Here is a 56,041-nt window from a genome sequence, read left to right as displayed (position 1 = left end):
CATGCCGGACGCCCTGTTCGGCGGCGCGCCCCTGGAGCAGCTCGTCGAGGCGGAGGTGCGGCTCGAACGCGAGCTGACCGTCGTGGACCTCGACATCGCCGAGACGATCCGCGCGGCCCGCAAGCAGGACATCGAGGTCGTCCTCGTGTCCGACACCTACTTCACCGAGGACCACCTGTCGCTCCTGCTCGACCGCCCCGAGCTGGGCCCGCTGGAGGACGTCCGGATCTTCCGCTCCCACCAGCACGGCGCCGGCAAGGCGTCCGGCCTGTGGAACATCGTGCTGCGCGACCTCGGCCGCAGCCCGGAGCAGATCGTCCACATCGGCGACAACCGGGTGGCAGACGACGAGGTGCCCGCCGGGCTCGGCATCCGCACCGTCCACTACCGGCGGCTCGACGACGCCTACCTGGACGTCCTGGAACGCGAGCACGAGCCCGTCGACCCGTTCGGCGACCCCGCCCCCGACCTCGACGACCGGCACGGCGACTTCGGGCTCACCAGCCTGCGGGCCAAGGCGCTCCACTCGGGCGTCGAGCACGCCACGTCCACGCTCGACATCGCGTGGCGGTACGGGGCGCTCGTGCTCGGCCCGGTCCTGACCGGGTTCGCCGAGTGGGCCGCCGAGCGGGCGCACCAGACCGGCACCGCCGTCCTGTGGTGCCCGATGCGCGAGGGCGAGCTGCTGTCCGAGCTGATCAACGCCGCCGCGCGGGCCCGGGGCTGGAACGTCGAGGCCAGGGTCATCTGGCTGTCGCGGTTCGCGACGTCCCTGGCCGGGCTCGACCCGCTCGACACGGACGCGGTGCACGCGTTCATCCGCACCGGCTACCGGCTCACCGTCCGGCAGGCCCTCGCGGTCCTGGAGCTTCAGCCCGGCGAGGTCCCCGGCCTCGCGACCGAGCTGGACACCGTGATCGACAACGGCGACATCGCCGACCGCGTCGCCCGCGCGCTCACCGAGACGCCGCACCTGACCAACCGCCTCGCGGTCACGGTCACCGCCGCCCGCGAGCGGCTGATCGGGCACCTGCGCGACGCCGGCGCGCTCGACGGCGCCGAGCTGACCCTCGTCGACCTCGGCTGGGGCGGGACGATCCAGCGGCAGCTCGCCCGCACGCTGGAGATCGCGGCGCTGGACGTCCGGGTGTCCGGCCTCTACCTCGCCACCGACGCCCGCGTCGAGCGCGTCCACCTCGCCGGCCTGCGCGCCGAGGGCTACCTCGCGCAGGCCGGGGCCCCCGCGCACATCGCCGCGACGGTGGCGCGCAGCCCGGAGATCGTCGAGCAGTGCGTCAACGCGCCCTGCGGATCGCTGATCGGCTTCACCGAGGACGGCGCGCCGGTCCTCGGCGACACCGCCGACTCGCCGTCCCAGAACGCTGAGCGCAGGACCGTCCAGGACGGCGTCCGCGCCTTCCAGCGGACCTGGAACCGGTACGCCGCCGCCGACGCCGCCTGGCCGCTGCCCGCCGCCTCCCCGGCGGCGCGGAACCGCCTCGCCCGCATCCTCGCGTCCGCCCTGGAGTCGCCGACCCCGGACGAGGCCGCCGTCTTCGGCAACTGGACGCACGAGGACAACTTCGGCTCCGCCGAGGTCACCACGCTGCTGCCCGCTGACCTGAGGCCCGCGATCCCCTACCTGTCGCCGGGCGACCTCGCCGACCTCGGCATGCGGGACTCGTTCTGGCCCGGGCTGATCGCCGCGTCCGACACCGGCCTCGGCGCCCTCGCCCGCGCCATCGCCGACGGCGCGATCGACCCCGAGGCGCTCGAACCGGCCGGCGAGCCGTACGAGACCCGGCTCCGCTACCGCACCGCGGACGACCACTGGCACGAGCCCATCCGCCGCCGCGTCCGGATCAACCACAACGGGCTGTCGTTCGCCCGGCTCAGCTTCGAGCACCACGACACCGTCGACATCTCGCTCGCCATCCCCGGCCGCCCGGCGATCGTCCGGGTCGACTGGATCGAGGCGCGGGTCCTCACCGGCCGCCGCCGCGAGCAGGTGCTGCGCTGGGACCGGCCCGAGGACTTCGTCGGCCTGCACTACGCCGAGTGCCGCTACCTCGGCGGCAACCTCATGGAGTTCGACAGCCCGCACGCGGCGGTGTGGCTGCCGATCGCCCGCCGCGCCGGGGCGCCGGTCGTCTCGTCCGGCCAGATCAGCATCGCGTTCGCGATGCTTCCGCAGTCGATGACCGGCATGGCGCCGCGGATGCCGGTGGACCGCCGGGCCGCGCGGGCCGCCCGCGCCCTGCGCCTCACCGGCCGGCTCCGCGAGGAGTACCGGACGGCGGGCGTCAAGGGCGTCGCCGCCGGCGCCCAACGAGTCGCCAGAAGGAAGCTCGGCGATGGCTCCTGACCACACCCCCGCCCCGCCCGTCGTGACCGGGACGCGCGGCGATCCGCACGCGCAGGCCCGCGCGGCCCGCGGCCTGCCGCTGCTGGTGCACTCGATGTCGGTGTTCCGGGAGCTGTTCGAGCAGATCTTCGCCGCCCGCGCGGCCGCCGACCGCCCGATCACCGAGGTCGTCGAGGTCGGCGTGGAGTCCGGGCAGGTCAGCTCCGTGTACGCCGACCTCGGCGCGACCGTCCACTGCGTGGAGCCCCGTCCCGGCGACGACCTGCGCGCCTTCCTCGACGCCGACCCACGGCTCAACCTGGTCGAGGGCCTGTCCCCGGACGTGCTGCCGAGCCTGCCCGTCGCCGACCTCTACGTCCTGGACGGCGACCACAACTACGCGGTCGTCCGCGCGGAGCTCGCCTGGATCATGGAGCACGCCCCCGACGCGGTGGTCGTCCTCCACGACGTGCTCTGGCCCTGCGGACGGCGCGACTTCTACTACCAGCCGTCCGCCCTGCCGCCCGAGGACGTCCACCCGTCCACCGGCGGCGGCCCGACGGTCTGGCACGACGACGTCACCCCGGCCGGGTTCGTCGGCGACGGCGCGTTCACGGTCGCCGAGCACGCGGGCGGCGAGCGCAACGGCGTCCTCACCGCCGTCGAGGACGCCCTCGCCGAGACCGGCGGCTGGCGCCTCGCGATCGTCCCCGCGGTCTTCGGCTTCGGCGTCCTCGTCCGCGAGACCGCCCCCGCCGCCGCGGAGGTCTTCGAGGCGCTGCGCCCCCACACGTCCTCGGCGCTGCTGGCGACCATGGAGAACAACCGGATCGCCCTCTACACCCGCGTCCTCCAGCTCCAGTACGAGGCCGCCGCCCGCACCGGCGACGCCAACCGCCTCACCGAGACGATCGCCGCCCAGCAACGCGAGATCGAGCGCCTCCACTCCGAGCTGGCCGAGGCCAGAGCCGAGAACGCGACTAGGCGCCAGGAGCTGCAACGATCGACCGACGAACTGGCCCGCCTGTCAAAGCGGCCGACCCCGCCCCCAGAGGTAGGCGCGGCAATGCTGCACCTGGGCCGAGCAGTCTCAGCCCGCCTCCGCAAGGCCCCGTAACCGATAACCGGAGACGCTCCCCGCCGGAGAGAGGGACCGGACATGACGAACTACGTCACGACCGTGGCCATGCACCAGGAGACGTGGGGGACCTTCCTGCGGCCCGCGCCCGGCCTGGCCGACGTGCCGAACCTGCACGAGGTCCTCCACATCCCGCTCCAGAGCGGGCACCACGCCGACCTGAAGGCCTTCGCCGGGAAGAACGCCGTCTTCGACCGCATGACCGCCCGCATCGAGCGCGCGGACGTCGCCTACGAGGACCAGTGCAGCGCCTACCACTACTTCGATCTCTTCACGCTGGTCGAGCGCGACCACGGTGCGCTGACCAGGCTCGTCGACGTCGGCGTGTTCATGGGCGGGTCCGCGGCGATCCTGGCGGGGTGCGTCGAGCCGATGGGGCTCGAACTCGACCTGGTGGACGCCAACCGCGCCTACCTCCAGTTCACCTACGAGAGGCTGCGGCGCATCTTTCCCCGGGCCATGGCGCGCGTCCGCATGTTCCACGGCGACCTGCCGACCTACGCCGCCACCGTCCTGCGCGCCGAGCCGCAGACGCGCGCGTTCGTCCACCATGACGGCTCGCACCGGTTCGACCAGGTCGTCAAGGACCTGAGCGCGCTGTACTTCGTCCGGGACCGCGTGTACGGCCTCGCGATCCAGGACACCCACCTGCGCGGGAACATCGAGTACCTGAACTTCGTAGATGCCGCTGTCCACGCCGTGTTCGGGCTAGACGTGGAGTCCGAGCCGATGGGGGCGAACTATCCGGTGGACTCGCCGGTGACGTACCCGAACCGGTGGAACGGCAACTACTTCCTCGCGGGACGGTCGGAGGGCATGTACGTGCGCTTCGATGGGCTCGACTGGAAGTACCCGCACCCGACGATGGAACTGGAGTCGTTCCTTCCCGTGAAAGCGCCCCCGGTGGTCTGACGCCCCCTGCGGCGCGGCCGGATGCGGCCGGATCATGGTCCCGGCCCGTCCGCCTGTTGATCTTCGCTTCGTGCCGTGAGACAACGGCGGGGCGCGGCCGTCCGGGAGGGGCGGCGGCGGTCCGGCGAGATCGGGGGACGCGGGGTGCGGATCGTCACGAGCGGAAAAGGCGCCGTCCGCGCGGTGCTTGCCGTGTTCGCGCTGCTGGCCGGCGCGCTGGCGGTCGGATCGGTGCAGGCGCCTCCGGTGTCGGCGGCACCGGCCCGTGCGGCCGCCGCGGCGCCGCTCAAGGTGATGCCGCTGGGCGACTCGATCACCGCAGGATACGACGCCACCACCCAGGGCGCGGACGGCGGGTACCGCACCGACCTCTGGCAGCTCTTCCAGGCGGACGGGCGGCCGGTGGACCTCGTGGGCGGCGAGTCGTCCGGGCCGTCCCGGCTGGGCGACAGGGACCACGAGGGGCACGGCGGGTGGCGTGTCGACCAGATCGCCGACGGGGCCGCGAGCACCTGCGGCAAGGCCATGACCGGCGCGTACGTGACGAGCCGGATCACCGCGACCCGGCCGGACGCGGTGCTGCTGCACATCGGCACCAACGACATCAACGCCGGGTGCGGGCTCGGCACCGGCGCGGCGACGCTGGCGGACCGGCTCTCCAAGCTGGTCGACCACATCGTGCAGGCGGCGCCCGCGGCGGACGTGTACGTCGCGAAGATCGTCCCGATCACCGACGCGGCGCTCAACGCGTCCGTGAACGCCTACAACGCGCGGATCCCGGGGATCGTGCAGGCGAAGGCCGCCGCGGGCAAGAAGGTCCATCTCGTGGACATGAACACCGCGGTGCCGGCCTCGGACATCCCCGACAAGCTGCATCCCACCACGGGCGGCTACTCCAAGATGGCGGCCCGCTGGTACGCGGCGCTGACGTCGTCGCCGCTCGGCCGGTGGGAGGCCGAGGCGGCGACCAGCACGCTGAGCGGCGGCCCGACCGTGATCGACACGTTGAACGCGTCGGGGCAGAAGAAGGTCGGGCACCTCGACGACCCGGGCGACTACGTGCAGCTCAGGATCGACGCGGCGACGGCGGGTCCCTACCGGCTCTACGTCCGCGGGGCCAACGGGACGGGCGCCCCCTGCACCCACCAGCTCACCGTCAACGGCGGCGGCGCCCAGGCGCTCACCTACGCGGGTTACGGGTGGGACCAGTGGGTCGTCGTGCCCGCCGATGTCTGGCTGAAGGCAGGCGCCAACGCCGTCCGCCTGGCCACCGGGACCTGCTACGCCGAGGTCGACTCGGTGGACGTCACGCCAGGCCTCGCGATGTATCCGCGGGCGATCCGCCTGGCGCACTCCGGCGACGCCGACGGGCACGTCATCGCGAGCGTGAACACGAGCTCGACCGGCGGGCTCACCGACATGGCGCGCTTCTACGAGAGCTCGGACGGCGGGACGACCTTCCAGCCCGTCGGGGAGGTCCGCGACCCGCAGGCCGCGGACGGGCGCGGGGCCTGCTGCGGGTCGCTCTTCGAGCTTCCGGCCGCCCGTGGGGAGAACCCGGCGGGCACGCTGCTGTGGGCGACGACGGTCGGCATGCCGAACGCCCCGGCGCGGCAGCCGGCGGTCCGGGTGTGGAGGAGCCTCGACCGCGGCCGCACGTGGTCCTACCTGTCGAGCTGCGCCACGGCGCCGGGGACGCTCCGTCCGACCGAGGGCCTCTGGGAACCGGAGCTGTCGATCGACGCCCAGGGCGACCTGACCTGCTACTTCTCGGACGAGACGCGCTATCCGCAGGCCGCCGAGAAGAGCACGCAGGTGATCTCCGCGGTGACGTCGTCCGACGGCGGGACGACCTGGAGCGCGCCCCGCGCCGTCGTCGACCTGGGAGCGGGCCACCGGCCCGGCATGGCGAGCGTGCGCAGGCGCGCGGACGGCCGGTACCTCATGGCGTACGAGCTGTGCGGGAGCGCGGAGGCCCGTGCGTGCGAGGTCCACGTCCGGACGTCGTCCGATGGACGGGACTGGGGCGCCGTCACGGAGACCGGGACCGTCCCCAAGGACCTGGACGGGAACTCCTTCTTCCACGCCCCGACCCTCGCCTGGGCACCCGGCCCCGGTGCGGACGGGCGCGTCCTCCTGGTGGGCGGGCTCGTGAAGGACCCGTCCGGCAAGGTCCTCCTCGGCTCCAGCGGCAAGACCGTCTACGCGAACCCTGCCGGCGGGACCGGTACCTGGCTGCCGCTCGACGCGCCGGTGCAGACGCCCTTCTCCACGACGACGCCCGGCGGGGAGGAGGTCGTCTGCACGAACTACAGCTCGTCCCTGCTCCCTTCGGCGGACGGGACGCGGCTCCTGGAGATCGCGACCAAGCGGATCGGCGACCCCGAGACCGGGCGCTGCACCGCGGTCTTCGGGACGGCGTCGGCGCGCGGCACCGGCGACGCGACCGGGGTCGACACCGCCAACACCTACCGCCTGCGCGACCTCCACAGCGCCAAGTGCGTGGACGCCGGAGCCGGATCCGATCCGCTCGCGGCCGCGATGCAGCAGTGGCTCTGCAACGACCTTCCGCGGCAGGACTGGAAGTTCCAGGCGGCGTCCGGCGGCCGGTTCACGGTCGTCAACCAGCGCAGCGGGAAGTGCCTCGACCTGGTCGGCGGGTCCGCGGAGCCCGGCACGGCCGTCCAGCAGATCGCCTGCTCGGGCGCCGCGTCGCAGACCTGGCGGGTCGCCGGGACCGGGCGCGGCCACTACACGGTGGCCTCCGGCCTCAGCGGCCTGTGCCTCGCGCCCGCGGGCGACTCCGGGGACGACGGGGTGAAGATCCAGCAGGCGGCCTGCGACGGGCGGGCGTCCCAGGTGTGGCGGTTCGAGGAGCGCTGAACGGTCCCGCACCGCCGTTTCGGGCGGTCGCCGCGCCGGGAGAGCGTGGCCGGATCCGGCCATCCGGGTGCGGTGTGGTGCCCGATCTTTCCCGCAGGTAGCCCTGGTGACCGAATTGGCGGCGAACGCCGGTCATCAATGCGCTCGTTCCATTGAAGGAGACGCGCGATCCCGGCAAGCTCTTTACCCTGTGTGGTGTAAGAACCGACCCGACAACCCCCCAGGCGTTCCTTCACTTCCCGCGACACCCAGGGGCCATCCGACGTGACGGACATGGCGAGCGGGTCCGCGATGGCGCGGCTCACACAGGCCGACCGCGTCTACGTGGGCTGGCGCTACGCGCAGGTGCACCCGGACCCGGGTCCGCCGCCCGGCCTGCCGGAGCAGGCCGAGCGGGCCCCGGCGCGGCCGCCCTACCGGCGGCCGGCCGAGCACATGGCGGGACGCCCGCTGCGGACCGCCGCGGGCGGCACCCTCGTCGGCGTCCTGCTCTTCCTCGCCTGCGGCGCCGCCGGCGTCCTGCCGTGGGCGTTCGCCGGCGTCGGGCTGCTCGCCTGCGCGGTCATCCTCGGCATCACCGGCGGGGCGCTGTGGCGCGACGAGCGCGGCGTCCGCGAGCGGCTCGCGCTGGAGCGCGAGCGGGAGGAGCGCGAGCAGGCCGCCCGCGAGCGGGAGCGCGCCGCCGCGGAGAAGGCCCACGCCGACGCCCACCGCGAGTGGGAGCGGCGGCACCGCGCCTACGAGAGCCAGCGCGAGTGGTACCCCGTCGCCGTCCCGCCCGGGGTCGACCGGGTCGACATCGTCGGCGGCACGCTCGCGGGCTGGTCCGCCGCCGTCACCACCATGGGCGCCGCCCGCCTCGCCGTCGGCGCCCGGCTCACCGTCATCGACCTGTCCGAGGGCGCCGTCGCGCACGACCTGCTGCGCCTCGCCGCCGACCGCGGCGACGACCCGCTCGTCTGGGTGCTGCCCGCCGACCTGCCCCGGCTGGACATCACCCGCGGCCTCGGTCCCGAGGCGCTCGCCGACGTCCTGTCCCTCGTGGTCAGCGCGGGGGAGGAGCAGTCCGGGACCCGCGACCTGTCGTTCGACAACTCGATCCTCGAACGGATCATCGAGGTGCTCGGGCCGGACGCCACGATCCCGGGGATCACCGCGGCGCTGCGCGTCCTCGCGCAGGTCGGCGACCCCCGCGACGACCTCCGCAAGGGCCTGCTCACCGACGAGCAGCACGAGCGGATCGCGACGCTGTTCGGCCGGGACGCCACCGACCGCATCGTCGTCCGCCGCGCCTGGGCCCTCGAAGCCCAGCTCCGCAAGCTGGAGAAGCTCGCCACCGAGCCCGTGCGGCTCCCGCCGTCCCGGCTGCACGTCGTCTCCATGGACCGGCGCGCGGGCGTGCTCACGAACCGGATCCTCGGCACGTACGTGACCACGGCGCTGACCCACCGGGTCCGCGAGTCCCCGCCCGGCGGACGCTGGGACCACACCCTCTTCCTGTGCGGCGCCGAGAAGCTCCGCGGCGACGTCCTCGACCGCCTGATCGACGCCTGCGAGGCGACCGGCACCGGGCTCGTGCTCATGTACCGGTCGATCCCGCCGCACGTCCGCGAGCGCCTCGGCCGCCGCGGGCACGCCGCGGTCGGCTTCATGCGCCTCGGCAACCCCGAGGACGCCCGTGTCGCCGCCGAGCACATCGGCACCGACCAGCCCCTGCTCGTCGCCGAGATCACCGACTCGGCGGGCGAGACGCTGTTCGACTTCGCCGGGGAGAGCTACGCCAGCACGGTCGCGTACGCGCGGCTCCGCGGCGACGGCCTCACCGACCCGGCGTGGTCCCCGCTGCCCGCCCCGGTCGCCGACGACGCCGCCCTCGCCGCCGGGATCAGCTCCGCGACCGCCTGGGGCCGCACGGTCGCCGCCCGGCGCCGCGCCGACAAGCAGCGCTTCCGCGAGCTGCTGGTCGAGCCGCCGCAGCTCCAGGAGCTCCCGCCGACCGCGATGGTCTTCACCCACGCGGGCGCCACCGGCCGCCGCATCCTCCTCGTGGACGCGAACCCGGGCATCATCACGCTCCCCACCGCGCACTCCATGGAGTTCGAGGAGTACCTCCGCGAACAGGAGATGCTGGCCCAGGCGGAGGAGCCCGCCCCGGAGGCTCCTCAGGACACGGCCCCGGCGCCCGAGGACGAGCCGCCCGCCGAGCTCCCCGAGCCCCGCTATCCGCAGGCGCCCCGCTACACGCAGGCCCCGCGCGCCCGTCACGCGCTGCCCCGAGGCTCGGGCGGCCGCGCGCCCCGGATCGTCCCGCCCCGCAGAACCAACGGCCGCCACAAGGCCGACCCACCCCCGTCCGACTAGACGAACACGCCCCTTCGGACGCCGGGGCGGTGGCGCTGGAGCGGTGGTCGCGTAAGGATGCTGGGGTGACGACGCCCCCAGGTCCTCCGCCCCCAGGGATGCCGCCCGGACGTCCGCCGGGGATGCCTCCGAGCATGCGACCGGGCGGCCCTTTCCGGCGCGGGCCGGCGTCCGGCACGGGTGAGGCGGCTCCGGCGGGCGGGCGCGGCCCGGACGAGGTGCCGGCGCTGGCCGGGCCCTGGTACCGGATCCAGGCCATCCCGGCACCGCAGCGGGAGGCGTCCGCCGAATGGGACTTCGTCAGCGTGCTCCCCGCCGCGCTGTCGGCGGCGGGACGGCGCCGCCCGTTCGTGGTCGGCTGGCTGTCTGCGGGCGGCGGCGCGCCCCTCGAACTGATCACGAACGCGGGCCCGATCGGCGGCCCCGACCACACGGGCTCCGGCCATCCCGGCTCGGGACGTCTCGGCGGCGCGGCCGCCGGAGGGCGGCGGTCCGCGGACGGCGAGGCGCACGGGCTGCTGTTCCCCAGCGGCGCCCGCGGCGTCCCGATCGGCGACGGATGGCTGCGGCAGGCCGAGCGGATGGCGTGGACGCGCTGCCCCGGCCGGCTCGCGCCGCAGGTCGGCCGGACCGAGGCCGGCGCCAGCCTGTTCGAGTCGACGCTCGTCACGCTGATGGAGCGCCCGTTCGGCTGGTTCGTCGTCGCGGACCCGTGCGACGAGCGGCTGATCGACACCGAGATGCGCGAGCTGCACCACGAGCTGCGGATGCTGCGCCGCGGCGAGGACGAGCAGGCCCGGCTCGCCGTCGCGCGCGCCGACCAGCGGCTGGCCGAGCTGGACGCGTTCCGCGAGGCGGGCCTGTGGCAGGTCCGGGTCGTCGCGGGCGCGGCGACGCAGGCGGAGCTGGGCCAGATCGCGCCGGTGCTCGTCGGGTCGATGGAGCTCGGCCACCACCCCTACCGGCTGCGGTCCGGGCACGGCAGCGGCTCGTTCGCCGACATGCTCCGGCCGGACGCCGCGCCCGCGCCGCTGCGCCCGATGAGCGAGTCGGAGCAGCGGTTCCCGTTCACCGCGACCGCCGGGGCGCTCGCCGCGCTGGCCGGGCTGCCGCGCCGCGAGGTGCCGGGCCTGCGCGTCCTCGACGCCGGGTACTTCGACGTGACGTCCGAGACCGACGGCGAGGGCGAGATCGAGCTCGGCGCCATCCTGGACGGCCAGGACCGCGAGGTCGGCCGCTTCACGGTCCCGCGCAGCACGATCAACCGGCACGTGTTCGTGACGGGCTCGACCGGCGCGGGCAAGTCGCAGACCGTCCGGCACCTGCTGGAGCAGCTCACCCGCGCCGGGATCCCGTGGCTCGCGATCGAGCCCGCGAAGTCGGAGTACGCGGCGATGGCGGGCCGCATCGAGGACCTCGGCGGCCCGGTCACGGTCGTCAACCCGTCCGACCCGGCGTCGGTGCCGCTGTCGGTCAACCCCCTCGCGCCCGAGCCCGGCTACCCGGTGCAGGCGCACATCGACATGGTGCGGGCCCTGTTCCAGGCCGCGTTCGACGCCGAGGAGCCGTTCCCGCAGATCATGGCGCAGGCGCTCCAGCGCGTCTACGAGACCAACGGCTGGGACGTCGTGACGGGCGCCGGCGTCCCCGGTTCGCTGATCGAGCCCGCCGTCCCGACGCTGGAGCAGCTCCAGAACGCCGCCCTCCAGGTCATCCAGGACGTCGGGTACGGCCGCGAGCTGATGGCCGACGTGCAGGGGTTCGTGGACGTGCGGCTCCGCTCCCTGCGCATCGGCTCCGCCGGGCGGTTCTTCGAGGGCGGCCACCCCGCCGACATCGGCGGCATGCTCCGCGACAACATCGTCCTCGCCATCGAGGACGTCGCGAACGACGAGGACAAGGCGTTCCTGATGGGGACGCTCATCATCCGCATCGTCGAGCACCTGCGCATGCGCGAGCGCCGCCGCGACCGCGCCACCGGGCCCGCGCTGCGGCACGTCATCGTCATCGAGGAGGCGCACCGGCTGCTGCGCAACCGCGGCCCGGAGCGCACCAGCTCGCACGCCGTCGAGCTGTTCGCCGGGATGCTCGCCGAGATCCGCGCCTACGGCGAGGGCATCATCGTCGCCGAGCAGATCCCGACCAAGCTCGTCCCGGACGTGATCAAGAACACGGCGCTGAAGGTCGTGCACCGGCTGCCCGCCCACGACGACCGCGCGCAGGTCGGCGCGGCGATGAACCTCGACGGCGACCAGTCGCGCGAGGTCGTGTCGCTCCGTCCCGGCGTCGCCGCCGTGTTCGCGGACGGCATGGACCGCCCACTGCGCGTCAGCGTCCCGCTCGGCGAGGGCCGGGAGGCGGAGCTGCCGGGCCCGCCGCCGCCCGTGGACGGCCGCCGCTCCGCCGCGTGCGGCTGCGAGTGCCGGTCCGGGCGCGCATGCACCCTCTACGAGCTGCGGGAGGCCGACCTCGTCGCCGGGCATCCCGACTGGGCGTGGCTGCGGCTCTGGGCGGACGTGCTCGTCCTCGCGCACGTCGTGAACCGCCGGCTGCCCGCCGTCCCGCTCGACCTGCGCCGCGCCTGCTCGCGCCTCGCGCCGCGGCTGCGCGAGTGCGCCCTCGCGACCGTCCTCGAACGGGCCGTGTCGCGCCGGTCGCGGGCGCTCCGCACCGCCTACCCGCCGTCCGAGCTCACCGGAACCGTCGCCGGGGTCGCGCAGAGGCTCCTCGGCGGCGAGGACGTGCCCGGCGGCGCGCCGGGGCCCGCGTGGGTCATCCCGCAGGTCCGCTGGCTGCACGAGATGGACCGCCTGTTCCCGTACGGCGGGGGCGTCCCGGACAAGCACGCCCCGGCCCCGCCGCTGGAGTACCAGCTCCCCGGCCTCAAGCAGCCGCCGGAGCCGAGGCTCGGCCACCGCCTCCGCGCGCTGCGCCGCCATCCGCTGTCGATGGAGCTCGAACGGAACCGGCCGCTCGCCGTCACCGCGATCTACGGCGACGACGACCACGCCTCGTTCTACCGCGACCTCGCGGTCGTCGCGATCGGCTTCGACGAGGACGAGCAGATCGAGCACGTCGCGGGCACGATGCGCGTCACCGGCTGGCTCGAACCGGTGCTGAGCTGGGCCGAACGCTTCGTGGACCCGTTCGACGACCCGTCCGGCGCCCTCCCGTTCCTCACCCAGGACCCGCCGGCCGACCCGCTCGCAACCCCATCCTGACCGGGACGGGTCAGGCGGCGGTGCGTTCGCTCGCGGGGCGGCGGCGAAGGCTCGCCTGCTGGAGGGCCGGTGGCACGTACGCCTGGTCGAGCGCGCCGACGTCGGTGCCCGGCGGGACGATCTCGTCGATCCGGTCGAGGACGTCGTCGGTGAGCGCCACGTCCATGCCGGCGAGAAGGCCGTCGAGGTGGCTCATCGTGCGCGGTCCGACGAGCGCGCTGGTCACGCCCGGATGGGCGATCGTGAACGCCATGGCGAGGTGGGCCGGCGGCAGGCCCGCCTCCGCGGCCAGCGACGCGAACCGCTCGGCGGCGTCGAGACGGCGCTCGTCGTTGAGGTGCTTGAAGAGGCCGGCGCGGCGGAGTTCGTTCTGTCGGCCCTTGCGGACGCGTCCGGTGAGCAGCCCCTGCCCGAGCGGGCCCCACACCAGCGTGCCGACGCCGTAGCGCTGTGCGGCCGGCAGCACCTCGCGCTCGATGCCGCGGTCCAGCAGCGAGTACGGCGGCTGCTCGGTGTGAAACCGTTGCAGACCGCGCCGCTCGGCGACCCACTGCGCCTCGACGATTCCGGACGCCGGCATCGTGGACGTCCCGATGGCCCGGACCTTCCCGGCGCGGACCAGGTCGGTGAGCGCGGAGAGCGTCTCCTCGATGTCCGTGGCGGGGTCCGGCCGCTGGATCTGGTAGAGGTCGATGCGGTCGGTCCGCAGGCGGCGCAGCGAGTTCTCGACCGCGGTCATGATCCAGCGCCGGGAGGCGCCCTGCCGGTTGGGGTCGTCGCCCATCGGTCGGCTCACCTTGGTCGCGAGGACGACGTCGTCCCGCCGCCCCTTGAGCGCCCTGCCGACGACCTCCTCGGAGTCGCCGTAGGCGTCCGCGGTGTCGATGAGGTTGATGCCCGCGTCCAGCGCCTTGCGGATGATGCGGGCCGAGTCGTCGGGGTCGGGGTTCCCGACGGACGTGGCGAACATCAGCGCGCCGAGCGCGTAGGGGCTGACCTGGATGCCGGTCCGGCCGAGCGTGCGGTACCGCATGCGGGATCGTCCTTTCCTCGCGGGGTCCCAGCGTGCCCCGGTGCGGTGATCGGCGGGAGAGACGTCCTTATCCGGGGACGATCTGTCCCTGGCTGCGTCCGGCGTCCCGGGCATCATGGACATGTGGACAGAACCGAGATGGCCGACTTCCTGCGCCGCTGCCGCACCCGGCTCGTCCCCGCCGACGTGGGGCTGCCGCAGGGCGTGCGGCGCCGCACCCCGGGCCTGCGCCGCGAGGAGGTGGCGCAGCTCGCGGGCATGTCCACCGACCACTACACCCGGCTGGAGCAGGCCAGGGGCTCGCGCCCGTCCCGGCAGATGCTCTCCGCCGTCGCCCGCGCGCTGCGGCTGAGCGGCGACGAGCGGGACCACCTGTTCCACCTGGCCGGTGAGCAGCCCCCGCGCAACCGGCCTACCACCGGCGAGGTCCGCCCCGGCCTGCTCCTCCTCCTCGACCGGCTGACCGACGTCCCCGCCCAGATCGTCGACGAGGGCGGCGACGTCCTCGCGCAGAACGCGATGGCCAAGGCGCTCCACGGCGACGCGTCCGCCCTCCCCGAAGCGCAGCGGAACATCGTCTGGCGCTACTTCACCGATCCTCGCGCGCGGGAGCTGTTCCCGGCCGAGGACCGCGACCGCGCCGCCCGCGTGGCGGTGGCGGACCTGCGCGCCGCGCTCGCCCGCCGTCCGCACGACGCGCGGCTCACGGCGCTCGTCCGCGGGCTGCACGCCCGCAGCGACGAGTTCGCGGCCCTCTGGGACGCCCACCACGTCGCCGTACGCCGCGGCGACGTCAAACGCTTCCAGCACCCCGTCGTCGGCCTGATGGAACTGGACTGCGAGATCGTGCTGAACCCGGAGCACGACCAGCGGCTCATCATCCACACCGCCCGTCCGGGCACGACCTCCTACGAGCGGCTGGAACTGCTGCGCGTCGTGGGCCTCCAAGACCTGACACCCGGCTGAACCCTCTTGCCCGCGCCCGGGCCCGGCGGCGGACCGGGCGGCGCGTGCGCTGCGGCGGGGTTCAGATGTTGTCGGCGCTGCGGGCGGGCAGCCCGGCCTTCTCGGCGATCGGCGACCAGTAGCGGATGAACTCGACCTTGGCGTCCCGGGCCTCCTGGTTGACGTCGGCGACCTCCTCGTCCGAGGGGCAGCCAGGCGCGACGTCCAGGTACCGCTGGTTCGACTCGACCGACGCCTGGAGCGCCCGGACGAGCGCGTCCTTGAGCGCCTCGCCGTCGTCGAGCGCGCCGACCTCCAGCGCGCGGGCCTTGCCGAGCTGCTCCTGCCGCTGGTCGCGGATGCGCTGGAGCCCCGCCGTGCCGCATCCCGCCGTCACCACCGAGCCGAGGTCGGACCGGGTGCCCGACATCTCCTGGAGGAGCCCGTCCACGGCTCCGGCCTGCTCGTCGAGGTCACCCGAGGAGGCGCTCGGCGAGCCGCTCGCCGTCTCGCTCTCGGTCGTCACGCTCTCGCTCGACTGCGACCCCGCCGCGCTCGCCGGCGGCGCGGACTTCGACCCGCTGGGCCACAGGACGATGCCGAGCGCGATCCCGGCGAGCAGCAGCATGCCCGCCGCGATGAGGATGTACGGCTGCTTGCTCTTCTTCGGCGGTGCCGGCGGCTGCCACATCGCCGGTTCCGCCCACGGCTCGGGCGACAGCGACGTCGAGGTCTCGCCGGACGGCGGGAACTGGCTCGTCGGCGCGTCCGGCACCGGCACCCATGGCGCCCCCACCGGATCCTGCTGCTGGTTAGCCCACGGCGGCGGCAGCGGCCCCGCACCTGTGCCTGCGCCTCCGCCTTCGTTGTACGCGCGGCCCGCCAAGGTCGGGCCGCCGAACGGGTTCGTGTTGCCCGGCGTGCCGGGCTGGCCTGGCATGCCGTGGGCGCCGGGGACATCCCAGGTGGGTGCGTCGTCGCTCGTCCCGGCGCTCAGCGTGTTTCCGGGGCCGTCGGCGGGCGGGCTGCCTGCCCCCGATGTCCCGGACGCGCTGTGCCGTCCGGCGCCGGGCGCGCCGAGGACACCGCCGCCGGGACCGCTGGACGTGATGGTCCGCTCGTCGCCTGTGTCCGTGCGCGTCTCCGTGTCGTCGCCGGACGGGCCGCCGAAGGACGAGGGCGCCTTGCCGAGCCGTCCCAGAGGGTCGCGGACGGTCGACTCGTAGGACGGGACGCCGCCACCGGACGGAGCGCCCGGTGCGTCCTGAATCGTCGCCTCACCGCCGAACGGGTTCCCCGAGGGCGGCGCGGACGGGCCGGCGATCGTCGTCGTGTCGTCGGAGGGCGGCGTCGCCGGGTCGCCGGACGGGGCGTCGGACCCGCCGTGCAGCGGCGCGTTGCACCGGGTGCACCGGGGCAACGCCGACGTGGTCTCGCTACCGCAGCCCGGACAGCGCATACCGTCCCCTTATCGTGAGGTTCGACGCTGCCAAGATAACGCGCCGTGCCCCGCCGCGGACTGCGCGCGGCGGCGTCGCAACGGGCTCGTGATCCGCCGGTCAGACCTGCTGCCAGCCGCGCTGGGGCTGGCCGGTGGTCCGCGCGACGGGGTTCCACAGGTTGACGAACTGCCGCTTCGCCGTCGTCGCGCGCCGCTCGGCGGCGGCGCGGCCGGGGACGTGCGCGGCGTCGGGGCGCGGCTTGCCCTTGCACTTGCGCTGGTTCGCCCGCGCCCACCTCAGCAGCGCCTGGTCGACGTCCAGGGACGCCTGGAGCGCCTGCTGGAGCGAGCCGCGCAGCCGCTCGCCGTTCGAGAGCTTGTCGAGCTTCAGTTCGCGGTTGCGCCGCAGCTGGTTCTGGCGGCGCTGCGCGACCGTCTGGAAGCCCTGGATCGCGGCCGGCAGGGTCTTGCAGGTGCGCGCGCGGCCGAGCGCGCCGGCGAGGATGCCGCGGGTCTCGCCGCTGGCGACGAGGATCGCGTTCATCGCGGCGGCCTGCTCGCGGGCCGCGCTCGGGATCTTGTTGGTCTGGGCGACCTTCGTGTTGGCGGGACGCGGTGTCGTGGTCTTGGCGGCGCTGGACGAGCCCCCGCCGCCGGGCCACGCCACGAACGCGACGGCGGCGACCGCGATCGTCACCAGCGCGGCGACGGCGATGAGGAGCGGCTTGCTGGGGCCGCCGCCGGAGCCGCCGGTTCCGCTGGGTGCCGGGGGCGGCGGGTAGCCGCCGAAGGCGGGGTCGCCGGGACCCATCTGGCCCATCGGGGGCATGCCCTGGCCCATGGGCGCACCCATCGGAGGCCCGGCCATGGGGCCGCCCATGAGCGCGCCCATCGGGCTGCTCTGGCCGAACCCCCCGTTGATGTCGAGCCGCGTGCCCTGGTCGGCGGGCGGCATCCCGGGCCCCGGGGCGATCTGGGTGGCGCCGTCCATGACGGTCGCCTCGCCCTGCGGTGTGCCGCCCCAGGGTTGAGCGGCGGGCGGGCTCTGCGGCGCCCACACCTGGGTCGCCTCGGCGGCGTCCGCCTCCTGCGGCTTGCGCGGCTGCGCGAACCAGGAGTCGGGGACGATCGACTCCGGCTCCTGCTGCGACCCCGCTCCGAACCCGGCACCGTTGGACGGGAAGCCCGCACCCGTCGAGTAGCCCCCGCCGGACGAGGCGAACCCGCCGGACGAGGGGAACCCGCCGCCCTGGCCGCCGTCCTGGCCGCCGTCCGACCAGGCCGGGGGCGGCGGAGCGGCGAACCCTCCCGTCCCGGACGCGGACGCCGGTTCGTCGTCCTCATTGGGGTCGAACGTCCACGCGGCGGTCGACTCGGGATCGACGGGCGGCAGCGTCCCCGGTGCCGGTGCCGGTGCCGGTGCCGGGTCGGCGGGCGGCGTGGGGACCGAGAGCGGGCCTGACTGCGCGGACGGCACCGCGAACCCGGACGTACCTGTCGAACTGGGACCGGCCGCCGGGCCAGGGGGCGTCATCGGCGGCGGGGGAGTGCCCAGGGGCGCGCCGGGCGCCGGGGACGCCGGTTCCACGATTCCGGGGATGACCGACTCGGCGGGCGAGGGCGCCAGCGGCGGAGCCGGGTCGGCGGGCGGCGTCATCGGCATCGGCGGGGTGGCGCCCGACGCCCAGGACGGCGTCGGCGGCGGGACCATCATCGTCCGCTCCCCGAGGTCGGCGGAGACCTCGCCCACCGGGGCCGCCAGCGGGGCGGCCGGGCCGACCGAGTACACGTCGATCGGCGCGTTGCAGTGGGAGCACGTGCCGAGCGTCCCGGGCGTGTTGGAACCGCACGTCGGACACTGCATCGCTGAGACCTCGCCTTGTCGCCGCTTCGCCACGCTCGCGATCCGGCCCGCCGTCCCGGCGGGCTCGCTTCCCCGCAAACCAGCAGGGCTCCCGACAAAAGTAGTGGGTGACGTCGTTCTCGGGCGCCTGGATGGAAATCTGGCTCACCGTGCCGGGGGTCGCACCGAATCACGACTCCTCGGTACCGGTCAAGATCGGCGGGATCGGTTTACACGGATGGCTGTGAAGTACGTCTCACTATGCGGCTTCTGAGACCATGGGGACGCGTGCGGCGCGGCGACGCGTCCCCGGGACGTCCCGGAAGGCCCGGCGAACGCCCGGCGGCGCCACGGGCGGGCCGATCAGCGGCTAGGCTCGGAGCGGTTTCCCGCCGCGTGAAGAAGAAGGCGCATCCAGAGAAGACGGAGTCCATGAGCGATCTTCCGCTGCGTTCGCAGCTGGCCGTCGCGCTCGGTCGTACGGCCGCGAAGATGTCCCGCATCGCGGGCCGCGGAGACGGCTCGGTCATCGGAGGGCGGATCGGCCTCCGGCTCGACCCCGAGCTGCTGACCAGGCTCGCCAAGGACCGCAAGCTCGTCCTCGTCAGCGCGACCAACGGCAAGACGACGACGACCCGGCTGATCACCTCGGCGATGACGCCGCTGGGGGAGGTCGCCACCAACGCGTTCGGCGCGAACATGCCCACCGGGCACGTGTCCGCCCTCGCGTCCGCGCCCACCGCCCGCTACGGCGTGCTGGAGTGTGACGAGAAATACGTCCCGATGGTGCTGGCGGAGACCGGCGCCAACGTCGTCGCGCTGATGAACCTCAGCCGCGACCAGATGGACCGCGCGGCCGAGATCTGGCTGCTGGCCGGCAAGTGGCGGCGCGCCCTGGAGGCGTCCCCGCAGAGCCACGTCATCGCCAACTGCGACGACCCGCTGGTCACCTGGGGCGCGTCCACCGCGAAGAGCGTGACCTGGGTCGCCGCGGGCCAGCACTGGCGCGAGGACTCCTGGTGCTGCCCCGAGTGCGGCGGCCCCCTCGACCGGCAGGACACCGACGAGGACAGCGACTGGCGCTGCCGCCAGTGCCACTTCTCCCGGCCCCGCCCCGACTGGATCCTCCGCGGCGACCAGATCAGGACCCCGGACGGCCGCGTCTTCCCGCTGTCGAACCTGGCGCTCCCCGGCCGCGCGAACCGCTCCAACGCCCTCGTCGCGCTCGCCGTGGTCGCCCAGTTCGGCGTCCAGCCGGAGCAGGCGCTGCCGCTGCTGAGCGAGGTCAAGTCCGTCGCCGGCCGCTACACGACGGTCGAGCACGAGGGCCGCAGCATCCGCCTGCTGCTGTCGAAGAACCCGGCGGGCTGGCTGGAGGCGTTCGACGTCCTGCGGCCCGCGCCCGGCCCGGTCGTCCTGTCGGTGAACGCGCAGGGCCCCGACGGCCGCGACACGTCCTGGCTCTGGGACGTCGACTACCGCATCCTGCGCGGGCGCCCCGTCTGGGTCGCGGGCGAGCGGCGCATCGACCTCGCCGCCCGGCTGGAGGCCGCCGAGGTCGCCTTCACCCTGGTCGACGACATCGACCAGGCCGTCATGGCGGTCCCGCCCGGCCACCTCGACGTGATCGCCAACTACACCGCCTTCCAGAGCATCCGAACGAGGTACGGCCGTGTCGTCTGACCGCATCAAGATCGTCTGGATCTACCCCGACCTGCTCAGCACCTACGGCGACCAGGGCAACACCATCGTCCTGGAGCGCCGCGCCGCGCTGCGCGGGATCCCGACGGAGACCGTCCACCTGCGCTCGGACGAGCCCGTCCCGCAGGACGGCGACATCTACCTGCTCGGCGGCGGCGAGGACCGCCCGCAGATCCTCGCCGCGCAGCGCCTGCGCGCCGACGGCGGCCTGAACACCGCCGCCCAGCGCGGCGCGGTGGTCTTCGGCGTGTGCGCCGGTTTCCAGATCATCGGGCACGAGTTCGGCGGCGAGGAGGGGCAGCCGCTGCCCGGCCTCGGCATCCTCGACATCCGCAGCGGCCGCGGCCAGCAGCGGGCCGTCGGCGAGGTCGTCGGCGACGTGTCCGCGGAGCTGAACGTCCCGCGGATCACCGGCTTCGAGAACCACATGGGCGCCACCAGCATCGGCCCCGGCGCCAAGCCCCTCGCCAAGGTCATCGCCGGTGTCGGCAACGGCGACGGCAACGGCTTCGAGGGCGCCTACGCGGGCCGCGTCGTCGGCACCTACATGCACGGCCCGGCGCTCGTCCGCAACCCCGGCCTCGCCGACCTGCTGCTCACCTGGGCCGTCGGCGCGCAGCTCCCCCCGCTCGACGACTCCTGGGCGGGCCGCCTCCGCGAGGAGCGCCTCAACGCCGTCCTGAGCTGACCGCGTAACCGGACGCCCGGCCCCCGCCCACGCGCGCGGGACCGGGCGTCTTGGTGTATCGCGGGGGCGCGTGCGTCCTGGCGTGTTCGAGACCCGTTCACCCCTTTGGGTCTGGCGCGCCCGCGCGGACGCTGTGACGGTGGCGGACATGATCTGCTGCCGTCCCGGACGCCGGGAACTGCTGCGCTGGAGCGCGGTCGTCGCGGGCGCCACCCTCCTCCCCGCCTTCGACCGCGACCTCGTCTACGCGGACGCCCGCGCCGCCGGACCCGACGCCGCCCGTCCCGTGAACCTGGAACTGGTCACGCTGACGGAGACGTCCGCCGTCCTCACCTGGTACACGGGCGTTCCCGGCACGGACGACGGGCTCGGCCGGATGAAGCCCGCCCCGTCCGACGCCGAAGTTGTCTACGGGACGCACCCGTCCCGCATGACGAAAACGGCCCACGGCCCGTCCGGGACGCCGTACCACTACGTGGAACTGACCGGACTGGAGCCGGGTCGCACCTACTACTACCAGGCCCGTTCATGCGGACAGGCGGCCACACCGACGGCGCTCGCCGCCGGACAGGCCGCAGGCGTCCCGCACGGCGACGTCTTCGCATTCACGACCCCGCAGCCGCCACCGGGCCGCTTCCTCTTCTCCATCGCCCTCTGCAACGACCTCCACCTCGGGGAGACCGTCGCGGGACTCGTCGGGCAGCTCCCCTGGATCAAGGGCATCGAGCAGGTCCCCGGCCACCCGCCCTACCCGGAGATCATGGCGCAGGCCCTCGTCGCGGACGCCCGCAGCCGCGGCGCGACGTACCTCCTCGCCGCCGGCGACATCTCCAGCGAGGCCGCCCCCGCCGACGTCGGCCGCGCGAAGACCCTCCTGGACGGCTTCGGCGCCTACGGCCGCGACTACCTGGTCACCCGAGGCAACCACGACCGTGCCCACGAAGGAACCGCCTACACCGCGTGCAGCCCCGGCCAATGGCAGGGCAACGACTGCTTCCGGGACGACTTCTTCCCGTCCGGCCCCACCTATTTCACCCACGACCTCCAGGGCCTCCGCATTCTCGGACTCGACACCTACGACAAACCCGGCAATGGCGGCGACGCGGGCGGCCTCTCCACCGACCAGCTCGCCTGGCTCGAATCCGAACTCAAAAAGGACCCGGACCGCCCGACCCTCGTCTTCGGCCACCACCCGCTCTTCGTCGAGAACTCCCCTACCGCGATAACGGGAGGCCAATCCCTGGACGCGGGCCAGTCCCTCAGAATCCTCGCCGCCTACAACCGGACCCCCGGCGTCTTCCTCCACCACGCGGGCCACACCCACCGCAACCAGCGCTCGGTGTTCCCTCTGGCGCCCAAGGTCGTCCAGCAGGAGGTCGGCGCGGGAAAGGAATACCCCGGCGGATTCACGCTGCTCCGCGTCCACTCCGGCGGCTACGCGCTGAACTTCTACAAGACGCGCAGTGATCTGGCCCGGGAATGGAGCGAACGCAGCCGCCAGGAACTGTCCGGCCTGTGGCCCCAGCTCTCCCTCGGCAACCGCGTCACCGACCGCAACAGCACCGCCACCCGCGACCTCTCCGGCCTCGGCTGATCAAAACTCGCGCCGAACCTGTCAGAACTCGCGCCGGACCTGCATTCGCCGGACGAACGCGACCATCCCGGCGACCAGGACGACCAGCACCACGGCACCCCCGACACCGGCCGCGACCAGCATCATCGGACTCATGCCCACCACCTTCTCACGATCCACTGGACGAACATCCGCGACAGGCGACGCCGAAGAATTCTGAGGCACCTCAACAGCCCCACGGCCCCCTGTCTTGCCAGTCGCCTTAGGACTCGCACTCGGAGCGGCCTTCACGGCCTTCCCGCCACTAAAGACGACATCCGAACAGGAGTAATAAGTATCGGGCGTATCCGAGGTCTGCCAGATCGTGTAGATGACATGGCGCCCGGACTTGCCCTGCGGAAGCCGTCCGCCGAACACATACGACCCATTACGTCGCGGCGGATCCTTGACCGTCAGGAACGGCTTGGCCTCCAACGCCGACCAGGTCAGCCGCTGCGCCGGCCGGTACCCGTCCTTCGTCACGTACATCCGGAAGCTCCCGCGATGCGGGATCGACACCTCGTACCCGAACGTGTGACGCGCACCCGCGGTCAGCTTCGTGGACGGCCAATCCGCCCGCGCGAGATCGAGCCCTTTGAACCGGGCGATCCCCGCGCTGCACAGCTTCCCGTCCGGAATGACCTGCCGATCGCGTCCGCGCACATTCGGCACGCGCAGCTCGTCCCACTGGGCCAGCGCCGAACCGCTGAGCCCGGCCGCCGCCTTGCACGCGGCCGCACTCGAACTGGACCGCTGCGGATCGCAGACGACCGACCGGCTGACGGGACTCTGCAACGCCCCATGCGCCCCGGCCGGCGGAGCCACGGCGACGCCGACCATGCCGAGCCCTGCGACAACGGCGAGAACGCGGGCGCTCACGGGTCAAAACCTCCAGGCGAACCGGACAACGCCCACCAGTACGCACCCACCCCCAAAGAGGTTCAGACACCCCCTGGGAGGTCGGTCAGGCCCGACACCGAGCCCAAACGATCTTCCCCACCTCATTCAACGGCCGAACACCCCACTCCACGACGAGCGCCGACATGAGCAGCAACCCCCGCCCACCCACCGCACCCGGCCCCGGATCCTGAACCACGGGCATCTCGTCCCCTTGATCCCAGACTTCGAGCACGACGAGCCCGTCCCGCTCGTCCCGAAACACGCGGACGACGATGAAGGACGTCCCGGAGTGCTTGTACGAGTTGGTAACCAACTCGGTAACCACAAGCCGCCCGACATAGTCGTCCGCGACCCCCAGCTCCCGGAACCGCCCGGCCACGAACCGCCGCGCACACCCCGGCGCCCGCTCGTCCGGCTCAAGCAAGAGAACCGGCACCTCAGCAGCCAACCCCACCACCATCACGACCACCTCTCGGGTGTGCGGACGGTCACCCCCTCACAGCCGCGAGGGTGAGCGTCCGTGATGACTGTGTGTCATCGAACGAACACCATGAAGTCATGAAACGGCCTAGGGTGACAGGAGAGCAGGGAAGTGCCCACATCGAGGTAGCGCTCGTTAGCGCACTACTAGCGCGACGGAGGAGTCCGTGGCTTCAGATACCGGTGACCGGCAGAAGATCGAGCCCGAACTCCTGAGCTTCGGCGCGGAGGTCAGGCGACTCCGGGAAGCGCATGGGCTGAACCAGGCCGACCTCGCGAGGGCCGTCAACGTCGCGCGGTCCTACATCAGCCACGTCGAGTGTGGCCGGACCAGGTGCCGGAGAGATTTCGCCGTACGTTTGGACGGCTTCCTGAGAGCGAAAGGCGCGATCGTCCAGGCATGGGACGATCTCCTTGAGCGCATCAGAACGGTCCGCTATCCGACGCACTTCGTGGCCTTCCCGAAAGTGGAGGCGGCGGCCGATCAACTGCGGGTCTATGAGAGTTACCTGGTGTACGGCCTCTTCCAGACGGAGGCGTACGCGCGCGTCCTGCTGGGTGACGAGGATGCGGTGGCGGCCCGCCTCAGTCGTCAGGCGGCACTGTCACGCGAACCCCGGCCGATGATCAGCGTGGTATTGGAAGAGAGTGTGCTGTATCGCCAGGTGGGCTCAGCGGAGGTCATGCGCGAGCAGTTGGAGCACTTGGTCGACTTGTCGACGCGGGAGAGGCTCTTCGTGCAGGTCGCGAGGACCGCCTACTATCGAGGCGTGCGAGCGTCGTTCACGATAGCGACTCTGAGCGACCGCAGCGAAGTCGCGTACGTGGTGAAGGCGAATGGAGGCGAGACGACTCGGGATCCAGCGGACTTGGCGAGGATGAGCGAAGTGATGCACACCTTGAACGCGCAGGCGCTGAATACCGAGGATTCGCGATCGCTGATCAGGAGGGTGATCGAGGAACGATGGACCTGAGCGAGGGAGCGTGGCGCAGGGCGTCCCGCAGCCATGACGACGGCGACCAGTGCGTTGAGGTCGCGTCTTTCTCTGACGTCGTCGCCTTTCGGGACAGCAAGGATCCGGACGGGCCGCGGATCGTCGTGAGTCGCGGTGAGTTCGGGCGTTTTGCTGAGGCATTGAGGGACGTCTGAAGCTTCGGCCGCATTCTACGACGCGGTTGAGTCAATCCATCGAATGGGATTGAGACTCAGCGGCGACCGGGTTCGTTCGGGTGCGTCTGCTGGCGCGGACGTACCAGTGCGCGGCGGCCAGTGGGATGATGCCGATCGGGTACCAGGCGACATCGGTGAGGTCGAACTGGGCGCCTAGCAGTTGACGGACGAACCAGCTGCGTTGGGAGAGTGCCCCGGGTAGGGGAGTGAGCTGCGCGAACTCGATGAGCCAGCAGTAGGCGATCGCGACGATACCTGCCGTCAATGGTGAGATCTGTGGCCGGATGAAGAGCACTATCGTGTAGACGATGGCCCCGGAGAAAGCGGCTCCCGAGTACTGCTCGATGGGGCCGTCCATGGCGGCGCGGATCGCGTAGGCCGCGCAGGCGCAGCCCGCTGCCGACACCACCATGAGCAACCGAGTCCAGCCCGTCGTGATCGACATCGCGCAATCCTAAGTGGCGGCCCGTGTCTCCGCCATGAATACTCAGCGACCTGGGATCGGCTCGGCTAGGGGTGCTCGGGACGCGGGTGCTTGGAAGGGGTCGGCGAAGTATTGGGTCTCGTGTGACGAGGCCGTCCATGAACTCCATGATGCTCACCGAATGGGTGGGCGTGCCGTCGTAGGTGATCAGGCATTCGCTCACCCACAGGTCGCCGCCGCCCGAGATGCGGAGGACGGTGAAGTGGCGCTCGGCGGGGTGTCCGCCGCGTTGCGCCTGGATGTTCGCTCTGCCGCGGAAGCGTTCCCCGGACTGGGGACGCGTTGCCGGTGGGGCGAGTGCTGCTTCCGGGTGGGGCGGGACGGGTGGGGCCGCGGCCTGGTGGGAATAATGAGCGGTCGTTTCATAAGTGGGTAAACCAAGATCGAACTTGTGGCGTCCTCTTGGTGAGGCGCGGGTGTTGAGGCCCGGGCCCGCCACCCCCCCCGCTGAAGGACGTGCAGATGACTCGACACAGGCGACGGCTCCGGACGAGCGTGCTGGCCACCGTGACGGCGGTGGCAGCGGGTGCGACGGGGCTCGTGGCGGTTCCGGCGCAGGCGGCGCCGCGCGTGCCCGCGCTGCCGGGCGACTTCAACGGCGACGGCAGGCGCGACATAGCGACGGGCAGCCCGCTCGGTACCGCGAACGGCGTGACTTACGCCGGGTTCGTCACCGTGGTCTACGGCGGGACGTCCGGTCCGGACGCCGCGAAGCGGCAGGTGATCTCGCAGGAGAGCGCGGGCGTGCCCGGTTCGTCGGAGAAGTTCGACGAGTTCGGCCGGTCGCTCGCCTCGGCGGACTTCGACTCCGACGGGTACGCCGACCTGGCGATCGTCGCGACCGGCGAGGACCTCGAAGGGCCGCTCGACGGCGGGCGGATCACGCTGGTCTACGGGAGCGCGAGCGGCCTGTCGTCCCGCGCCGTGGCGTTCGGGAAGGGCTCGCAGACCGTCAGCGCGGGCGACTTCGACCGCGACGGCAAGCCGGACCTCGTCGCCGGGCTGCCCGGCGCGTTCGCCGTCTATCGTGGCCTGGCCTCGGGCGACACGACCGGGACGGTCACGAGGATCGGGACGGGCGAGGGCGAGTCGGCGCGGGTCGCGACGACCACGGGCGACTTCACCGGCGACGGGTACGCAGACCTCGCCTACTCGGTCTCGTGGGCGCCCATCGACGGCGAGGACTTCTGGATCCGGTTCAACGTCTACCCGGGGTCGGCGGGCGGCCTCGCCTCGACTCCCGCGTACACCTCGTCCGAGGCGGCGCCGACCTCGCTGGCCTCGGGTGACGTGAACGGGGACGGCAAGGCCGACCTCGTCGCGGGCTTCCCGGACGACGGGAAGGGCGGCGAGGTGCGGGTGTACTCCGGCAGCGCGTCCGGCCTCGGTTCCGTCAAGGCCATCGACCAGGACAGCGACGGCGTGCCCGGTACCGAGGAGCGGGACGACCGGTTCGGTGCCTCCGTGGCCGCCGGGGACGTCAACGGCGACGGCAAGGCGGACGTGGCGGTCGGCGCGCCGGGCGAGGCGATCGGCACCGCGGCCGAGGCCGGTGCGGTGACCGTCCTGTACGGCGGTTCCGGTGGGCTGACCGGGACGGGCTCGCAGCAGCTCGGGCAGGGCACCGAGGGCGTTCCGGGGTCGGTGGAGGCCCACGACCGCTTCGGCTCGCAGGTGTCGCTCGCCGATCTCGGCGGCGACGGCAAGGCCGATCTCACCGTCGGATCGTCCGGGGAGAACGGCAACGAGGGTGCGCTCTACGCGCTGAACGGGTCGGCGTCGGGTGTGACCACGGCGGGGATCAAGGCGTTCAGCAGCACGAACCTCGGTGTCCAGGGCCGCGGCGCCTCCCTGGGGGAGGTCCTGCTGCCCTGACCCGACGTCGTCCGGCCCGGCGGGGGAGGACGGCCGTCCCTCAGCGGGCGCCGGCCTCCTCTTCGCTGCGGGGCCGGTCGCGCTTCTTGCGGATCGAGCCGGCCTGGGCGCGCTCCTCCGGGTGCTTCCGGACGCGCACCAGGCTGGCGATCGTCGTGACCACCAGGATGAGCAGGATCACGAGCAGGGAGAGCGGCGTCGGGATCTTCGGGACGGAGTGGCTGACGTCCTCGTGCAGGAACAGCAGGATCAGCTTCACCCCGATGAACGCGAGGATCACCGACAGGCCGATGGACAGGTAGACGAGCCGCTCCAGCAGCCCCTCGATCAGGAAGAACAGGGCGCGCAGGCCGAGGAGGGCGAACGCGTTGGCGGTGAAGACGATGAACGCCTCCTCCGTCACGCCGAACACCGCGGGGATGGAGTCGAGCGCGAACAGCACGTCGGTGCTGCCGATCGCGATGAACACCAGCAGGAGTGGCGTCATGACGCGCTGGCCGTCCTCGTGCGCGAGCATCCGCCCGCCGTGGAAGTCGGTGCTCACGGGGAGGATCCCGCGGGCGCGCCGGACGAGCCAGGTGTCCTCGACGTCGGGCTCCTCCTTGCGGTGCCGGACGAGCTGGACCGCCGTCCAGATCAGCACCAGGCCGAAGATCAGGAACGTGAACGAGAACAGGCTGATGGCGGCGGCGCCGACGGCGATCAGGACGGTCCGCAGCAGGAGGGCGGCGGCGATCCCGAACAGCAGTGCCTTCTGCTGGTACTGCTCGGGCACGCCGAACCGCGAGAAGATGATCACGAAGACGAAGAGGTTGTCGATGGACAGGCTCTTCTCCACGATCCAGCCGGAGAAGTACTCCGTCCCCGCCTCCGAGCCGGCGAGCCACCACAGGACGAGCCCGAAGACGACCGCGAAGGCGATGTAGAACACCGACCAGAACGTGGCCTCGCGCAGCCCGACGCGGTGCGGCCTGCGCACGGCGACCAGCAGGTCGAACACGAACAGCGCGACGATCACGGCGATCGTCGCGGCCCACGCCCAGGTGGGGATGTCGACCATGGCGAGCGGCTCCCTTGTCAACGGGTCATCGTCGCAGTTCTAACCCGTTCTCGGACGATCAACCGCAGGGACGGCTCAGGACGATCTGAGTATCTGCGCTCATGCGGCGCGTTCCGGGCGTCCGCCAGGGTGGGGGCCATGGACACCACCCGCTGGCGCCTTCCCGCGCTCCTGCTCAAGGCCGTGCTGGCCGCGCTGCTCGTCCTCGCGCTCGCCTTCCCGGACTGGGACCGCTTCGCCGACAAGGCCATGGGCGCCCGCGCGATCGGCTACCCGCTCGCCGTCCTGCTGCTGCCCGTCCTGTGGACGGCGTTCCGCCGCCGGGGCGTCCCGTGGGACATCGACCTGCTGATCACGGCGCCGTTCGTCATCGATGTCGCGGGCAACGCCCTCGACCTCTACGACACCGTCGACCGGTTCGACGACGCCTGCCACTTCGGGAACTGGTTCCTGCTCGCCGCCGCCGCGGGCGTCGCCGTGCGCCGCTGGGGCCGGCTGCCGTCCTGGGCGGTCGCCCTGTCGTGCGCGGGCATCGGCGCGATCACCGCGATCCTGTGGGAGCTCGCCGAGTACCAGCTGTTCATCCTCGACACGCCCGAGACCGTCACGATCTACCGCGACACCATCGGCGACCTGATGCTGGGCCTCCTCGGCTCCGCCGCGGCGGGCGCCCTGACCGCGGTCGCGACCCGCCGCGGGGGCAGGACGCGCCCGGTCCGCCCCGACGTCCTGGTCGCGGGCGCCGGTGCCGCGGGCGCCGGTGCCGCCCGCGCCGAGCCGGTCGGCGCCGGTCAGTAGACGAGGGCCTGGACGTCGTCCATCGTGATCTCCTCGACGAACGTGGGCGCGCCCGCGATCCGGATGCCGGGCAGGACGTCGTCCGGGCCGATCTCGCGGCGCGCCGCGCACTGCGTGCACAGGGTCACCCGGCCGGCGGACAGGATCACCGCGAGCAGGTCGTCCAGCGGGGTCGCGTGCGCGAGCTTGAAGTCCGCCGCGCGGCCGGGCAGGGCGAACCAGGCGGACTCGCCCGTCAGCCAGAGCGAGACGGGCACGCCGCTCGCCGCCGCGGCCGCCGCGACCGTGAACGCCTGGTTGCACCGCTCCGGGGCGTCCGCCCCCGCGGTCACCTTGATCACCAGAGGTCTCGCCATACCCGGCACTCTAGTGCGGCGCCGCCGCCCGGTCGCGTCCCGCGACGCGCCGCCGCCCGGCGCCGTACCATCCCCCTGTGGGCGGCATGGTGAACGCGGGTGTCCTGGTCCTCTTCCTCGGCCTGGCGGCCGTCGCGGCGCTGCTGCTAGCGGTGCGGTTAGGGCGGCTGAAGTGATACCTAGCCGTCGTCCGACACGGCGTCCATGACCGCGACGGCGACCGCGGCCACCAGCAGCAGCGCGCCGCCGCCGTAACCGGCGGCCATGAACCCGAGCGCGCGCCGCCGCAGCGCCCGCGCGCCGCGCGCGCTGACCATGAACTGCCCGTCCGCGGCGCCCAGCGTGATCCCGTGCGGCGACTCCACGGTCGTCCCCACCACGTACAGCGGACGTCCCGGCTCCAGGATCCACTCCTCGTACCGGTACCGGACGACGTCCTCCGAAGGCAGCCCCGGCAGATCCCCATTGGACGTGCGGCGCTCGTCGAAGCTCCGCACCGCACCGTCCACGAACGCGCCCTCGGGCGGCACGGGCAGCCGTCCGGTCGCGTCCTCGACGACCAGCGGGGCGTCGGACCGCTCGTCCAGGAAGACCCGCTTGCCCGTTCTGAGCTTCGCCGTCGCCCGGACGTGGTACCAGACGCACGGCCTCCCGGAGAAGGGCGCGGGCCGCACCCCGTACGCGGACGCCGTCCCGTCCACGCCGCACCGCTCCCCGGCCCGCCGCGGCAGCCCGGCGCAGGCCACCGTCGCCGCCCCGCGCACCGCCGCGTACCGCATCCGCCAGACCCAGCCGACGACGAGGACGCCCGCGGCGACGATCCCGATCACATACTGCACGCGCCCGCCCTTCGGTTCGCTCCGATCCTGCGCGGGGAACGGGACCGGAACCAGGGGCGCCGGTCCCCTTCCCGAAAGGACGGCGGCGCGGGACGCGCGGCGGCGTCCGGGCGCCGCTACGCTCGGTCCCCATGGAGCCTGAGCTGCACCCGGACCTTGAGCCGCTGAAATTCCTGCTGGGGACGTGGGAGGGCGCCGGCGTCGGCGGCTACCCGACGATCGAGGACTTCAACTTCGGCCAGGAGATGTCCTTCACCCACATCGGGAAGCCGTTCCTGATCTATTCGAGCCGCACGTGGCTCATCGAGAAGGACGGCACGCTCGGGCGCCGGCTCGCCACCGAGACCGGCTACTGGAGGCCGCGCCCGGACCACGGCGTCGAGGTGACGCTCGCGCACCCGACCGGCATCGTCGAGATCTACGTCGGCAACGTCGCCTTCAGCCGCGTCGAGCTCCAGACCGACGTCGTCGCCCGCACCGAGTCCGCGAAGGAGGTCACCGGCGGCACCCGCCTCTACGGCCTCATCGGCGAGGACCTCGGCTGGGCCTACGACATGGCGGCGATGGGCCAGAAACTCCAGTCCCACCTCTCAGCCCAACTGAAACGAGTCGCCTGACCCCGGCGGGTCCGGCGGGCCGGTCTTCGGTGGAGGCACCCGCCGCACGCGGGTGGGTATGGAACGGTCCCCGGACCTTCCCGCTTTGGGCGGGGGATGGACAGGACGGGTCCATCGGTCCGGGGACCGGGTAACTGCCTGGTTCTCGCCGGTCACCGTCGCGACCGGTTGCCACCGCCCTGGGGGCGGCGGCGCCGAGGCGGAACGGCGACTAGCGGGCAGCCACCTCGCGAGCCCTAGAAGAAATCATTTCTTGGACCACCTCCTTTCGCGCGTACCTCGCAAGCTATGCGAGGTGACGGAGATCGGGCAAGTGGATTTACGGCCGCCCCCGTCCGTGACGTCCGGCACATAGACTCGGCACATGGTCGAGTCGTGGCAGGAGGAGCTGCGGGCGAAGGGGTACCGGGTCACGCCCCAGCGCCAGCTGGTCCTGGAGGCGGTCACCAACCTGGAGCACGGGACCCCCGAGGAGATCTGCACCGAGGTGCAGCGCACCGCCCGCGGCGTCAACATCTCCACCGTCTACCGGACGCTGGAGCTGCTGGAGGAGCTCGGGCTGGTCAAGCACGCGCACCTCGGGCACGGGCCGCCGAACTACCATCTGGCGGCCGACGCCGAGCACATCCACCTGGTGTGCCGCGGCTGCCACACGGTGGAGGACGTGGATCCGCGCGCGGCGGCGGGGCTGTCGGAGGTGCTGGAGCGCGACTTCGGGTTCGAGACGGACGTGCACCACCTCACGGTGTACGGGCGGTGCAAGGACTGCCGGGCCACATAATCTGGGTGGCATGGAGAGCCCGCTGCTGAAGTCGCCCGGAGCCGTTCCCGCCGACGCCCCCGATCAGGAGGTCGCCGCGCACTACGGGGAACCCGCGCAGGAGCAGCGCGCGCTCGAACGCGGCGGCGCGTTCGTCGACCGGAGCGATCGCGGTGTCGTGCGGGTCTCGGGGCCCGACCGGCTGAGCTGGCTGCACAGCCTGCTGAGCCAGAGTCTGGACGGGCTGAAGCCCCATGAGCCGACCGAGGCGCTGCTGCTCAGCCCGAACGGTCACATCGAGCATCATCTTTCCCTTGTGGACGACGGCGAGGCGGTCTGGGCGCATGTCGAGCCGGGGGCGGCGCCGAGCCTGGTTGAGTTCCTCGACCGGATGCGGTTCATGCTGCGGGTCGAGGTCGAGGACGTCTCCGCCGACTACATGGTCGTTACCGGGCCGCCCGTGGGCGAGGGGCTCCGCTGGCCGGACGTGGCGGGCACCGAGACGCGGATCGTCCGGCGCGCGGACGGGTTCCCGGAGGGGCTGCGGCCCGCGGGGCTGTGGGCGTACGAGGCGCTGCGGATCGCGGCGCACCGGCCGCGGTTCGGGGTGGACACCGATCACAAGACCATCCCGCACGAGGTGGGGCTGATCGAGTCCGCGGTGCATTTGAACAAGGGGTGCTACCGGGGGCAGGAGACGGTCGCGCGCGTCCACAACCTGGGACGGCCGCCGCGGCGGCTCGTGTTCCTGCACCTGGACGGGAGCGTCGACCGGCTGCCAGCGCACGGCGACCCGGTCGAGATCCCCGGTGGGCGGGCGGTCGGGACCGTCGGGTCCGCGGCCCGGCATCACGAGCTGGGCCCGGTCGCGCTGGCGCTGGTCAAGCGGAACGTGCCGGTGGACGTGGAGCTGCTGGCGGGCGGGGTCGCCGCGGCGCAGGAGGTCGTGGTGTCGCCGGACACGGGTGCGAACGCTCAGATCGATCTTCGGCGGCGTCCCGCGAACCGGGGGTAGAACGTCCGCCCTCGGGGGAAAATCGTCGGATATAGACGATTTCCAACCGGCCGCGGCCCGGGGAAGGCGGATTCCTACGATGGTCGTGAACCTGGGCAAGACGGACCCGCCGGCGGTCAGGCGGGGTTCCCGCCGCCGCCGGCGCCGGGAGTCGGCCCTCGTGTGGTGGGCGCTGTTCGCGGCCTTCGCGGTGGCCGCCTGGACGCTGCGGTCGTGGCATGTGGCGCTGCTCGGGCTGCTGGCCTGGTGCCTGTACCAGTTGGTCCTGGTTCCCACGCTGTGCCGGGTCACGGTCGAGGACGCCTGCTGCACGGAACGGGCCAGGGGCCGCCTGTTCGCCTGCACGCCCGAGCATCAGCGGGTGAAGAACGGCGCCCTGCGACGGCTCGTCGGCCTGGGCGCCCGGTCGCGGGGGAGCATCGCCGTCGCCGACCGCGCGCTCATCCTTCTTGCCGTCGCCGGAACCGTCGCCGCCGTCGTGGGGACGGCCTACATCCTGACGTGAGATCTCACATGTCGACGATGAGCGTGATCGGGCCGTCGTTGGTGAGGGCGACCTTCATGTCGGCGCCGAAGACGCCCGTCTCGACCTTCGCGCCGAGCGTGCGCAGCTCCTCGACGACCGCGTCGACCAGCGGCTCGGCGACCGGGCCGGGCGCGGCGGCGGTCCAGGTGGGGCGGCGGCCCTTCCGGGCGTCCCCGTAGAGCGTGAACTGGCTGATCACGAGGAGCGGCGCGTTCAGGTCGGAGCACGCCTTCTCGTCCTGGAGGATCCGCAGCCCCCAGAGCTTGGCGGCCATCTTCCGCGCCTTCCCCGCGTCGTCGTCGTGGGTCACGCCCAGCAGGACCATGAGGCCCGGACCCTCGATCTCGCCGACGACGCGTCCCCCGACGGACACGCTGGCCTCGCTCACCCTCTGGACTACGGCACGCATGACCATGCATTCTGCCGCCTATGGGAGCAACGACGCTCATCACGGTGGCGCCCACGGGCGCGGAGTCCGCGAAGGCGGACGTCCCGGCCCTGCCCGTCACCCTGGATGAACTGGTCCGGACGGCCAAGGAGTGCGAGGCGGCCGGCGCGGCCGTGGTCCACGTGCACATCCGCGACGACGGCGCGCGGCCCACGCTCGACCCGTCCCGGTTGCGGGACACGGTCGCGGCGCTGCGGGAGGGCACGGGGCTGATCGTCCAGCTCTCCACGGGAGGCGCGGTCACCGACCCCTACGAGGACCGGCTCCGCGTCCTGGACGCCGCGCCCGACATGTGCTCGCTCACCTGCGGGACGGTCAACTTCGGCGACGACGTCTTCATGAACCCGTGGCCGTTCATGGTCGAGCTGTACCGCCGCACGCAGGAGCTGGAGATCGTCCCGGAGTTCGAGCTGTTCGACCTCGGGCACGTCGCGGCGCTGCACCGGCTGCTGGACAAGCACGGGCTCCCGTACGGCGGCCACGTCCACTGCGACCTCGTCATGGGCGTTCCCGGCGGGATGCCGGGCGACGCGCGCAGCCTCGTCGCGGCCGTCGACGCGCTCCCGGACGGCGCGACCTGGTCGGCGACCGGCGTCGGCCGGACGACGCTGCCCGTCATGTTCGCGGCCCTGTCCGCCGGCGGCCACCTGCGGGTCGGCATGGAGGACACGGTCACCTACGCCAAGGGACGTCCCGTGGCGTCCAACGCGGAGCTGGTCCAGCGCGCCGCGGCCGCCGCCACGCTGGCGCAGCGCCCGCCGATGTCCGCGGCGGAGGCCCGCGCCCTGCTCAAGGTCCGGTCCCGCTGACTCCCGCCCTCGCGAGGCCGTGACCGCCGGTACCTGGGGTAGTGACCATGAAAGTGGGCATTGCGCCGCAGAGGGCATGAGGGGGGCAGATGGGGATCAATCCGGTTCTGGTCGAGGTGGAGCGCTCGGGGTTCGTCGAGTCCCGGCACCGCGGGTCGGCGATCGGGCTCGCGGCGGACGGCTCGGTCGCCGTCCGGGCCGGGTCGCCGGAGGAGCCGGTGTTCCCGCGCTCGGCCAACAAGCCGATGCAGGCCGTCGCCATGCTCCGTTCGGGGCTCGATCTGGACGGCGAGCTGCTCGCGCTGGCCGCGGGCAGCCACTCCGGCGAGGAGTTCCACGTCGAGGGCGCGGAGAAGATCCTCGCGGGGGCGGGGCTCGGCGCCGGGGATTTGCGGTGCCCCGAGCAGTGGCCGCTCGATCCCGAGGTCGCGCAGCAGGTCGCGCGGCTCGGCGGCGGCCGGTCCCGGCTCCGGATGAACTGCTCCGGCAAGCACGCCGCCATGCTCGCCACCTGCGTCGCGGCGGGCTGGCCCATCGAGTCCTACCTGGACGTGGAGCATCCGCTCCAGGTCGCCGTCCGCGAGACGGTGGCGGAGCTGGCGGGCGAGGCCCCGGCCGCGGTGGGCGTCGACGGATGCGGCGCGCCGCTGTTCGCGGTGTCCACGACCGGGATCGCGCGGGCCTTCCGTGCCCTCTCGATCGCGGGTCCGGGGACGCCCGAGCGCAAGGTCGCCGACGCGATGCGGACCCATCCCCAGTGGACGTCGGGCACGCACCGCGCGGAGCGGCTCCTGATGGACGCCGTCCCCGGCCTGCTGGTCAAGTGCGGTGCGGAGGGCGTGGACGCGTTCGGGTTCGCGGACGGCCGCGCCGGCGCCGTCAAGATCGACGACGGTGCGATGCGGGCCCGCACGCCGGTCACCGTCGCGCTGGTGCGGGCCCTCGGCGTCCACGAGGCCGCCGGTGCCGACACCGCGGCGCTGGACGCCCTGGCGACCGTCGAGTTGCACGGCGGCGAGCACGTCGTCGGCGCGATCCGCCCGGCCCCGGGCGCGTTCGCCCGCTGAGCCCGGGCGCGCTCACCTCGTGGAGCGTCCGCGCGGGTCGGGGGTGTCGATCCGCTCCAAGGCGTCGTGCTCGCTGGCGTTGACCGTCCGGTTCCGCTCGCCGGCGACCTTCCGGTCCTGGCTCTCCGGCCCGGCGGCGCCGTGGTGCCGCGTCCCTGGCTCGCCGTCCTCGTACTTCACCTCGCCGGGCGGGTAGCTGTGCGAGTACATGCCGGGCGTGTAGGCGTAGAAGCCGCCCTGCTCGGCGCCGCGGTGGTTGTCCTGGTCCCGCCTGCGCTTCGGATGCAGCTTCCTGGACGACGCCTGCGTGAGCATCGGGAACCTGACCAGCAGCCCGAGCACGACCACGACGGGGATGAGCCACAGCCCGAACAGCGTGCCGCGCGGAGCCGTGTTGGCCAGGACGGGGTCGGCCATGACCGTTGCCAGCATTCGATCCACCTCCTGCGGCGCCGCGGCCCCCGGTGAGGCAGCATGCGGGTGGCGCCCCTGGACTCGGACGTGTGCCCGATATGGCGCGTTTATGCCAGCCCGGGGCGAGATTTTGGTCCGTCCGGAAGGAGGTTTTCCGAACGTCAGCCGCCGATCGACCGCATCCGCCCGGCGGGGAGCCCCGGGACGGCGAGGACGACGGTCACCGCGAGCACGACGATCATCGGAACGCTCCAACCGCCGGTGGCGTCGTGCAGCGCGCCGATGCCGAGCGGGCCGAGGGCCGCGATCACGTAGCCGACGCCCTGCGCCATGCCCGACAGCTGCGCCGCGACGCGGACGTCGTGCGCGCGGAGGCCGATGAACGACAGCGCGGTGGCGAACCCGAGGCCCTGGCCGAAGCCGAGCACGGCCGTCCACCCCCAGACGGATCCGATCGGCGCCCAGGTCACGCCCGCGAAGCCCGCGAAGGTGAACACGACCGTGGCGATCACCAGCGGGCGCTGGTCCCGCATCCGCCGGGCGAGGATCGGGACGGCCAGCGACCCGACCGCCTGGACCGCCGAGGCCAGCGCGAGGACGTACCCGGCCGGCGCCTCGCCCATCCCGCGGTCCTGGCAGAGCGTCGGGAGCCAGCCCAGCACCACGTAGGCGAGCAGCGACTGGACGCCCATGAAGATCGTCACCTGCCACGCCAGGCCGGACCGCCACACCAGCGCGGCGACGCCCCGGGACGCGGCGGCGGGCGGGGCGGAGCGGGCCGCGCGGGCGGCGCGCAGCGCCCGCGGCAGCCAGATCGCGCCGGCGACCGCCGCGGGCACGGCGAGCAGCCCGAGCGGCAGCCGCCACGACGCGTCGAAGGCGTCCTCGACGGGCACCGCGAGCCCGGACGACGCGGAGGCGCCGACGGTGACGGCGACCGTGTAGACCGCGGTCACCGCGGTGATCGAGGACGGGTGGTCCCGCTTGATGATCGCCGGCATCGCGATGTTGCCGATGCTGATCGCGATCCCGGCGACCAGGGACCCGGCGAACAGGAAGAACGGCGCGTCCAGCAGCCGCAGCAGCAGCCCGGCGACCAGCAGGCCCATCGCGGTCACGAGCAGCGTCTCGCCGCGCGGCGGCCGCCGCAGGAACGGCGCCAGCAGCCCGTAGCCGCCGAAGAACACCAGCGGCAGCGTGGTGAGCGCCCCCGCCGCCGTCCCGGAGAGGTGGAACGCGTCCCGGAGCTCGGTGAGCACCGGCCCGACGGCGGCGACGGCGGGCCGCAGGTTCACGGCGACGATGACGATCAGCAGCAGCGCCCCGCCCAGCGCCCGCCGATGCCCCGCCCCGCCGGGAGCGGCGCCCGGCCCGGTGGTGGCCGAGCCGGTCGCGGTGCTCTCGGGGGCGGTGCGGGCCGCCGCTTCGGCGGAGTTCGGGCGGGTCACAGGTTCTCCTCCTCGGAGGGGTCGGGAGTGGCGGGCTGGTCGCCGACGAGGCGCTCCAGGATCGCGAGGGTCGGCTCGACGACCGCGGCGGCGGCGCGCCCGGCGGCGTCGGGGTCGCCCGCCGCGATGGCGTCCAGCACCGCGCGGTGCGCGGCCGGGCCGGCCTCGGGGACCTCGTGGTCGAGCCGGATCGTCCGCATCGACTCGTGCAGGTGGACGATGAAGAAGCGCATCGCCTCGATCAGGACGGGGTTGCGCGTGGCCTCGGCGACGCCGAGGTGGAAGCGGGCGTCGGCGGCGCCGAACTCGTCCGCCCCGGACTCGTCGGCCGCGGTCGCCTCGTCGCGGGCGCGGAGCAGCTCCTCCAGCCGCCGGAGGTCGGCGTCCGTGCGGCGGCGGGCGGCGAGCCGCGCGGCCTGGACGTCGTAGGCGAGCTGCACCTCGAAGACGTCGCGCGCCGTCGCGCGGGCCACCCGGCGCAGCAGCGGGCGCGGGTTCGCGGTGCTGCGGACGTACGTCCCGTCGCCGTGCCGCACGTCGAGCACCCCGACGTGGGAGAGCGCCCTGATCGCCTCGCGGACCGCAGGGCGGCTGACGCCGAGCTGCGCCGCGAGGTCGAGCTCGCCGGGAATGCGCTGCCCGACCCGCCACGACCCGCCGCTGACCTGCGCCTGCAACTGGTCGAGGACGGCGTCCACGGTGGACCTGCCCGGGACCGGACTCAACGCCATGTGACCCCCGATTGCGTCATAAATGGTCAGAGGTCAGACATCTTACGAATCGGGGCGGACGGTCGGGTCAGCGGGGCCCGGGCCGGATACCCGCGGTGACCGCACGGGAGGGGGAGTCACGGCCACCGCGGGCCCGGACGGCGCCCGCCCCGGCGCGCGACCGTCGAGCGCGCCGGGAACACGGCGGGCGCCGCCACGCCGTTCCGTCCGGAAGGTCCGAAAGGTCTGGGACGTCCGTCCGGGAGGCGCCGGTCAGTGCTCGGGATCCTGGTCCTGCGGTCGCCCGCTGTCCGGGGACGTGGGGGCCGGATCTCGGAGCGTCCGCTGCGAGGGGCCGCCCTGGATGACTCCGCCCTGGACGGCGCCCCGCTGCGGAGAGCCGTCGCCCCGCCCGGACGAGCCGCCGCCCCGGCGGGCGCTGCGGCGCGCCGCGGTCACGGTGAGGGTGAGCCACACGGCGAGCGCCAAGGCCGCGATGATCGGGCCGATGATCCAGAAGATCACCGGGCCCCGGGGGGACGTGTTGGCGAGGATACTGGCGAGCATTGGGTGTTACCTCCTCGCCCGAGCCCCTACCCGAGGGCAAGGCTTCAACCCTGTTCCGGCCGAGAAGCGCGTCACGTCCGCGCTCGGGTCACAGGCCCCGGGACTGGGAGATGGAGCCGGACGTGGCGAGCGTGAAGACGCGCATCGACTCGGCGAAGCCGGAGAGGTCCCATTCGGCGGGCCCCTCGTACCAGTAGAGGTTGTCGGCCCCCTCGGCGCGCTCGCCCGCGTCCTTGACGGTCTCGGCCCACTTCTCGACGACGTCGAAGACGACGGCGTAGGGGAGGAAGCGGGAGAACAGGGCGATGCGCTGCGGGGACGCGGTGCCGTACCCGTCGGCGCCGCCCTCCGGGACGGTGCCGCGTTCGAGGAAGGCCCGGAACCCGATGGTGTGGGCGAGGACGGTCGCGCCGCGGGCGGTCTTCGCGGGCATGTACTGGCCGCCGTAGGCGAGCGCGGCGCCCGCGATGATCACGGCGAGGCCGGCGAGGGCCCACTCGGTGGTGAGGGCGAGCGCGACGGTCCCGGCGATGCCGAGCAGGGTGAGGGCGATGCCCGCGACGGTCCAGCGGGAGCGGACGGTGTCGGGGCGGCGCGTGAACCAGCCCTGCCGGACGACGTCGTCGTACATGGCGGAGCGGACCTGGGCGAGCCGGGTGCTGAACGTCCCGCCGAGCTCGGACAGCTTGACGGCGCCGCGGGACGTCCCGTCCGGGGCGGTGAGGAGCGCGTCGAGCAGGATGACCTCGTACGGCAGCAGGTCGGTGATGGGGCGGTCGAGGCGGCGCAGCGTCCAGTCGAGGCGGCCGGTGACGGCGCGGTCCTCCTCCTCGATCAGCAGGTAGCCGCGGACGGCGAGGTCGACGATCGTGGCGGTGACGTCGATGACGTCGGCCTGCTCGTCGATGAGGGTGCCGATCTGGCCGGGGCGGACGCCGTCCGGGGGCTCGAACTCGGAGCCGGACACCGGTGCCTGGTCGCCCTCGGCGGCCTTCTTGCCGACGACGCGGGCGTCCCGTCCGCGCAGCAGGTAGAGGGCCAGGAGCCCGCCGCCGAGCAGGGCGAGCAGGCCGAGCAGCGCGGCGGCGGTGACGGCGTTGACGGAGAACGCGGTCGCGAGGTTGCGGCGGCGCTCGTGGAGGGCGTGGCCGCCGGTGGTCCCGGCGGGGAAGCCGGCGACGACCGTCATGTACTCGCCGGCGAGCATCTGCTTCTGGCTGAAGACGCCCTGCGTGTGCGCGTGGTTCAGGTAGTACTGGGTGCAGCCGATCGTGCTGGCCAGCGGTCCCGCGAAGCAGTTGACGCTGCGGATCGCGGCGCCGCCCTGGACGGTGGCGCGGGCGTCGTCCACGGGGACCTTCCAGCCGCCGACGGCGGGCCAGCGCAGCTCCTCGACGGCGCCGAGCCGGTCGATCGCGCCGCGCAGGTCGTACTCCAGGACGACGGTGCGGGTGCCGGTGAGCTTCTGCGCCCCGGTGACCTTGACGGTGGTGCGGGTGCCGGCGCTGGACGAGGCGACGCGGGTCGGGCCGCCGTCCGGGCTCGACGCCCGGATGCCGCGGATCTCGTAGACGCGGTCCTCGGTGACGCTGTCGTGGCTGCGGGTGACGTACGTCCGCTCGAAGCCGGCGTGCCCGGAGAACCGGTAGACGATCGTCTCCTTGACGTGCGTCACGCCGCCCTGGCTCGCGGTGAGGGTGACATCGTCCTTGAGCACGCGTTCCGCCGCGGCGATGGCCTCGCCCGCGGACGTGCGGCCGGCGCCTCCGGCCGCCGCGGGGCCCTGGTCCGCGCTCGCCGGTACGGCGGCCGCGAGCGGGAGGAGGAGAGCGGCCGCCAGTGTCAGGGCCGGGGGCCGCAGGCGACGGGGCGAGACGGACATGGGGGCAAATGGTAGCGGGAACGCGTGGGATGATTCTGCGCTATGGCAGGTCACTACCCCCCGCCGCCCCCGGCACCTCCGCCAGCCGCCCCCTACGGCGCTCCTGCCTACGGTCCGCCGCGGTACGGGTACGTCCCCCCGCGCCGGCCGCCGCGCCGCACGGCCGGAGGGACGGTGGCCGGCGTCGTCGGCGGCCTGACGTCCCTGGTCGTCCTCGCGATCCTCGGGTTCTCGCTCCTCGGCGACGGCGGGATCGGCCCGCGGGCGGGCGCGGTGTCCGGCGGCACGGCGTCGCGGGAGACGGCGACCGCGAACAGGCTCTACGGGACGGGCGCGCTGACGCCCGTGCGGTGCGCGCTGCCTCCGATCTCGGACGGCGCCGCGTCCATGCGCCGGTTCATGGACGTGCTGAGCGACTGCCTCGACACGGTCTGGACCCGCCAGTTCAGCAAGATCGACGCGCGGTTCGACCCGCCGAAGCGCGTCTTCTGGGAGGAGGCCGGGCGCAGCCCGTGCGGCACCTACCCGAGCCCTGGCGCGTCGGCGTTCTACTGCCCGGCCAACAACACGATGTACGTGGGGCTGCGGCACATCGTGCAGACGTCCGGCGGCGAGCCGCTGTCGCACTTCGCGGTGTTCGCCCGGGTGATCGCGCACGAGTACGGCCACCACGTCCAGGACCGCGCGGGGATCCTCCTGTACGGGCACCAGGAGATGGAGCGGGCGGACGTCGCGGCCCGCACGGAGGCCAGCCGCCGCATCGAGCTCCAGGCGCAGTGCTTCGCCGGCGCGTTCCTCGGCGCTGAGCGCGCGACGCTGCCGATGACGCGGGAGCAGTACGTCGCGATGGTGCTGGACGTGCGCGGGCGCGGGGACGAGCGGCTCCCGCCCGACCAGCGCGACCACGGCTCGGGCCGCAACTACGCGGGCTGGGTGATCAGGGGGTACGAGGGGCGCCGCCTGGAGGTCTGCAACACCTGGACGGCGTCGAGCGCGTCGGTCCGCTAGCGGCGGGAGCGGCCGCGACGCGGTGCGGACGGGACTGCGGGGACGCGGGGCAACGGCTGTGACGTGGGTGTTCGCGGCTGTGAGGGGTATCACGGCCACGTGCTAGCCAGCGTGCTTGCAATTGCAAGCACCATGACGCAAGGTGGAGACATGGCGAGTTCCAAGGTCGGCTCCATCGGGGAGTACATCCGGGAGCAGCGCACGCGGGCGAAGATCTCGCTGCGCCAGCTCGCGGACGTCTCGGGCATCTCGAACCCGTATCTGAGCCAGATCGAGCGAGGGCTGCGCAAGCCGAGCGCCGAGATCCTGCAGCAGATCGCCAAGGGGCTGCGGATCTCCGCCGAGGCGCTGTACGTGCAGGCCGGGATCCTGGAGGAGCGCGAGGCCGACACGGACGTGCAGGCCGCCGTCCGCGCCGACCTCGTCCTCACGGAACGGCAGAAGCAGGTACTGCTCGACATCTACGCGTCGTTCCTCAAGGAGAACGAAGCCACCGGCGTGCCCGCTGCCGGGCACGCCGAGCACGAGACGCACCAGACGTACGCACAGGACGGAAAGGAAGAGGTCGGATGACGCTGGCCAGCACGATCCGCGAGAACAAGGCCGTCTACACCGTGGCCGGCGCCGGCGACTTCGCGGTGGAGAAGATCCGTGAGGTCCCCGAGCAGGTGACCCGGGCGCGCCAGACGGTCGACAAGGTCCAGGACAGGGCCCGCGAGGCCGCGAACCGGTACCAGGGCGAGGTCCGCGGGACCGTCGGCCGCTACCGCGAGCAGGTCCGCGAGAACGTCACCAAGGTGCAGGACCGGGTCGAGGTCAAGGACCTGCCCGGCGCCGCCGTCGCCTACGTGACCCACTTCGGCACCCGCACGGTCGAGTTCATCGACGAGCTCGCCGAGCGCGGCAAGAAGGTCGTGCACCGCGAGGCCGTCGAGGTCGCCGAGATCACCGAGGCGGACGCGAAGCCGGGGCCGCGGTCCCGCACCGCGCAGCCGCAGCGCAAGCCGGCGCAGCCGCGGACCACCGCGCGGAAGACCGACGCCTGAGCCGCGCGCCGAGCGGCGGCCCGGGCACCCGCCCGGACGGCCGCCGAGGCGCGGACGGTACGCGAAGGCCCGGCCGGGGAACCCCCGGCCGGGCCTTCTCGTCTTCTGGGCAGGGGCGGGCCGCGGCGACGTGGCGTCCGCGATCCGGACTGGACAGGCGGCATAGGGTTGGGACGGTGAGCCCGTGTGCGCGACGTGAGGTCGCCGTCCGAGACAGGCAGGAGCGCTGATCGCCGGTGGCCGACTTCAATGTGCTGGACTACTTCTTCTGGCTTCTCCTGATCATCGCGTTCGTCATGGAGGTCTGGGCGCTGTTCGACGCGCTGACCGTCCCGGAGGGCGCGTACGCGGCGGCGAGCAAGCAGAGCAAGAAGCTGTGGATGATCATCCTGATCGTGGCGGCGGTGCTCGGCGCCGCGCACGCGGTCGCGCCGCTCGCGCTCGGCATCCGGCCGATCGGGCTGCTGCTCGGCATCCTGCCGGTCGCCGCGTTCATCGCCGCCGCGGTGTACCTCGCCGACGTCCGCCCGGCGGTGGCGCCGTACAAGAAGCGCGGCGGGCGCGGTTCGAGCTCGGGCCCCTACGGCCCCTGGTGACCGCGGTATCCGCAGGCTTGAGATCAAGCCCCTGGGCCGGGCACCGGGTCGCGGGCGCCTCCGCTCGCCGGTGCCCGGCGTCTAGGGGGACGGTTCGCCCGGGCACTCCGGCGCGGCCGTAGAGGGCAGGGCCAGGGCCTCGACGGAGACGAGGCCGTTCTCGACGATGTCCACGGCGCGGTCGAGGGCCGTCCGCATGGAGTGCGGGTCGTAGCCGTGGCGGCGGCAGTGGACGATCACCGCCTGCATCCCGCCGACCGCGATGCCCGCCGCCGCGACGACGTCGATGTCGCCGATGCCCGGGCACAGGTCGCGGAGCAGGACCTCGATCGCGTCCTGGGTGTCGGTGAGCCGCTGGAGCGCGCGGGCGCGCAGGGCGGGCCGCTCCAGCATCAGCCCGACCTGGACGGCGCCGTACTCGCCGTGCTCGGTGACGATCGCCTCCAGCACGTCCACGACGCTGCGCCGGAGCGTGGCGAGCGGCGACTCGCCGGGGGTGCGGCGCAGCCGCTCGGCGACCTCGGCGAGCCGGTCGTCGACCTCGGCGAAGACGACGTCCTCCTTGCTCGGGAAGTAGCTGAAGAACGTCCGCGGGGACACGTCGGCGGCGGCGGCGATGTCCGCGATCGTCGTCTCCTCGTAGCCGCGCTCGGCGAACAGGCGCAGCGCGGCGGCGGCGATCGCCCGCCGGGTGCGCCGCTTCTTGCGCTCCCGCAGGCCCGCCGACGTCGCACGAGGCCCGGTCTCCCGGCCGGCCCCTGGCTCGCCCATGTGACGAACGTTACCATGGCTGCAAACTTGCATCTATTGCAAATATCAGCCCGTACGTGTTTCTCTGCGACCATGGCGCGATTTCTGGACGCACTGGGGCGTTTCTGCGTGCGCAGGCGGCGTGCCGTGTTCGGGCTGTGGCTCGTCGCCATCCTCGGCGCCGGCGTCCTCGGCTTCGCGCACGGCGGGATGTTCGTCCAGCAGAGCACGCTCCCGGGCACCGAGACCCAGCGCGCCATCGACACCCTGCGCCAGGACTTCCCGGCCCAGACCGGGCCGACCGCCACCGTCGTCTTCCACGCCACCCGCGACGCGAGCCCGGGGGACTGGCGGGTCGCCCTGGTCGTCGGCCAGTCGATCGAGAACATCACCCGGCTGGACCGCGTCGCGTTCGCCGAGAACCCCTACGTCCAGGGCATGGGCGGCATGCGGAACCACGAGGCGGTCGTCATCCGCCTCAACTTCAAGGGGACGATGGGCGACGTCGGCAAGGCCGACCTCGACCTCCTCAACGACGCCGTCGAGCCCGCGCGGCAGGCCGGGCTGGAGGTCCGGTTCGGCGGCATCGCCGCGATGATCATCAACCAGCCGAAGGGCGGGCCGCAGGAGGGCGTCGGGATCATGCTCGCGCTGCTCGTCCTGCTGCTGGCCTTCGGCTCCTACCTCGCGGCCGGCATCCCGATCCTCGTGTCGCTGTGCGGGATGGCCATCGCCTACTCGCTGATCCACTTCTCCGCGTCGCTGGGCGAGGTGCATCCGACCGCCCCGATGATCGCCGCGATGCTCGGCATCGGCGCGGGCATCGACTACGCCCTGTTCGTCGTGACCCGGTACCGGCAGCAGCTCGCGGCGGGCGACGACGTCGAGACGGCCGTCGGCCACGCGATGGCGCACTCCGGGCACGCCGTCGTCTTCGCGGGCGGGACGGTCGTCTTCGCGATCTGCGGCCTGTTCCTGTCCGGCATCACCTTCATCGGACGGATCGGGCTGGCCGCCGCCCTCGCCGTCGCGATCATGGTGGCGGCCGCGCTGACCCTGCTGCCCGCCGTCCTCGGCGCCCTCGGCGACCGCATCGACCGGTACCGGCTGCCCCGCGTCCGCCCGGACCGCGCCTCCGAGCGCTGGACGGCCTGGGGCCGGCACGTCGACCGGCACGCCTGGCCGTACGCGGTCGCCGCGACGCTCGTCCTGCTGGCCATGGCCGTCCCGACGCTCAGCCTGCGCTTCGGCGTGATGTCCGACAGCACGTCCTCCCCGAAGATGGAGTCGCGGCAGGCCTACGACATCGTGGCCCGCGAGTTCGGCGCCGGGCACTACAGCCCGTTCGTCATCGTGGCGAAGGTCCCGGGCCCGGTGAAGCGCGTCAAGGCCCCGCCCACCCCGAAACCCAAGGCCAGCAAGGACGGCGCGCCCGTCGTCAAGGGCCCGCAGGGACTCGGCGGCCTCACCGGACCGCAGGCGCCCCGCCCCACCACGCCCGCGCAGACCACCGTCAAGGGCGCGCCCGACCTCACCAAGAAGCCCGACAGGACCGCGACGCTCATCGCCCAGGAGCTCCGGCAGCGGATCTCCGAGGTGCCCGGGATCGCCTACGTGGCCGAACCCGCCGTGACCGGGACGACAGCGACGTTGCAGGTCATCCCGCGCGACGCGCCGCACGTCCAGGCGACGACGGACCTCGTCCACCGGCTCCGCGGCACCGAGATCCCGGCGGTGCGGAAGGCGCACCCGGGCGCCGAGATCTACCTCGGCGGCGAGAACCCGGCCATCATCGACCTCGCCGACACGGTCGGGGACCGGATGCTCACCGTCGTCATCGCCGTCGTCGGCGTCGCGCTGCTCCTGCTGATCGTCGCGTTCCGGTCGATCGTCGTCCCGGTGAAGGCCGCGCTGATGAACCTGCTGTCGATCGGCGCCTCGTTCGGCGTCGTCACGGCCGTGTTCCAGTGGGGCTGGGGCATCCGGCTGCTCGGCGTCGACCAGGCCATCCCGATCATGTCCTTCGTCCCGCTGTTCATGTTCGCGCTGATCTTCGGCCTGTCCATGGACTACGAGGTCTTCCTCCTCTCCCGGATCAAGGAGGAGTACGAGCGCACGGGCGACCCGCACGAGAGCGTCGTCATCGGCATCGGCGCCACCGCCCGCCTGATCACCTCGGCCGCGCTCATCATGATCTTCGTGTTCGCGAGCTTCGTGCCGCAGCCCGACCCGACGGTGAAGATGATGGCCCTCGGCCTCGCCGTCGCCGTCGCCGTGGACGCCACGATCGTCCGCCTCGTCCTCGTCCCGGCCCTGATGAGCCTCCTCGGCCACGCCAACTGGTGGTGGCCCGGCCGCCCCCGCCCCACCCCACCGCCCCCACCCGCCCCGGCGCACGAGCAACTGGAACTAGAACTAGAACCCACACACTGACACGCCGGGGCGCCGGCCCGACGGCGCCTGATCAGCCGCTCACTCGGGCCGGAGACTTCGGAGGGACGGTCAGCGTCCGCTGGACGGCTTCGGCGAGTTCGTCGGCCTTCATCTTGGCGAAGAGGGCGGCCATGTCGATCGGCTGGGTGGCGTTCGCGCTGTCGAAGCGCGGCTCGGGGGCGATGCGCGCCAGCAGCCTGATCGATTCCTGCTGGGCCCGCTCGTCCGACCAGTGGAGGATGGTGCCGTCAGGACCCACGTGGTCGCGTGCGGCGCTGTGACCGAGCGCGGCGGCGTGCCGGAGGTAGCGGTCGGCGAGCTCCGGCTGGTTGAGCGCCGTGAGCAGGGTGGCGAGCATGTGCGCCGCGTCGGCGTGGTCGTTGCGGGCCGCCACCGCGCAGTAGGACACGGCGGTCTGCACCTCGTTGTCGGTATGGGCGGCGCGGGCGAACGCGTACACGGTCCGCAAGGCGCGCTGCCGCAGCCGCTCGGGCTCCCGGATACGGCACAGCGCCGCCGCGCGCGAATGCCGCCGGTCCTTGGTCTTCTCCAGGTAGAAGCGCCCCTCGGTGGTCGACAGGTCGGCGCACAGGAGGGCGCCCAGCCGGAAGGCCGCCTCGACGTGGCCCTCCTCGGCCCGGTCGTAGAGCTGGAGGCCGAGCACGCCGAACGCCTGGCGGATGCGCCGCTGCGACGCGTCCATCGGCGGCCCGGCCACCTGGCCCGGGCGGGCGGCGCCGATCGCCTCCCGCATCGCCGTGGTGCCCGAGTGCCCCGAGAACGAGCCGTAGGACGGCGTCACCGCGCCGTCCCCGGACGGCGGAGGCGGCAGCGGCCGCTGCACCGGGGGCGGCTGCCGGGAGACGAGGGCGGGCGGACGGTCGGCAGGGGGCTCGGCCTGGCCGGACACCGGCACCGCGGCTACCGGATCGGCCGGGGAGGCGACCGGCCGCACGGTGCGGTGGCGCCGCTCCCGCACCGCGTCGTGCGGTGCCGCCGGGTGCCGTACCGCCTCGTACTGGACGGCCTGGTGCTCCTCGATCCAGCAGGCCAGGACCTTCTCCGGGTCCGGGGGACCGGTCCGCCGGGCGCCGTCGGCCCATTCGGTCAGCGCGGCGCCCTCCGTCCAGGCGTACCACTCGCAGGACAGGACGAACGCCACCAGCCACGCCTGCTTGGGCGGCCTCTTGCGCTTGCCCGCGAGGACCGCGCTCACGGTGGCGGTCGGCAGCTCGTCCACGGTGGCGTAGCGCGGGCCGTAGCGGGCGGCCAGCTGTTTGGAGATCCGCTTGATGTCGCCGAGGCTCGGCTTCCCGCAGAAAACGAGAAAATCATTCAGGTTCTGGATGAGGGACGTGTGTCGTGGAACGCAGTCATACCGGGAAGAAGCTGCCTCATCGGCCATGGTCGGTTGCTTTCACATGTGCGGTCACACCGGCTAAGCCATGCGAAGAAGTGCATCGCAGGCATAAATCACATCCTGCACCGCCAGGACGATGCGCATGGACGTGAACACGCTTCCGAAGTGTTCCGCTTCGTTCCGTTTCCCGTGAAGGGCCAGTTCAGGTCATACGCCATGGTCTGGGCGTCCTTGAACGGAACGAAGTGGAAGAGAACGAGACGATGCGGAACCGCTCGTCCCGAGTGAGGGCGGCGGTGCGCTGGTCGTCCCCGCCACCTGCTGTGGTCCGGTCCAGGCCCGCTCACGTCCTTCCGCTTCGTTCCGCTTCGGCATTCATGGTCACTCGCACGGTCAGACCTGTGGCGCACTGAGTCAGGACGACCTCCGTCGCCCGCGCCCAGGCCTGTCCCGGCCGGGCCTCACCCCGAAGGAGCCCCGTTCATGCAGGACCAGTTCCCCGCCCTGTGCCGGCCGTCCCGAGGCCGTCGCCGCGGGCCCGGCGGCGGGCATGTAAGCCGGCCCGGTCATGGAGTCGAAGAGCGCGACGGGCGGCCGGGTGCCGGGCAAGGAGGACAGTGAGGTGGCGAACTTGGACCCTCCACCGTTCCCGGTCCTGTACCGGGACCTTCGCGATCCCGTGCTGTGGTACCTCCGCAAGCTGCTCCGCGGGACGGGCGTCGACCCGGACGACGTGGCACAGAAGGCCTGGACGGAGGTCTGGAGGCACCACCCCGACATCAGGAGCAACCCGAGAAGCTACGTCTTGCAGACCGCTCACAACACGGCGGTGAGCGAACTCGAACAGCACTCCAGGGCCGAGCGGGCGATCGCGGACTACGCCGCGTCGTTCTCCCGGGAGCAGCAGGACTCGGCGCTGGACGAGCTGGACGCGGTGCTCGACGACATGGCCGCCGAAGACGGCGCCGCCGGGACAGCGGAGGCCGGGGAGCGGTCCAGGCGCGAGCTCCTCGGCAGGGTGATGGACGCGGTGGAGCGACTCCCGTTCCGGCAGCGAGCGGTGATCCTGCTCTGGATCTCGGAGGGACCCGCGCCCACGGACGGCGAGATCGGCGCCCGGCGACGACACCTGCACGCCGCGATGAACGACGAGATCGCGGCCACCCGCGCGGACGACGCCGTGATCGAGCGGGAGATCGCTCAGATCACGGGCGCCGCGCCGCGCGCCCCGGAGACCTTCGACGCCGATGACGCCGCCGAGGTCCAGGACGTCCGCCACGAGGGAGCGGGCACGGGTGCCCGCCACGAGCGACCGGGCGCGCGTCCGACTCGACCGCATCGGCCGTCCCCCCGGCCCGACCGGTTGACGACCGTGGCGATGGTGCTGACGGGCGCGGGGGGACTCGCCTGGACGGTGGTGGCGATCGTGAAAGAGGCGGCGCATGAATGGGTCGTCCTGACCGGCGCCGCCCTGATGTTCGCCCAAGGGCTGGTCCTAGCCGCCTGTGGTCAACGGAGAGGAAGCTGATTGCGCATACCTTGACACCGGAAATCGGGGGTAACTGAGTTCCCGACGGAGTGAGCTCATGTCTCCGGCAGTACCGAAACTCCTACCATCAGGTTCCCGTCGTGGTCCCTTACCGCATATCACGGCGGGAATCTGACGGTTTCCCTACTCACAGCATGACGATGGCCTTCTCGCGCCCACCACAGACAGCAAGAAGGCCATGCCTTCGAGGACGGCGCCGCGTCGCGGCGGAACGCCACCTCGATAACGGACCGACCCGCCGATCAACGACATGAAAGGAAGGTGCAGTTCGCCATGTCCACGATAGCTTCGCGGAACGCGGATGACCACGCCGCCACCGCACCGGTCTGGCGCAAGAGCAGCCGTTCGATGCCCGGAGGAGACTGCGTCGAAGCGGCTCGGTCGCCCGGACAGGTACTCGTCCGCGACAGCAAGGACACCGCCGGTCCGGTGCTGGCCTTCGGCGGCGCCGGTTGGCAGCGGTTCCTCGCCGACGTCGAGCTGGGACGGTACGACCTCTGAATGGTTTGCGGCCGCGCTGGACGGCCGTCGGGGGTAGCGTTCGCGGGTGCTGGAAGCCGGGTCGAGCGAGGAGGCGCCCATGGCCGAGGAGACGAGAGGTTGGCGTACGGGGCTGTGGGCGGCTGCGGACCTGCTGACTCCGATGGCCATCCGGGTGGCGGCGACGCTGCGGCTGGCCGACCGCATCGCCGAGGGCGCGCGGACGACCGAGGCGCTGGCCGCGGTGGTCGACGCCGACCCGGACGCGCTCGGGCGGCTGATGGGGCACCTGGTGACCGCCGGTGTGCTGTCCCGCTCGGCGCCCGGCACCTATGCCTTGACGTCCCTCGGCGAGCAGCTTCGCGACGATCATCCGGACGGTGTGCGTGCCTGGCTCGATCTGGAGGGCGCCATCGGCCACGCCGATCTGTGCTTCACCGAGCTGCTGCACACCGTCCGCACCGGCGAGCCCGCCTTCCCGCGCAGGTTCGGCCGGCCGTACTGGGACGACCTGTCGGCCGATCCCGCGAGAGGCGCGTCGTTCGACGCCCTGATGGGCTCCCGGCTGGTGGCGGACGCGCCCGCCGTGGCCGCCGCCCACCCCTGGGGCGCGCTCGGCCATGTCGTCGATGTAGGTGGCGGTGACGGCAGCCTGCTGATCGCCATCCTTCGCGCCCACGACGGCCTGCGCGGGACGGTCGTCGATCTGCCCGGCCCGGCGACCCGCGCTGAGCAGGCCATCGCCGCCGCCGGCCTGGGCGACCGGGCGGGAGTCCAGGCCGGCAGCTTCTTCGACGCCCTCCCCGTCGACGCGGGCGGGTACGTGCTCTCCGGCGTCCTTCACGACTGGGACGACGAGCACGCCGGGCGCATCCTGCGGCGCTGCGCCGAGGCCGCGGCGGGAACGGGCAAGGTCTTGGTCGTCGACCACTTCGACCTAACGGGCGACGGCGCGGTGGACACCGAAGGGGACCTGCGCATGCTCTGCTACGTCAACGGCCGGGAGCGCACCCTCGACCAGCTCGCCGAGCTGGCCGGGACGGTCGGCTTGCGGGTCGGCTCGGTCGGCCCGGCCGGTTCCCGCACGATCGTCGAACTGCTCCCCGCTCCCTGAGCCTCGCGATGTGAGGCGGCGCGCCGGGGCTGCGGGTAGCCGACCGGGAGTCCCGGCACGCCGCCGGTTCAGGGGGTGCGGGCCGTGTCGCGCTGGAAGAGGACGTACAGCCAGGCCAGGGACGGGACGAGGATGAGCCCGCCCACGCCCAGGGCGACGAAGACGACCTGGAGGACGGCGTCCTGCGCGGCGGCGGCGTCCAGGTCGAGGCCCGCCATCTCGGCGGCGCCCCACAGGACGGCGACGACGGCGAGCGCGCCCGTCACGCGGACGGACAGGTACGCGCGGCGCACCAGCAGGACGAGGGAGAGCGCCCCGGCCGCGGCCGACAGCAGGATCAGCGGGGAGCGGACGCCGAGCGCGGCGGCGCCGGGCAGCGCGAACAGGCCGACGGCCGCGCCGGACAGCAGGGCGTAGCCGCGGAAGCGCATCGAGGACCACACGTCGGCGAGGCGCCGCGCGTCCCAGATCAGGTAGACGGCGGCGAGGTACGCGCAGAGGGCGGTGGTGAGGACGCCGCCGTAGAGCCCGGCGAGGCTGAGCCAGGACGAACCGCCCGTGGCGACGACCGTGGCGACGGCGCCCAGGCAGTACGGCGTGAGGACGGAGGAGACGCCGAAGACCCAGGGGTACCAGCGCTGGTCCGGGTCGGCCTTGCTGAACACGAAGGTGCTGCCGCGCGCGACGATGCCGAGGGCCGCGAGGGACAGCGGGACCCAGTGGGCGGACATCACGTCCGCGAAGATCGGCGGGAACGCCGTCCAGGTCATGACCATCACGAAGATGAGCCAGACGTGGTTGGCCTCCCAGAGCGGGCCCATGGCGTGCTCGATGACGTCCTTGTCCTCGCGGCGGCGGGAGACCAGGTGCCAGAGCCCGGCGCCGAAGTCCGCGCCGCCGAACAGCAGGTAGACGGACAGGCCCAGCAGGATCAGGCCCAGGGCGGCGTCGGCGTAGCTCATCGGACGCTCTCCACGTTCGCTTCGGCGGCGGGTTCGGTGCTGGACGGCGAGGCCGGGGGGACGGCCGGTTCCGGGGTGTGGCGCATGCGGCGCAGGACGCTGATCGTGGCGGCGGTCAGGACGGCGTAGACGGCGAGGACGATGTAGAGGCCGTAGCGCAGGCCCGGGCTGGGGTTGACGGCCTCCTCGGTGCGCATGACGCCGTAGACGATCCAGGGCTGGCGCCCGACCTCGGTGGTGGTCCAGCCGGCCTCCATGGCGACGGCGGCCATGACGCCGGTGAGGGCGGCGGCGCGCAGGAACCACGGCTTCCAGGGCAGGTCGAGGGCGCGGCCCCGGCGGCGGAGCCACCAGGCGAGGGCCCACCAGGCGGCGAGGGCCAGCAGGACCATGCCGAGCGCGATCATGATCTCGAAGGACGTCTTGACGACCTCGGCGGGCGGCCGGTCGCCGACGGGGACGGAGTCCATGCCGCGGAGCGTCGCGTGGGCGTCGAACTTGAGCATGAGCGAGAGGGCGTTCGGGATCTCGAACACCGCGAACCGGAACGGCTGGCCCGCCTGGGTGTGCTCGACGCCCTCCATGGCGGCGAACTTGGCGGGCTGGTTGTCGGCGACGAACCGGACCGCCCAGTCGCCGACGATCACCTGGAGCGGGGCGCAGACCGCGCCGAGGGAGAACGGGATGGCGAAGCCGAGACGGTTGTAGCGGTCGTCGCGTCCGGCGCGGCGGTCGCGGAGGAGGCCGACGGCGTACACCGAGGCGACGATGAAGCCGCAGACCATGAGCGAGGCCAGGATCAGGTGGACGGCCTGGACGGGCGTGGCCGGGTTGAACATCGCGGCGAGCGGGTCGACGTCGGTGACCTTGCCGTCCACGAGCCTGAAACCGCGCGGCTGGTTCATCCAGGAGTTGACGGTCAGCACGAACGAGGCGGACAGCAGTCCGGCGACCACGACGGGGACGCCGGTGAGGAAGTGGGCGCGCGGCGAGAGCCGGTCCCAGCCGTACAGGTAGATGCCCATGAAGATCGCCTCGATGAAGAAGGCGATGCCCTCCAGCGCGAACGCGGCGCCGAAGACCTGGCCGTACTTGTCCATGAAGCCGGGCCAGAGGGTGCCCATCTCGAAGGACAGGACGGTCCCGGAGACGGCGCCGACCGCGAACAGGACGCCCGCGGCCTTCATCCAGCGGCGGGCCAGCTCCGCGTAGACCGCGGCTTTGACGCTGTCGCCGGTGCGCAGGGACCGCCACTCGGCGAGCAGCGTGAGGGCGGGCAGCCCGATGCCGATCGAGGCCAGCACGATGTGGAATCCGAGCGTGAAGGCCATCTGCTGGCGGGCGGCCATGAAGTCGGCCGGGGACGCGGCGCCCTGCCCGGTGCGGGCGGCGGCGTCGGCGAGGAGCGCGACGGTGCTCATACGACTGAATGTAGTACTACGAGCTGTAGTACTTAAGCGGGTAGTACTACCTGCCGTGGTGACATGCCTCTCAGTCGGATAACCTGGCTGGCGTGAAGGGTCTGGGAGAGCTTGAACGCACGGTCATGGAGGTCCTGTGGGCGCGGGAGGACGCCGGTCACGAGGCCGCCACGGCCCGCGACGTGAGCCGCGCGCTCGCCGGTGACCGCGACCTGGCGCACACCACGATCATGACCGTGCTGGACCGGCTCGCCAAGAAGGGCTTCCTGGAGCGCGAGCGGGACGGCCGCGCCTGGCGCTACAAGCCGGTGGCCAGCCGCGAGGGCTACGTCACCGAGCTGATGCTGGGCGCCCTCAACGAGACCGGCGACCGCGACGCGGCGCTGGCGCACTTCGTCCGCTCGGTGTCCAGCGACGAGATCGACGTGATCCGCCAGGCCCTCGCCGGCCTGACCGGCGCGTCCGGCCTGACCGGCGCGTCCGGCCTCACCGGCACGGCGGGCCGCGCGGACGCGGCCGGCCGCTCGGGGAAGGAACCACCGGCATGACCGGCGCCGCCCTGCTCGCAGTGATCTCCCTGGGGACCGTCGGCGGGGCGCACCTGCTGTCCCGGGCCAGGTGGACGTGGCGGACGCCGCGCACCGGCATCGCGCTCTGGCAGGCCCTCGGGCTGTGCTGGGGCGTCGCCACGATCGGCACGCTGCTCGGCGTCGCGCTGGAGCCCTACCGCAAGGGCGTGCTCGGCGGGCTGCCCGGCCTGTACGCCGACCAGGCGGCCCGGCTCGACGCCGTCCACCTGGCGGCGCTGATGGCGGCGGTCAGCCTCACCGGCGTGCTGCTGGCCATGCTGATGTACGCGGTGCTCCGCGTCGTGCGGGCCCGCGCCCGGCACCGCGCGCTGCTCGCGCTCGTGTCGCGCCGCGACTCCGCCGTGCCCGGCACCCTGGTCCTCGACCACCCGGGCGCGGCGGCGTACTGCGTGCCGGGCGTCCGCTCGTCGAAGGTCGTGGTCAGCGCCGGGACGCTGGAGCTGCTCGACCGGGCGGAGCTGGCCGCGGTCCTCGCGCACGAGCGCGCGCACGCGCGCGAGCGGCACGACCTCGTGCTGCTGCCGTTCGCCTCGCTGCGGCAGGTGTTCCCGCAGTTCCGGCTGGTCGGGCGGTGCCTGGACGCGGTGGAGCTGCTGATCGAGATGGCCGCCGACGACCGCGCCCGGCACGGCCGCCCGCCGAAGGAGCTCGCGACCGCGCTGCTGCGCTTCGCCGCAGCCCGCCCGGCCGCCGCGCCGTCCGGCACGCTGGGCGTCGCGTCCGCGGACGACATCCCCGTCATGGCCAGGGTCGGCCGCCTCCTGGAGCCGCAGCCGCTGTCGCGGAAGGCCCGCGTGACCGCCACGGTCGCCGTGCCGGTCATCGCGGGCCTCCCGCTGCTGCTCATCCTCCTGCCCCACTGATCCCGTCGCGGCGGCGTCAGTCCGCCAGGACCGTCCCGTACAGGCGGGTCGCGCGGAGCCGGATGACGAGGCGCCGGTCCTTGACCATCTGCTCCAGGAACGCGCGCTCGTCGGCGGGATCGTCGAAGCCCGGCGTCATGGCCAGCAGCTCCTGTCCGGCCGCGTCGCCGGGCTCCGCGCTGACGTCGGAGAGCTCGGCCGTCCCCTCGGCCACGGCGAACGCCAGGTGGTCGGGGGTGGACACGTGCAGCGCGGCGCGGGGGTCGTTCCGCAGCTGCCGCACCTTCGCGCGGTCGGCGGTCGTCGAGATCCGCGCGGTCCGCTCGGCGGGGTCCCAGGCGTAAACGACGGTCGACGCGTGCGGGTGGCCGTTCTTCTTGTTCGTGGCCAGGACGGCGAACTGCTGCCCGCCGAGGAGCCGGGACAGCTCCTCCTCGGTGACGGGCTTCGGGCCGGGTCCCTGGCCGGGGCCGTACTCGCTCATCGGTCTTCTCCTTCGCGTAGGTTCGCTGCGGTGTCAGAGGGCCGTGGCGGTGACGGCGGGTTCCGTCTCCGGCCGGCCTTGCGCGTCCTCGGCGGGCCGGGGCCGGCGCAGGACGATCAGGGTGACGGCGAGCGCGGCCACCAGCAGCCCGGCGGAGACGCCGAACGCCAGGTGGTAGCCGCCGGTCAGCGCGGCCCCCTCGCTCCGCCCGTCCGCCCGCAGGGCCTCGGTGCGGGAGGCCGCGAGCGTGGTCAGGACGGCGACGCCGAGCGCCATGCCGACCTGCTGGACGGTGGTGAACAGGCCGGACGCGAGCCCGGCGTCGTCGGGGCGGGCGCTGGACATGCCGAGCCCGGTCAGCGCCGGGAGCACCAGCCCGCCGCCCGCGATGAGCACCATCACCGGGAGCAGGTCGACGGTGTAGGACGCGTGCTCGGGGACGCGGGTGAGCCAGCCGAGCGCCGCGGCCAGCAGCACCAGCCCGGCGAGCAGGACGGTCCGCTCGCCGAACCGCTGGGAGAGCCGGGCGGAGACGAACAGCGACACCGCGCCGATGGCCACGGCCGCGGGCAGCATCGCCAGGCCGGTTTCGAGGGCGCTGTAGCCGAGGACCTTCTGCATGTAGAGGGCCACGATGACCTGGAACGAGAACATGCCGGACAGGACCAGCAGCTGGACGAGGTAGGCGCCGGACACGTTCCGGGACCGCAGGATCCGCAGCGGCATCAGCGGCGTCGCGGCGCGGGCCTGGCGGGCGACGAACGCGGCGAGCAGGGCGAGCGACACGGCGCCGAGGCCGAGGGTCCGCGCGGCGAGCCAGCCGTTCCGCTCGACCCCGACCACGGTGTAGATGCCGAGCATCAGCCCGGACGTGACGAGCAGCGCGCCCACGACGTCCGCGCCCGCGCCGAGGCCGATGCCGCGGTCGCGGGGCAGTGCGGGCAGCGCCAGCAGGATGGTGGCGAGGCCGATCGGCAGGTTGATGAAGAAGATCCAGTGCCAGCTGAGCGCGTCGGTGAGCACCCCGCCGAGGACCT

The 56,041-nt window shown here is 73.0% G+C and carries 51 protein-coding genes (1 of these 51 only partly in view); 30 read left to right on the top strand and 21 right to left on the bottom strand.

Annotated elements, in window-relative coordinates:
* From E1300_RS06120 to E1300_RS06095, 6 genes are all read left to right on the top strand, one after another.
* Window positions 1-2,365: HAD family hydrolase (locus tag E1300_RS06120; RefSeq protein ID WP_131755884.1), on the top strand; the 2,365-nt coding region annotated here is incomplete at its 5' end.
* Window positions 2,355-3,461, top strand: coding sequence for a class I SAM-dependent methyltransferase (locus E1300_RS06115; RefSeq protein ID WP_131755883.1), 1,107 nt, complete (start codon window positions 2,355-2,357; stop codon window positions 3,459-3,461). The genes E1300_RS06120 and E1300_RS06115, both read left to right, overlap by 11 nt.
* 42 nt (window positions 3,462-3,503) lie before the next feature.
* Window positions 3,504-4,394, top strand: a complete 891-nt coding sequence (locus E1300_RS06110; protein WP_131755882.1) for a class I SAM-dependent methyltransferase — start codon at window positions 3,504-3,506, stop codon at window positions 4,392-4,394.
* 75 nt (window positions 4,395-4,469) lie between these two features.
* Entirely contained in the window at window positions 4,470-7,277 is a 2,808-nt protein-coding gene (locus E1300_RS06105) for an RICIN domain-containing protein (RefSeq protein WP_131755881.1), read from the top strand.
* Window positions 7,278-7,550: 273 nt separating this feature from the next.
* Window positions 7,551-9,638 carry a hypothetical protein gene (locus E1300_RS06100; RefSeq protein WP_165502695.1) on the top strand — a complete coding sequence of 696 codons (2,088 nt, stop codon included), beginning with the start codon at window positions 7,551-7,553 and terminating at the stop codon, window positions 9,636-9,638.
* 134 nt (window positions 9,639-9,772) lie between these two features.
* On the top strand, window positions 9,773-12,859 hold the full coding sequence (locus E1300_RS06095) for an ATP-binding protein (RefSeq protein ID WP_131755880.1): 3,087 nt from the start codon (window positions 9,773-9,775) through the stop codon (window positions 12,857-12,859).
* A gap of 10 nt (window positions 12,860-12,869) precedes the next feature.
* On the opposite strand, the gene E1300_RS06090 is transcribed toward E1300_RS06095, so the two are convergent.
* Window positions 12,870-13,892, bottom strand: coding sequence for an aldo/keto reductase (locus E1300_RS06090; protein ID WP_131755879.1), 1,023 nt, complete (start codon window positions 13,890-13,892; stop codon window positions 12,870-12,872).
* 123 nt (window positions 13,893-14,015) lie between these two features.
* Here E1300_RS06090 and E1300_RS06085 point away from each other — a divergent pair, with 123 nt between their 5' ends.
* Window positions 14,016-14,858: a helix-turn-helix transcriptional regulator gene (locus tag E1300_RS06085; protein WP_131755878.1), complete on the top strand. Its 843-nt coding sequence runs from the start codon at window positions 14,016-14,018 to the stop codon at window positions 14,856-14,858.
* A 61-nt stretch (window positions 14,859-14,919) separates the two neighbouring features.
* Here the strand turns inward: E1300_RS06085 and E1300_RS06080 are convergent, their stop codons facing one another.
* The gene (locus tag E1300_RS06080) at window positions 14,920-16,257 is read right to left on the bottom strand and encodes a hypothetical protein (RefSeq protein ID WP_131755877.1); all 1,338 of its coding nucleotides are present in this window, start codon (window positions 16,255-16,257) and stop codon (window positions 14,920-14,922) included.
* A gap of 139 nt (window positions 16,258-16,396) precedes the next feature.
* Window positions 16,397-18,142, bottom strand: a complete 1,746-nt coding sequence (locus tag E1300_RS06075) for a hypothetical protein (protein WP_131755876.1) — start codon at window positions 18,140-18,142, stop codon at window positions 16,397-16,399.
* 411 nt (window positions 18,143-18,553) lie between these two features.
* Between E1300_RS06075 and E1300_RS06070 the strand changes: the two genes are divergently transcribed.
* The 3 genes from E1300_RS06070 (at window position 18,554) to E1300_RS06060 (ending at window position 22,104) form a co-directional block, all read left to right on the top strand.
* Complete coding sequence (locus tag E1300_RS06070; RefSeq protein ID WP_131755875.1) at window positions 18,554-19,804, top strand: Mur ligase family protein; 1,251 nt, start codon at window positions 18,554-18,556, stop codon at window positions 19,802-19,804.
* Complete coding sequence (locus E1300_RS06065) at window positions 19,794-20,510, top strand: type 1 glutamine amidotransferase (protein WP_131755874.1); 717 nt, start codon at window positions 19,794-19,796, stop codon at window positions 20,508-20,510. The genes E1300_RS06070 and E1300_RS06065 overlap by 11 nt, the downstream gene beginning before the upstream one ends.
* 148 nt (window positions 20,511-20,658) lie before the next feature.
* Window positions 20,659-22,104 carry a purple acid phosphatase family protein gene (locus E1300_RS06060; RefSeq protein ID WP_131755895.1) on the top strand — a complete coding sequence of 482 codons (1,446 nt, stop codon included), beginning with the start codon at window positions 20,659-20,661 and terminating at the stop codon, window positions 22,102-22,104.
* Between the two features lie 21 nt (window positions 22,105-22,125).
* Here E1300_RS06060 and E1300_RS06055 read toward each other — a convergent pair whose 3' ends face one another.
* Window positions 22,126-23,001 (bottom strand): lytic polysaccharide monooxygenase auxiliary activity family 9 protein, encoded by an 876-nt coding sequence (locus E1300_RS06055; protein WP_242618964.1) that lies wholly within the window; start codon window positions 22,999-23,001, stop codon window positions 22,126-22,128.
* Between the two features lie 85 nt (window positions 23,002-23,086).
* Window positions 23,087-23,482: an ATP-binding protein gene (locus E1300_RS06050; protein WP_131755873.1), complete on the bottom strand. Its 396-nt coding sequence runs from the start codon at window positions 23,480-23,482 to the stop codon at window positions 23,087-23,089.
* A gap of 187 nt (window positions 23,483-23,669) precedes the next feature.
* On the opposite strand from E1300_RS06050, the gene E1300_RS06045 reads away from it, so the two are divergent.
* Both E1300_RS06045 and E1300_RS06040 read left to right on the top strand, forming a co-directional pair.
* Window positions 23,670-24,476, top strand: a complete 807-nt coding sequence (locus E1300_RS06045) for a helix-turn-helix domain-containing protein (protein WP_131755872.1) — start codon at window positions 23,670-23,672, stop codon at window positions 24,474-24,476.
* The gene (locus tag E1300_RS06040; RefSeq protein WP_131755871.1) at window positions 24,467-24,652 is read left to right on the top strand and encodes a DUF397 domain-containing protein; all 186 of its coding nucleotides are present in this window, start codon (window positions 24,467-24,469) and stop codon (window positions 24,650-24,652) included. The genes E1300_RS06045 and E1300_RS06040 overlap by 10 nt, the downstream gene beginning before the upstream one ends.
* 31 nt (window positions 24,653-24,683) lie before the next feature.
* Here the strand turns inward: E1300_RS06040 and E1300_RS06035 are convergent, their stop codons facing one another.
* Window positions 24,684-25,118 (bottom strand): ribosomal maturation YjgA family protein, encoded by a 435-nt coding sequence (locus E1300_RS06035; RefSeq protein ID WP_131755870.1) that lies wholly within the window; start codon window positions 25,116-25,118, stop codon window positions 24,684-24,686.
* A 501-nt stretch (window positions 25,119-25,619) separates the two neighbouring features.
* On the opposite strand from E1300_RS06035, the gene E1300_RS06025 reads away from it, so the two are divergent.
* Window positions 25,620-27,032 (top strand): FG-GAP and VCBS repeat-containing protein, encoded by a 1,413-nt coding sequence (locus tag E1300_RS06025; protein WP_131755869.1) that lies wholly within the window; start codon window positions 25,620-25,622, stop codon window positions 27,030-27,032.
* Between the two features lie 40 nt (window positions 27,033-27,072).
* Here the strand turns inward: E1300_RS06025 and E1300_RS06020 are convergent, their stop codons facing one another.
* Window positions 27,073-28,092 carry a TerC family protein gene (locus E1300_RS06020; protein WP_131755868.1) on the bottom strand — a complete coding sequence of 340 codons (1,020 nt, stop codon included), beginning with the start codon at window positions 28,090-28,092 and terminating at the stop codon, window positions 27,073-27,075.
* 138 nt (window positions 28,093-28,230) lie between these two features.
* Between E1300_RS06020 and E1300_RS06015 the strand changes: the two genes are divergently transcribed.
* Window positions 28,231-28,890, top strand: a complete 660-nt coding sequence (locus E1300_RS06015; RefSeq protein ID WP_131755867.1) for a DUF2238 domain-containing protein — start codon at window positions 28,231-28,233, stop codon at window positions 28,888-28,890.
* Here the strand turns inward: E1300_RS06015 and E1300_RS06010 are convergent.
* Complete coding sequence (locus E1300_RS06010; RefSeq protein ID WP_131755866.1) at window positions 28,884-29,246, bottom strand: DsrE family protein; 363 nt, start codon at window positions 29,244-29,246, stop codon at window positions 28,884-28,886. The two genes, E1300_RS06015 and E1300_RS06010, sit on opposite strands and share 7 nt — an antisense overlap.
* A 179-nt stretch (window positions 29,247-29,425) precedes the next feature.
* Window positions 29,426-30,085 (bottom strand): GIDE domain-containing protein, encoded by a 660-nt coding sequence (locus E1300_RS06005; RefSeq protein WP_131755865.1) that lies wholly within the window; start codon window positions 30,083-30,085, stop codon window positions 29,426-29,428.
* Between the two features lie 131 nt (window positions 30,086-30,216).
* Here E1300_RS06005 and E1300_RS06000 point away from each other — a divergent pair, with 131 nt between their 5' ends.
* From E1300_RS06000 to E1300_RS05985, 4 genes are all read left to right on the top strand, one after another.
* Entirely contained in the window at window positions 30,217-30,702 is a 486-nt protein-coding gene (locus E1300_RS06000; protein ID WP_131755864.1) for a heme-binding beta-barrel domain-containing protein, read from the top strand.
* Window positions 30,703-31,066: 364 nt separating this feature from the next.
* Window positions 31,067-31,483: a Fur family transcriptional regulator gene (locus tag E1300_RS05995; protein WP_131755863.1), complete on the top strand. Its 417-nt coding sequence runs from the start codon at window positions 31,067-31,069 to the stop codon at window positions 31,481-31,483.
* Between the two features lie 10 nt (window positions 31,484-31,493).
* Window positions 31,494-32,477, top strand: a complete 984-nt coding sequence (ygfZ, locus tag E1300_RS05990; protein ID WP_131755862.1) for a CAF17-like 4Fe-4S cluster assembly/insertion protein YgfZ — start codon at window positions 31,494-31,496, stop codon at window positions 32,475-32,477.
* A gap of 79 nt (window positions 32,478-32,556) precedes the next feature.
* Window positions 32,557-32,982: a hypothetical protein gene (locus E1300_RS05985; protein WP_131755861.1), complete on the top strand. Its 426-nt coding sequence runs from the start codon at window positions 32,557-32,559 to the stop codon at window positions 32,980-32,982.
* 4 nt (window positions 32,983-32,986) lie between these two features.
* On the opposite strand, the gene dtd is transcribed toward E1300_RS05985, so the two are convergent.
* Window positions 32,987-33,412: a D-aminoacyl-tRNA deacylase gene (dtd, locus tag E1300_RS05980; RefSeq protein ID WP_131755860.1), complete on the bottom strand. Its 426-nt coding sequence runs from the start codon at window positions 33,410-33,412 to the stop codon at window positions 32,987-32,989.
* A 20-nt stretch (window positions 33,413-33,432) separates the two neighbouring features.
* Between dtd and E1300_RS05975 the strand changes: the two genes are divergently transcribed.
* A complete protein-coding gene (locus E1300_RS05975) occupies window positions 33,433-34,260 on the top strand; it encodes a beta-keto acid cleavage family enzyme (RefSeq protein ID WP_131755859.1) in 828 nt (275 codons plus the stop codon).
* Window positions 34,261-34,349: 89 nt separating this feature from the next.
* Window positions 34,350-35,327: an asparaginase gene (locus E1300_RS05970; protein WP_131755858.1), complete on the top strand. Its 978-nt coding sequence runs from the start codon at window positions 34,350-34,352 to the stop codon at window positions 35,325-35,327.
* A gap of 12 nt (window positions 35,328-35,339) precedes the next feature.
* Here the strand turns inward: E1300_RS05970 and E1300_RS05965 are convergent, their stop codons facing one another.
* The 5 genes from E1300_RS05965 to E1300_RS05945 form a co-directional block, all read right to left on the bottom strand.
* Complete coding sequence (locus E1300_RS05965; protein ID WP_131755857.1) at window positions 35,340-35,759, bottom strand: hypothetical protein; 420 nt, start codon at window positions 35,757-35,759, stop codon at window positions 35,340-35,342.
* 143 nt (window positions 35,760-35,902) lie between these two features.
* A complete protein-coding gene (locus tag E1300_RS05960) occupies window positions 35,903-37,189 on the bottom strand; it encodes a CynX/NimT family MFS transporter (protein WP_242618963.1) in 1,287 nt (428 codons plus the stop codon).
* Entirely contained in the window at window positions 37,186-37,920 is a 735-nt protein-coding gene (locus tag E1300_RS05955) for a FadR/GntR family transcriptional regulator (protein WP_207399505.1), read from the bottom strand. Before E1300_RS05955 ends, E1300_RS05960 begins: the two co-directional genes overlap by 4 nt.
* Window positions 37,921-38,172: 252 nt before the next feature.
* Entirely contained in the window at window positions 38,173-38,466 is a 294-nt protein-coding gene (locus tag E1300_RS05950; RefSeq protein ID WP_131755856.1) for a hypothetical protein, read from the bottom strand.
* Between the two features lie 88 nt (window positions 38,467-38,554).
* Window positions 38,555-40,348, bottom strand: coding sequence for a DUF2207 domain-containing protein (locus E1300_RS05945; RefSeq protein WP_131755855.1), 1,794 nt, complete (start codon window positions 40,346-40,348; stop codon window positions 38,555-38,557).
* A gap of 174 nt (window positions 40,349-40,522) precedes the next feature.
* Here E1300_RS05945 and E1300_RS05940 point away from each other — a divergent pair, with 174 nt between their 5' ends.
* From E1300_RS05940 to E1300_RS05925, 4 genes are all read left to right on the top strand, one after another.
* A complete protein-coding gene (locus tag E1300_RS05940) occupies window positions 40,523-41,356 on the top strand; it encodes a neutral zinc metallopeptidase (RefSeq protein WP_242618962.1) in 834 nt (277 codons plus the stop codon).
* 150 nt (window positions 41,357-41,506) lie between these two features.
* Window positions 41,507-41,929, top strand: coding sequence for a helix-turn-helix domain-containing protein (locus E1300_RS05935; protein WP_131755853.1), 423 nt, complete (start codon window positions 41,507-41,509; stop codon window positions 41,927-41,929).
* A complete protein-coding gene (locus E1300_RS05930) occupies window positions 41,926-42,402 on the top strand; it encodes a hypothetical protein (RefSeq protein ID WP_207399504.1) in 477 nt (158 codons plus the stop codon). The genes E1300_RS05935 and E1300_RS05930 overlap by 4 nt, the downstream gene beginning before the upstream one ends.
* Before the next feature lie 236 nt (window positions 42,403-42,638).
* A complete protein-coding gene (locus E1300_RS05925; RefSeq protein ID WP_278045344.1) occupies window positions 42,639-42,998 on the top strand; it encodes a DUF2516 family protein in 360 nt (119 codons plus the stop codon).
* A gap of 81 nt (window positions 42,999-43,079) precedes the next feature.
* Here E1300_RS05925 and E1300_RS05920 read toward each other — a convergent pair whose 3' ends face one another.
* Window positions 43,080-43,769: a TetR family transcriptional regulator gene (locus E1300_RS05920; protein WP_131755852.1), complete on the bottom strand. Its 690-nt coding sequence runs from the start codon at window positions 43,767-43,769 to the stop codon at window positions 43,080-43,082.
* Between the two features lie 108 nt (window positions 43,770-43,877).
* On the opposite strand from E1300_RS05920, the gene E1300_RS05915 reads away from it, so the two are divergent.
* Window positions 43,878-46,181 carry an MMPL family transporter gene (locus E1300_RS05915; RefSeq protein WP_165502694.1) on the top strand — a complete coding sequence of 768 codons (2,304 nt, stop codon included), beginning with the start codon at window positions 43,878-43,880 and terminating at the stop codon, window positions 46,179-46,181.
* 31 nt (window positions 46,182-46,212) lie between these two features.
* On the opposite strand, the gene E1300_RS05910 is transcribed toward E1300_RS05915, so the two are convergent.
* Window positions 46,213-47,586 (bottom strand): hypothetical protein, encoded by a 1,374-nt coding sequence (locus E1300_RS05910; protein ID WP_131755850.1) that lies wholly within the window; start codon window positions 47,584-47,586, stop codon window positions 46,213-46,215.
* Window positions 47,587-48,172: 586 nt separating this feature from the next.
* Here E1300_RS05910 and E1300_RS05905 point away from each other — a divergent pair.
* The 3 genes from E1300_RS05905 to E1300_RS05895 all read left to right on the top strand — a co-directional run bounded on the left by E1300_RS05905 (window position 48,173) and on the right by E1300_RS05895 (window position 50,684).
* A complete protein-coding gene (locus E1300_RS05905; RefSeq protein WP_165502693.1) occupies window positions 48,173-49,069 on the top strand; it encodes an RNA polymerase sigma factor in 897 nt (298 codons plus the stop codon).
* A gap of 294 nt (window positions 49,070-49,363) precedes the next feature.
* Window positions 49,364-49,591, top strand: a complete 228-nt coding sequence (locus E1300_RS05900; protein ID WP_131755848.1) for a DUF397 domain-containing protein — start codon at window positions 49,364-49,366, stop codon at window positions 49,589-49,591.
* A gap of 79 nt (window positions 49,592-49,670) precedes the next feature.
* The gene (locus E1300_RS05895; protein ID WP_131755847.1) at window positions 49,671-50,684 is read left to right on the top strand and encodes a methyltransferase; all 1,014 of its coding nucleotides are present in this window, start codon (window positions 49,671-49,673) and stop codon (window positions 50,682-50,684) included.
* Window positions 50,685-50,752: 68 nt separating this feature from the next.
* Here the strand turns inward: E1300_RS05895 and E1300_RS05890 are convergent, their stop codons facing one another.
* The gene (locus E1300_RS05890; RefSeq protein ID WP_131755846.1) at window positions 50,753-51,646 is read right to left on the bottom strand and encodes a cytochrome d ubiquinol oxidase subunit II; all 894 of its coding nucleotides are present in this window, start codon (window positions 51,644-51,646) and stop codon (window positions 50,753-50,755) included.
* Window positions 51,643-53,067, bottom strand: coding sequence for a cytochrome ubiquinol oxidase subunit I (locus E1300_RS05885; RefSeq protein ID WP_242618961.1), 1,425 nt, complete (start codon window positions 53,065-53,067; stop codon window positions 51,643-51,645). Before E1300_RS05885 ends, E1300_RS05890 begins: the two co-directional genes overlap by 4 nt.
* 92 nt (window positions 53,068-53,159) lie before the next feature.
* Here E1300_RS05885 and E1300_RS05880 point away from each other — a divergent pair, with 92 nt between their 5' ends.
* Together E1300_RS05880 and E1300_RS05875 are read left to right on the top strand one after the other, a co-directional pair.
* Window positions 53,160-53,615 carry a BlaI/MecI/CopY family transcriptional regulator gene (locus tag E1300_RS05880; protein WP_278045343.1) on the top strand — a complete coding sequence of 152 codons (456 nt, stop codon included), beginning with the start codon at window positions 53,160-53,162 and terminating at the stop codon, window positions 53,613-53,615.
* A complete protein-coding gene (locus E1300_RS05875; RefSeq protein ID WP_131755845.1) occupies window positions 53,612-54,520 on the top strand; it encodes a M56 family metallopeptidase in 909 nt (302 codons plus the stop codon). Before E1300_RS05880 ends, E1300_RS05875 begins: the two co-directional genes overlap by 4 nt.
* Before the next feature lie 16 nt (window positions 54,521-54,536).
* Here E1300_RS05875 and E1300_RS05870 read toward each other — a convergent pair whose 3' ends face one another.
* Both E1300_RS05870 and E1300_RS05865 read right to left on the bottom strand, forming a co-directional pair.
* Entirely contained in the window at window positions 54,537-55,004 is a 468-nt protein-coding gene (locus E1300_RS05870; protein WP_131755844.1) for a pyridoxamine 5'-phosphate oxidase family protein, read from the bottom strand.
* A gap of 33 nt (window positions 55,005-55,037) precedes the next feature.
* A protein-coding gene (locus E1300_RS05865; protein ID WP_207399503.1) for an MFS transporter crosses the window boundary here: on the bottom strand, window positions 55,038-56,041 show its 3' portion. Its footprint extends 475 nt past the window's final position; 1,004 of the gene's 1,479 nt are visible here — the last part of the coding sequence; its start codon lies beyond the right edge, outside the window; the stop codon is at window positions 55,038-55,040.

It is taken from the genome of Actinomadura fibrosa (genome assembly GCF_900659615.1).
GTDB lineage: Bacteria > Actinomycetota > Actinomycetes > Streptosporangiales > Streptosporangiaceae > Spirillospora > Spirillospora fibrosa.
The sequence above is the reverse complement of the archived record's forward strand: the minus strand, read 5'-3'. Positions and strand labels throughout refer to the sequence as shown.

Coding starts and splice junctions, on each gene's coding strand:
- E1300_RS06115 (WP_131755883.1), top strand. CDS start 2,355: ATGGCTCCTGACCACACCCCCGCCCCGCCCGTCGTGACCGGGACGCGC.
- E1300_RS06110 (WP_131755882.1), top strand. CDS start 3,504: ATGACGAACTACGTCACGACCGTGGCCATGCACCAGGAGACGTGGGGG.
- E1300_RS06100 (WP_165502695.1), top strand. CDS start 7,551: ATGGCGAGCGGGTCCGCGATGGCGCGGCTCACACAGGCCGACCGCGTC.
- E1300_RS06095 (WP_131755880.1), top strand. CDS start 9,773: ATGCGACCGGGCGGCCCTTTCCGGCGCGGGCCGGCGTCCGGCACGGGT.
- E1300_RS06090 (WP_131755879.1), bottom strand. CDS start 13,892: ATGCGGTACCGCACGCTCGGCCGGACCGGCATCCAGGTCAGCCCCTAC.
- E1300_RS06075 (WP_131755876.1), bottom strand. CDS start 18,142: ATGCAGTGTCCGACGTGCGGTTCCAACACGCCCGGGACGCTCGGCACG.
- E1300_RS06070 (WP_131755875.1), top strand. CDS start 18,554: ATGAGCGATCTTCCGCTGCGTTCGCAGCTGGCCGTCGCGCTCGGTCGT.
- E1300_RS06060 (WP_131755895.1), top strand. CDS start 20,659: ATGATCTGCTGCCGTCCCGGACGCCGGGAACTGCTGCGCTGGAGCGCG.
- E1300_RS06050 (WP_131755873.1), bottom strand. CDS start 23,482: ATGGTGGTGGGGTTGGCTGCTGAGGTGCCGGTTCTCTTGCTTGAGCCG.
- E1300_RS06040 (WP_131755871.1), top strand. CDS start 24,467: ATGGACCTGAGCGAGGGAGCGTGGCGCAGGGCGTCCCGCAGCCATGAC.
- E1300_RS06035 (WP_131755870.1), bottom strand. CDS start 25,118: ATGTCGATCACGACGGGCTGGACTCGGTTGCTCATGGTGGTGTCGGCA.
- E1300_RS06025 (WP_131755869.1), top strand. CDS start 25,620: ATGACTCGACACAGGCGACGGCTCCGGACGAGCGTGCTGGCCACCGTG.
- E1300_RS06020 (WP_131755868.1), bottom strand. CDS start 28,092: ATGGTCGACATCCCCACCTGGGCGTGGGCCGCGACGATCGCCGTGATC.
- E1300_RS06015 (WP_131755867.1), top strand. CDS start 28,231: ATGGACACCACCCGCTGGCGCCTTCCCGCGCTCCTGCTCAAGGCCGTG.
- E1300_RS06010 (WP_131755866.1), bottom strand. CDS start 29,246: ATGGCGAGACCTCTGGTGATCAAGGTGACCGCGGGGGCGGACGCCCCG.
- E1300_RS06000 (WP_131755864.1), top strand. CDS start 30,217: ATGGAGCCTGAGCTGCACCCGGACCTTGAGCCGCTGAAATTCCTGCTG.
- E1300_RS05995 (WP_131755863.1), top strand. CDS start 31,067: ATGGTCGAGTCGTGGCAGGAGGAGCTGCGGGCGAAGGGGTACCGGGTC.
- ygfZ (WP_131755862.1), top strand. CDS start 31,494: ATGGAGAGCCCGCTGCTGAAGTCGCCCGGAGCCGTTCCCGCCGACGCC.
- E1300_RS05985 (WP_131755861.1), top strand. CDS start 32,557: ATGGTCGTGAACCTGGGCAAGACGGACCCGCCGGCGGTCAGGCGGGGT.
- dtd (WP_131755860.1), bottom strand. CDS start 33,412: ATGCGTGCCGTAGTCCAGAGGGTGAGCGAGGCCAGCGTGTCCGTCGGG.
- E1300_RS05975 (WP_131755859.1), top strand. CDS start 33,433: ATGGGAGCAACGACGCTCATCACGGTGGCGCCCACGGGCGCGGAGTCC.
- E1300_RS05970 (WP_131755858.1), top strand. CDS start 34,350: ATGGGGATCAATCCGGTTCTGGTCGAGGTGGAGCGCTCGGGGTTCGTC.
- E1300_RS05965 (WP_131755857.1), bottom strand. CDS start 35,759: ATGCTGGCAACGGTCATGGCCGACCCCGTCCTGGCCAACACGGCTCCG.
- E1300_RS05955 (WP_207399505.1), bottom strand. CDS start 37,920: ATGGCGTTGAGTCCGGTCCCGGGCAGGTCCACCGTGGACGCCGTCCTC.
- E1300_RS05950 (WP_131755856.1), bottom strand. CDS start 38,466: ATGCTCGCCAGTATCCTCGCCAACACGTCCCCCCGGGGCCCGGTGATC.
- E1300_RS05945 (WP_131755855.1), bottom strand. CDS start 40,348: ATGTCCGTCTCGCCCCGTCGCCTGCGGCCCCCGGCCCTGACACTGGCG.
- E1300_RS05935 (WP_131755853.1), top strand. CDS start 41,507: ATGGCGAGTTCCAAGGTCGGCTCCATCGGGGAGTACATCCGGGAGCAG.
- E1300_RS05930 (WP_207399504.1), top strand. CDS start 41,926: ATGACGCTGGCCAGCACGATCCGCGAGAACAAGGCCGTCTACACCGTG.
- E1300_RS05920 (WP_131755852.1), bottom strand. CDS start 43,769: ATGGGCGAGCCAGGGGCCGGCCGGGAGACCGGGCCTCGTGCGACGTCG.
- E1300_RS05910 (WP_131755850.1), bottom strand. CDS start 47,586: ATGGCCGATGAGGCAGCTTCTTCCCGGTATGACTGCGTTCCACGACAC.
- E1300_RS05900 (WP_131755848.1), top strand. CDS start 49,364: ATGTCCACGATAGCTTCGCGGAACGCGGATGACCACGCCGCCACCGCA.
- E1300_RS05895 (WP_131755847.1), top strand. CDS start 49,671: ATGGCCGAGGAGACGAGAGGTTGGCGTACGGGGCTGTGGGCGGCTGCG.
- E1300_RS05890 (WP_131755846.1), bottom strand. CDS start 51,646: ATGAGCTACGCCGACGCCGCCCTGGGCCTGATCCTGCTGGGCCTGTCC.
- E1300_RS05885 (WP_242618961.1), bottom strand. CDS start 53,067: ATGAGCACCGTCGCGCTCCTCGCCGACGCCGCCGCCCGCACCGGGCAG.
- E1300_RS05875 (WP_131755845.1), top strand. CDS start 53,612: ATGACCGGCGCCGCCCTGCTCGCAGTGATCTCCCTGGGGACCGTCGGC.
- E1300_RS05870 (WP_131755844.1), bottom strand. CDS start 55,004: ATGAGCGAGTACGGCCCCGGCCAGGGACCCGGCCCGAAGCCCGTCACC.